Source organism: Photorhabdus temperata, assembly GCF_025384845.1.
In the GTDB taxonomy this organism is placed as follows: domain Bacteria; phylum Pseudomonadota; class Gammaproteobacteria; order Enterobacterales; family Enterobacteriaceae; genus Photorhabdus; species Photorhabdus temperata.
The window spans coordinates 1-55030 of record NZ_JAJAFX010000036.1 but is presented as its reverse complement, the minus strand read 5'-3'; the positions used below and the strand labels follow the sequence as shown (position 1 = coordinate 55030).

Annotated in this window: 51 protein-coding genes and 1 pseudogene; 21 read left to right on the top strand and 31 right to left on the bottom strand. The window is 41.3% G+C overall.

The window, feature by feature from the left end; translation table 11 throughout:
* Nucleotides 1–195: 195 nt before the first annotated feature.
* Nucleotides 196–348 (bottom strand): hypothetical protein, encoded by a 153-nt coding sequence (locus LGZ99_RS15115; RefSeq protein ID WP_160171153.1) that lies wholly within the window; start codon nucleotides 346–348, stop codon nucleotides 196–198.
* Nucleotides 341–856, bottom strand: a pseudogene (locus tag LGZ99_RS15110) (transposase); the annotation flags it as partial. The pseudogene LGZ99_RS15110 and the gene LGZ99_RS15115, both read right to left, overlap by 8 nt.
* 219 nt (nucleotides 857–1075) lie before the next feature.
* Here LGZ99_RS15110 and movA point away from each other — a divergent pair.
* From movA to LGZ99_RS15095, 4 genes are all read left to right on the top strand, one after another.
* The gene (movA, locus tag LGZ99_RS25025; protein WP_449301333.1) at nucleotides 1076–1147 is read left to right on the top strand and encodes a methanobactin-like peptide MovA; all 72 of its coding nucleotides are present in this window, start codon (nucleotides 1076–1078) and stop codon (nucleotides 1145–1147) included.
* Nucleotides 1148–1205: 58 nt separating this feature from the next.
* The gene (locus LGZ99_RS15105) at nucleotides 1206–1466 is read left to right on the top strand and encodes a hypothetical protein (RefSeq protein ID WP_023045556.1); all 261 of its coding nucleotides are present in this window, start codon (nucleotides 1206–1208) and stop codon (nucleotides 1464–1466) included.
* A 671-nt stretch (nucleotides 1467–2137) separates the two neighbouring features.
* A complete protein-coding gene (locus LGZ99_RS15100) occupies nucleotides 2138–2917 on the top strand; it encodes a hypothetical protein (protein WP_023045558.1) in 780 nt (259 codons plus the stop codon).
* Nucleotides 2878–3420: a GNAT family N-acetyltransferase gene (locus tag LGZ99_RS15095; RefSeq protein ID WP_023045559.1), complete on the top strand. Its 543-nt coding sequence runs from the start codon at nucleotides 2878–2880 to the stop codon at nucleotides 3418–3420. The genes LGZ99_RS15100 and LGZ99_RS15095 overlap by 40 nt, the downstream gene beginning before the upstream one ends.
* 836 nt (nucleotides 3421–4256) lie before the next feature.
* Here the strand turns inward: LGZ99_RS15095 and luxE are convergent.
* From luxE to LGZ99_RS15030, 13 genes are all read right to left on the bottom strand, one after another.
* Nucleotides 4257–5369 (bottom strand): long-chain-fatty-acid--protein ligase LuxE, encoded by a 1113-nt coding sequence (luxE, locus tag LGZ99_RS15090; protein ID WP_262979284.1) that lies wholly within the window; start codon nucleotides 5367–5369, stop codon nucleotides 4257–4259.
* Between the two features lie 63 nt (nucleotides 5370–5432).
* Complete coding sequence (gene luxB, locus LGZ99_RS15085) at nucleotides 5433–6407, bottom strand: luciferase subunit beta (RefSeq protein WP_262979283.1); 975 nt, start codon at nucleotides 6405–6407, stop codon at nucleotides 5433–5435.
* Nucleotides 6408–6421: 14 nt separating this feature from the next.
* A complete protein-coding gene (gene luxA / locus LGZ99_RS15080) occupies nucleotides 6422–7504 on the bottom strand; it encodes a luciferase subunit alpha (protein ID WP_023045569.1) in 1083 nt (360 codons plus the stop codon).
* Nucleotides 7505–7538: 34 nt separating this feature from the next.
* Nucleotides 7539–8462: an acyl transferase gene (locus tag LGZ99_RS15075; protein WP_023045570.1), complete on the bottom strand. Its 924-nt coding sequence runs from the start codon at nucleotides 8460–8462 to the stop codon at nucleotides 7539–7541.
* Nucleotides 8463–8475: 13 nt separating this feature from the next.
* Complete coding sequence (luxC, locus tag LGZ99_RS15070; protein ID WP_036838348.1) at nucleotides 8476–9918, bottom strand: long-chain-fatty-acyl-CoA reductase LuxC; 1443 nt, start codon at nucleotides 9916–9918, stop codon at nucleotides 8476–8478.
* Between the two features lie 226 nt (nucleotides 9919–10144).
* A complete protein-coding gene (locus LGZ99_RS15065; protein ID WP_023045572.1) occupies nucleotides 10145–11125 on the bottom strand; it encodes a hypothetical protein in 981 nt (326 codons plus the stop codon).
* 22 nt (nucleotides 11126–11147) lie between these two features.
* Complete coding sequence (locus LGZ99_RS15060; RefSeq protein ID WP_021325111.1) at nucleotides 11148–12050, bottom strand: class-II aminoacyl-tRNA synthetase family protein; 903 nt, start codon at nucleotides 12048–12050, stop codon at nucleotides 11148–11150.
* A 119-nt stretch (nucleotides 12051–12169) separates the two neighbouring features.
* Nucleotides 12170–13921: a carbamoyltransferase family protein gene (locus LGZ99_RS15055; RefSeq protein WP_023045573.1), complete on the bottom strand. Its 1752-nt coding sequence runs from the start codon at nucleotides 13919–13921 to the stop codon at nucleotides 12170–12172.
* 86 nt (nucleotides 13922–14007) lie between these two features.
* A complete protein-coding gene (locus LGZ99_RS15050) occupies nucleotides 14008–15192 on the bottom strand; it encodes a beta-ketoacyl synthase N-terminal-like domain-containing protein (protein ID WP_021325112.1) in 1185 nt (394 codons plus the stop codon).
* Nucleotides 15182–15931, bottom strand: coding sequence for an ApeI family dehydratase (locus LGZ99_RS15045; RefSeq protein WP_036838350.1), 750 nt, complete (start codon nucleotides 15929–15931; stop codon nucleotides 15182–15184). Before LGZ99_RS15045 ends, LGZ99_RS15050 begins: the two co-directional genes overlap by 11 nt.
* Complete coding sequence (locus LGZ99_RS15040; protein ID WP_036838351.1) at nucleotides 15921–16781, bottom strand: hypothetical protein; 861 nt, start codon at nucleotides 16779–16781, stop codon at nucleotides 15921–15923. The genes LGZ99_RS15045 and LGZ99_RS15040 overlap by 11 nt, the downstream gene beginning before the upstream one ends.
* A 130-nt stretch (nucleotides 16782–16911) precedes the next feature.
* Nucleotides 16912–17160: an acyl carrier protein gene (locus LGZ99_RS15035; protein WP_021325116.1), complete on the bottom strand. Its 249-nt coding sequence runs from the start codon at nucleotides 17158–17160 to the stop codon at nucleotides 16912–16914.
* A gap of 243 nt (nucleotides 17161–17403) precedes the next feature.
* The gene (locus tag LGZ99_RS15030; protein WP_021325117.1) at nucleotides 17404–18096 is read right to left on the bottom strand and encodes an SDR family NAD(P)-dependent oxidoreductase; all 693 of its coding nucleotides are present in this window, start codon (nucleotides 18094–18096) and stop codon (nucleotides 17404–17406) included.
* Between the two features lie 682 nt (nucleotides 18097–18778).
* Between LGZ99_RS15030 and dauA the strand changes: the two genes are divergently transcribed.
* Nucleotides 18779–20479: a C4-dicarboxylic acid transporter DauA gene (gene dauA / locus LGZ99_RS15025; RefSeq protein ID WP_036838393.1), complete on the top strand. Its 1701-nt coding sequence runs from the start codon at nucleotides 18779–18781 to the stop codon at nucleotides 20477–20479.
* Between the two features lie 103 nt (nucleotides 20480–20582).
* On the opposite strand, the gene kdsA is transcribed toward dauA, so the two are convergent.
* The 5 genes from kdsA to hemA are packed head-to-tail and all read right to left on the bottom strand — an operon-like array spanning nucleotide 20583 to nucleotide 25513.
* Complete coding sequence (gene kdsA, locus LGZ99_RS15020; RefSeq protein ID WP_262979282.1) at nucleotides 20583–21437, bottom strand: 3-deoxy-8-phosphooctulonate synthase; 855 nt, start codon at nucleotides 21435–21437, stop codon at nucleotides 20583–20585.
* Between the two features lie 58 nt (nucleotides 21438–21495).
* Nucleotides 21496–22305, bottom strand: coding sequence for an invasion regulator SirB1 (sirB1, locus tag LGZ99_RS15015; RefSeq protein ID WP_262979281.1), 810 nt, complete (start codon nucleotides 22303–22305; stop codon nucleotides 21496–21498).
* Complete coding sequence (gene prmC / locus LGZ99_RS15010; protein ID WP_262979280.1) at nucleotides 22289–23137, bottom strand: peptide chain release factor N(5)-glutamine methyltransferase; 849 nt, start codon at nucleotides 23135–23137, stop codon at nucleotides 22289–22291. Before prmC ends, sirB1 begins: the two co-directional genes overlap by 17 nt.
* Nucleotides 23137–24219, bottom strand: a complete 1083-nt coding sequence (prfA, locus tag LGZ99_RS15005) for a peptide chain release factor 1 (protein WP_023044880.1) — start codon at nucleotides 24217–24219, stop codon at nucleotides 23137–23139. The genes prmC and prfA overlap by 1 nt, the downstream gene beginning before the upstream one ends.
* A gap of 31 nt (nucleotides 24220–24250) precedes the next feature.
* Nucleotides 24251–25513 (bottom strand): glutamyl-tRNA reductase, encoded by a 1263-nt coding sequence (gene hemA / locus LGZ99_RS15000; RefSeq protein WP_262979279.1) that lies wholly within the window; start codon nucleotides 25511–25513, stop codon nucleotides 24251–24253.
* A 242-nt stretch (nucleotides 25514–25755) separates the two neighbouring features.
* Between hemA and lolB the strand changes: the two genes are divergently transcribed.
* From lolB to prs, 3 genes are all read left to right on the top strand, one after another.
* Entirely contained in the window at nucleotides 25756–26379 is a 624-nt protein-coding gene (lolB, locus tag LGZ99_RS14995; protein ID WP_262979278.1) for a lipoprotein insertase outer membrane protein LolB, read from the top strand.
* A complete protein-coding gene (ispE, locus tag LGZ99_RS14990; protein ID WP_023044877.1) occupies nucleotides 26379–27245 on the top strand; it encodes a 4-(cytidine 5'-diphospho)-2-C-methyl-D-erythritol kinase in 867 nt (288 codons plus the stop codon). The genes lolB and ispE overlap by 1 nt, the downstream gene beginning before the upstream one ends.
* 74 nt (nucleotides 27246–27319) lie before the next feature.
* Nucleotides 27320–28267, top strand: a complete 948-nt coding sequence (gene prs, locus LGZ99_RS14985) for a ribose-phosphate diphosphokinase (RefSeq protein WP_021325123.1) — start codon at nucleotides 27320–27322, stop codon at nucleotides 28265–28267.
* Nucleotides 28268–28390: 123 nt separating this feature from the next.
* On the opposite strand, the gene ychH is transcribed toward prs, so the two are convergent.
* Nucleotides 28391–28666 (bottom strand): stress-induced protein YchH, encoded by a 276-nt coding sequence (gene ychH / locus LGZ99_RS14980; RefSeq protein WP_021325124.1) that lies wholly within the window; start codon nucleotides 28664–28666, stop codon nucleotides 28391–28393.
* A gap of 605 nt (nucleotides 28667–29271) precedes the next feature.
* Nucleotides 29272–30963: a phage tail protein gene (locus tag LGZ99_RS14975; protein ID WP_036838364.1), complete on the bottom strand. Its 1692-nt coding sequence runs from the start codon at nucleotides 30961–30963 to the stop codon at nucleotides 29272–29274.
* 440 nt (nucleotides 30964–31403) lie between these two features.
* Here LGZ99_RS14975 and pth point away from each other — a divergent pair, with 440 nt between their 5' ends.
* Both pth and ychF read left to right on the top strand, forming a co-directional pair.
* Nucleotides 31404–31994, top strand: a complete 591-nt coding sequence (pth, locus tag LGZ99_RS14970; protein WP_021325125.1) for an aminoacyl-tRNA hydrolase — start codon at nucleotides 31404–31406, stop codon at nucleotides 31992–31994.
* Between the two features lie 136 nt (nucleotides 31995–32130).
* Nucleotides 32131–33222 carry a redox-regulated ATPase YchF gene (gene ychF / locus LGZ99_RS14965; RefSeq protein ID WP_021325126.1) on the top strand — a complete coding sequence of 364 codons (1092 nt, stop codon included), beginning with the start codon at nucleotides 32131–32133 and terminating at the stop codon, nucleotides 33220–33222.
* Nucleotides 33223–33358: 136 nt separating this feature from the next.
* Here ychF and LGZ99_RS14960 read toward each other — a convergent pair whose 3' ends face one another.
* Both LGZ99_RS14960 and LGZ99_RS14955 read right to left on the bottom strand, forming a co-directional pair.
* On the bottom strand, nucleotides 33359–33772 hold the full coding sequence (locus tag LGZ99_RS14960) for a hypothetical protein (protein WP_262979277.1): 414 nt from the start codon (nucleotides 33770–33772) through the stop codon (nucleotides 33359–33361).
* Nucleotides 33773–33981: 209 nt separating this feature from the next.
* A complete protein-coding gene (locus LGZ99_RS14955) occupies nucleotides 33982–34449 on the bottom strand; it encodes an FAD/NAD(P)-binding protein (RefSeq protein ID WP_262979276.1) in 468 nt (155 codons plus the stop codon).
* A 655-nt stretch (nucleotides 34450–35104) separates the two neighbouring features.
* On the opposite strand from LGZ99_RS14955, the gene LGZ99_RS14950 reads away from it, so the two are divergent.
* Complete coding sequence (locus LGZ99_RS14950; RefSeq protein ID WP_023044274.1) at nucleotides 35105–35911, top strand: hypothetical protein; 807 nt, start codon at nucleotides 35105–35107, stop codon at nucleotides 35909–35911.
* A gap of 124 nt (nucleotides 35912–36035) precedes the next feature.
* Nucleotides 36036–36851 (top strand): hypothetical protein, encoded by an 816-nt coding sequence (locus tag LGZ99_RS14945; protein WP_023044273.1) that lies wholly within the window; start codon nucleotides 36036–36038, stop codon nucleotides 36849–36851.
* Between the two features lie 154 nt (nucleotides 36852–37005).
* On the opposite strand, the gene LGZ99_RS14940 is transcribed toward LGZ99_RS14945, so the two are convergent.
* Complete coding sequence (locus LGZ99_RS14940) at nucleotides 37006–37191, bottom strand: AbrB/MazE/SpoVT family DNA-binding domain-containing protein (protein WP_262979275.1); 186 nt, start codon at nucleotides 37189–37191, stop codon at nucleotides 37006–37008.
* Between the two features lie 33 nt (nucleotides 37192–37224).
* The gene (locus tag LGZ99_RS14935) at nucleotides 37225–38658 is read right to left on the bottom strand and encodes an aminotransferase-like domain-containing protein (RefSeq protein WP_021325132.1); all 1434 of its coding nucleotides are present in this window, start codon (nucleotides 38656–38658) and stop codon (nucleotides 37225–37227) included.
* Nucleotides 38659–38789: 131 nt separating this feature from the next.
* On the opposite strand from LGZ99_RS14935, the gene LGZ99_RS14930 reads away from it, so the two are divergent.
* The 5 genes from LGZ99_RS14930 to LGZ99_RS14910 all read left to right on the top strand — a co-directional run bounded on the left by LGZ99_RS14930 (nucleotide 38790) and on the right by LGZ99_RS14910 (nucleotide 43535).
* A complete protein-coding gene (locus LGZ99_RS14930; protein ID WP_023044272.1) occupies nucleotides 38790–40127 on the top strand; it encodes a cytochrome ubiquinol oxidase subunit I in 1338 nt (445 codons plus the stop codon).
* Nucleotides 40117–41124, top strand: a complete 1008-nt coding sequence (cydB, locus tag LGZ99_RS14925) for a cytochrome d ubiquinol oxidase subunit II (RefSeq protein ID WP_262979274.1) — start codon at nucleotides 40117–40119, stop codon at nucleotides 41122–41124. The genes LGZ99_RS14930 and cydB overlap by 11 nt, the downstream gene beginning before the upstream one ends.
* Entirely contained in the window at nucleotides 41105–41263 is a 159-nt protein-coding gene (locus tag LGZ99_RS14920) for a DUF2474 domain-containing protein (protein WP_021325134.1), read from the top strand. Before cydB ends, LGZ99_RS14920 begins: the two co-directional genes overlap by 20 nt.
* 247 nt (nucleotides 41264–41510) lie before the next feature.
* The gene (locus LGZ99_RS14915) at nucleotides 41511–42560 is read left to right on the top strand and encodes an ATP-binding protein (RefSeq protein ID WP_231398176.1); all 1050 of its coding nucleotides are present in this window, start codon (nucleotides 41511–41513) and stop codon (nucleotides 42558–42560) included.
* 138 nt (nucleotides 42561–42698) lie between these two features.
* Nucleotides 42699–43535: a siderophore-interacting protein gene (locus tag LGZ99_RS14910; protein WP_262979273.1), complete on the top strand. Its 837-nt coding sequence runs from the start codon at nucleotides 42699–42701 to the stop codon at nucleotides 43533–43535.
* Nucleotides 43536–43941: 406 nt separating this feature from the next.
* Here the strand turns inward: LGZ99_RS14910 and LGZ99_RS14905 are convergent, their stop codons facing one another.
* The 4 genes from LGZ99_RS14905 to LGZ99_RS14890 all read right to left on the bottom strand — a co-directional run bounded on the left by LGZ99_RS14905 (nucleotide 43942) and on the right by LGZ99_RS14890 (nucleotide 49293).
* A complete protein-coding gene (locus tag LGZ99_RS14905; protein WP_023044266.1) occupies nucleotides 43942–45543 on the bottom strand; it encodes an APC family permease in 1602 nt (533 codons plus the stop codon).
* 39 nt (nucleotides 45544–45582) lie between these two features.
* Complete coding sequence (locus tag LGZ99_RS14900) at nucleotides 45583–47166, bottom strand: aldehyde dehydrogenase (NADP(+)) (RefSeq protein WP_036838369.1); 1584 nt, start codon at nucleotides 47164–47166, stop codon at nucleotides 45583–45585.
* Between the two features lie 58 nt (nucleotides 47167–47224).
* The gene (locus tag LGZ99_RS14895; protein WP_021325138.1) at nucleotides 47225–48145 is read right to left on the bottom strand and encodes a dihydrodipicolinate synthase family protein; all 921 of its coding nucleotides are present in this window, start codon (nucleotides 48143–48145) and stop codon (nucleotides 47225–47227) included.
* Between the two features lie 284 nt (nucleotides 48146–48429).
* Entirely contained in the window at nucleotides 48430–49293 is an 864-nt protein-coding gene (locus LGZ99_RS14890) for an AraC family transcriptional regulator (RefSeq protein ID WP_036838397.1), read from the bottom strand.
* Between the two features lie 341 nt (nucleotides 49294–49634).
* Between LGZ99_RS14890 and LGZ99_RS14885 the strand changes: the two genes are divergently transcribed.
* Genes LGZ99_RS14885 through LGZ99_RS14870 form a run of 4 tightly spaced genes read left to right on the top strand, consistent with a single transcriptional unit; the run spans nucleotide 49635 to nucleotide 53270 of the window.
* Complete coding sequence (locus tag LGZ99_RS14885; protein ID WP_036838371.1) at nucleotides 49635–50585, top strand: 4-hydroxyproline epimerase; 951 nt, start codon at nucleotides 49635–49637, stop codon at nucleotides 50583–50585.
* Nucleotides 50582–51718, top strand: a complete 1137-nt coding sequence (locus LGZ99_RS14880; RefSeq protein WP_262979272.1) for an NAD(P)/FAD-dependent oxidoreductase — start codon at nucleotides 50582–50584, stop codon at nucleotides 51716–51718. The genes LGZ99_RS14885 and LGZ99_RS14880 overlap by 4 nt, the downstream gene beginning before the upstream one ends.
* 11 nt (nucleotides 51719–51729) lie before the next feature.
* Nucleotides 51730–51984, top strand: coding sequence for a (2Fe-2S)-binding protein (locus LGZ99_RS14875; protein ID WP_023044262.1), 255 nt, complete (start codon nucleotides 51730–51732; stop codon nucleotides 51982–51984).
* Between the two features lie 2 nt (nucleotides 51985–51986).
* Nucleotides 51987–53270 (top strand): FAD-dependent oxidoreductase, encoded by a 1284-nt coding sequence (locus tag LGZ99_RS14870; protein ID WP_262979271.1) that lies wholly within the window; start codon nucleotides 51987–51989, stop codon nucleotides 53268–53270.
* Between the two features lie 837 nt (nucleotides 53271–54107).
* Here LGZ99_RS14870 and phoH read toward each other — a convergent pair.
* The gene (phoH, locus tag LGZ99_RS14865; RefSeq protein ID WP_262979270.1) at nucleotides 54108–54914 is read right to left on the bottom strand and encodes a phosphate starvation-inducible protein PhoH; all 807 of its coding nucleotides are present in this window, start codon (nucleotides 54912–54914) and stop codon (nucleotides 54108–54110) included.
* Nucleotides 54915–55030 lie beyond the last annotated feature (116 nt).

The following is a 55030-nucleotide window of genomic DNA, read 5'->3' as shown; positions in this document are numbered from 1 at the left end:
AGCGCTAGCGAGTCAATCCCTCCCTCACCGCCAGAATTTGAAGAGAAGCTCAGGTTAGTTACCTGAGCTTTCAGACCGCTGACAAACTCCATTCAAAATAATGAGGTTTGTTTTTTTCATTATGAAAAATACTGTGCCTATTTTTTCTCACTAAGCTGGTCTGAGCACTCACCCAGATGCCATTATTGGACCCTGCTACACTAAATATTCCCCCATCCACAGATAAAAATCAGCAACTCTATCTGCTTGATATTTTGAACTGTTGCCACCAAAAAGCATTGTATTTTTACTTTCAGCAACCCACAAAAACGGGCCTAATGGTGCCCATGATACTGCTTTAATAGACACAGGGAGGCACAGCTCGCTGTTCGTTCCTTGGTTTGTGCAAATTGATACTGGTTTTCAAACGGGTGCTGTCAGTACAGAGTACCCGTCGACCGACCAATTTTTTGGCGATCTCTTACTCAACAATGTTGTAAAAAATTTGCCGGAAGACCTCGCTGTGACTGAAACGACGACGACATTTCTGACTCAGGGTTGAGGAATCAGGGACCTTCTCTGTCAGTCCGGGGCGCAGAAACCAGCGGTAAACCATATTAACCTGAATTTCCTGTACCAGACGGCGTTCACTGGAAATACCAAATAAAAATAGTCCAGTAACATCATCTTGAGCAACATAACTGGATCGATAGCCGGTCAGCCATTATTGTGGCAATACAATGGGACTACTAATTCGCGGATAAATTCGAAATCAATGACGGCATCGACTTAACGGACCAAATGATTTTTAAGGACCAGCTCGTCAAACAAGTGCGTTTCTGGTGGGAAAGTCTGGATAGGGTGGTGTTCTTAACATGGTGGCAAGCCCAGTTTAGTGAACGGAGCTTAATTAAAGTAAATTGCGGGGTGAAAAATCAAAACTTTGTCAATAACCTGATCATAACATACTACTAACATTTATTGTGATATAAATCACAATTAAAAATAAAATAAAAAGACACTGTGAATATTATAAATTATATAGTGAGGTGACTTTATAGAAAGTCATTTTTAAAATTAAATCGAGGATATAAACATGCAAAAGAAAACATCTGTTGAAGTTGAAGTTGAAGATAAAGAAATGACCTGCGGTTCATACAATAAATAAAGATATTGGCGTATGGCTAACCAATTTGGTTGGCCATGTTCTACATAAGGAGGCGGGCATGAGAATAGCATGTGGTTTTAATCCTAATTTTCTTAGCGGTGAAATACACATACCGAGTAAAGTATCGATGATAGAATTAGGGATTACTGCATACAATATTTTATCAGTTGCAGAAAAAAGAACTCCATTCGAAAGATACAATGGAAAATTCTCTCTTCACATTGCCAGAAGTGCAATAACAGAAGATATGCAATCAGGCTGTAACTATATTAATAACATTATACCACGAATAATCAATACGGAAAAAACAGGAAGATGAAACTATAAATTCAGTTCATTATTTAAAATCATTCGAAAGTTTTCTGAATAGGTGAATCATGCAAATAGGAACCAATTGGTCTGGAAATAGAGAACTAAGCGTTCTAAAGGAGATAATATTACTGAGAAAGGTCGATTTCATAGAGATATTAATAGATAACTTTTTACAATGCTCTCCTGACTCAATACTTGACATAAGCAAAGGATTACCGGTAGCGTTTCATATCATGAACTCTAAATATATATAGCAAAAAAGTCAAAAAAAGCGTCAATTGCAAGAAAGTTATACATAGCTAAGATTGATATTATGGATGATGGATCTCATGATAGAAGAAAAGAAATTATATATATTTGACAAGGGTATTATATTGCCATCGATAACAATGTTTAAGAGTAGAATATTAAACATGGCAATGCAACTTATTATTACCGCACTAATATATCAATTGTCTACAGACGATGCCGGATTTTTTTACTATCTACACTTGGCTTTTAATAACAGGGACGATAACAGGCTTATTAATAACTCTAATATCTGTGATATCAATACATTATTACAGTGACCATACAGTAACCAAAAAAATAGCATTGATACTATCAATCGGCATTATACCATTATGTATATATTCTGTTAACTGCGCAATTCTAGAGTCTACAAAACAAGAAAGGTACATGGTAAAAGTCAACTCATTCAGTATATTAACAAATGTATTCGCCATGATTGCATTATACTTATTTACTGGTGATTTAATATTTTCTATTGCTCTTGCTATCAGTATCTCAAGGGCATACATGGCCATCTCATCTTCAATCCCATTAATGAAATTTATAAAATGGAAAAAAATTGACTTACCTTACATTAAGGATATTGTGAATATAGGAATAAATGAGGCTTTAACATCTACATCATTAGTGGTATTGATGTCTATTTTAATAAGGTTTGTATCGACATTAATTTCAAACATAGAATTATCAAAATTATTTGTTTACATGGGGGTTATGAATTACCTATTTGTCACGGGATTTTCTGCTGTTATTTCATTGGCTGCAAATTACAGAAGTGATGAAAACAATTTTTTAAATATAGCGATAGGTACCAACTTATTTTACCTTATTATCTTTTCAACCGTCTCACCATTAATCAGTTTGATGGTATTCAATACGCTAACAGAAACAATAGATATAATAACTTGTGCATTAGTCATATTCTTTGACTTGATTGCCGTATCTATTATTAACAGAATAAGGAGCAAATCACCAAATTCAAAATCTGTATATCTTAAGGTGATTCCCATTATCACAGTACTTGTGGTCACCTCTACATTAATTAGCCCGACATCATTCGAAATCTTATTGACTTTTGTATGCAGTAATATACTGTATACGCTAATCTCATTAATATGGTACTCGCTATGGAAAAAGAAATCTTTGTCTTTAGAGAAGTTAACGTAAAAGACGCAAAAAATCTCATTGTTTTTTTTAATGATTTGGATAACACATCGGAATTTATGTTGCTTGAACCAGAAGAAAGAAAAACAAGTGTTGAAGAACAGACTGATATAATAAAAGGATTCGGCAAAGACAGGCAAATGTTAATATGCGAAGATAGCAAGAAAATTGTTGGATTCATTGTTATATCTAGAGGGATGTTCAACAGGAACAGGCACCTGGGTTCTATTGTTCTTGGAGTAAAAAAAGAATATAGAAATAAAGGCATAGCAAGAACCCTACTCGACAAAGCGCAAGACTGGTCACGGAAAAATGGAATTAGTAGACTTGAATTGACCGTTGCAATAAAAAACACATTGGCAATAAAGCTGTATTTGTCATCAGGTTTTATTTTTTCCGGCATCAGAACTAGCTCACTATTTATAAATGGTGAACTGACAGATGAATACTATATGACTAAAGGAATATCTGAAACAGTAATAGACAATGTGGCAAACAACCGGTGATTAAGCTAAGATTTTTTGTGGAAGGAACAACATATGGAGAGTATATGATGATTACGCTATTAATCATAAAGAAGAAATTAGTCAGAATACGCGCCTTGCCGTGTTATCAATAAGGGCTTTAGGTGAAGAATTTCCGTGTAAATAGCATTTTTCAGATCGTCGGGGTACTCCTACATTAGATGAGAGTTAACAGAGTGTTGAAGCTGATTTCTAATCAACTCAGACGTTGGCAAACCTCATTGAAAATAACGGGGTTTGTCAACGGTCTGGAAGCTCAGGTTAGTTACCTGAGCTTTTTGCTTATAAGGTCTAAAAATTCACAGGTTACAGTACAAGAAAAGATAATGTATTTTAATTCTTCTCAACTAAAAACAAAATGGTACGCTTTGTATCATTCTGTTTTATATTTATGAGTACATTATCCTTGCGCCAATATTCATCAAAGTATTTTTCAAAACCCAGACTTTCAACATATTTTATTAACTCTGATTTATTATTCAATCGAAATCCCAGCATATTCCATATCTAAGTTAATCCCAGTCGGTTTTGTTCTACCTGTCAAACTGTAACTTTCTGTAGAATATGATTATCCACTGTGCCTGTAAAGTTTATCCATTTAGAACTGGGTGATAAAATACTTTTGAAAAAAGTGTTCCTGTTGGAATTAGCTCTCAACATGCCGCCAATAACTCGCTATTATTCGATTAGCCTCATCCCTGAAACTAATCTCTTCATGTCTCAGAAAAATTTAGCCATAAAACTGACTGATGCTCTCTTTTTCTTGACCGGATACGATGACATTGAGTAGGGGCTGTCGCAAAAAAATTAGCAAGATGTCAATTGTCAAATGCTTGAGTTAAGCTTAAAGCACACCCTTTCTGTGTCCTCGTATTAACACGACGTAAAATTTCAACGAGTACACCAGGATATTTACCATATTCTCTTCTGATTATCCCGATATCATCGGTGACAAGAAATGCCGGGTAACTCGTTGATGACGCATCCATATAACTCATCAAACCCGGCATTCCATCAGGCACAGGTTTCAACGTTTCAGGATCAAGTGCTCGCGCATATACCCACGGCGGAACATGTTTACGTTGCATCTCATCCTCAAAGAAACAAGTGTTGAGTTCAACTTGATTAAATATATCGCGGATCTGACTCATATTACTGAGGTTGAAAGTATCGAATAGAAGCTGATTGAAATCGTCACGTTTCAGGGATTCTTTTTGGTAAATTTTCCAGCCTCCTCCCGTTATGATATAAAGGCTTTCATCCCCAGAAAATGAGATATTTTTATCTTTCATATAATTGCAGAGCAAATAGATAAAGTATGGCGAACCGATAAGGCAAATATCTTTTCCTTGACTTTTTATTCGTTCAAGACTATTTAATGTTTTAACAAAATCTATCCGCTCTTCTGTTACAGTGAATGTTGTAGGATATAGCAATTCCACCAGGCTCATAACATATTTAAACCAAATGTTATGAGCATTAAATCTGTCAGGCCCCAAGTTGACCAATTCCATTTGATGATCAAACCAACTACCAATATATTTCATGCCATAACCCACAGAACCTAAAAGTCTCTCAATACTTAGTCTGTCACGCGCCACCAGACTTTTTAAACCATTCGTGCCGCTACTGGTAAACCAACTTTCAATCTCACTCTCTTTACAAGTTAATAAGCGAGTAAACTTAAAAACTGATGTTGGGAATACAGGTATGTCATCAATTTCCGTAATATTGTCATCTACTTTGTGTGCCTGACAGTAGCGACGGTATTCTTGACAATGTTTATAGTGATTACGAAATGCACCAAGCACAAGTTTTTTTCTGATTTGTTCCTGTTCATCATAAGACCAAACTAAGGGATCGCTCGAAAAAATCAAATCATCAATCTCTGAACTTGCTGTGATTTCTTGTTTATTAACATATGAAGTCATACCTGTTTTACCCTCTACAAATAATATTAGAAATTATGGCAGCGCTGCTGCCATATTCTTCTATTACATGTGATACTTTTTAATATTAACATCAACAATATCGATTACGTTTTTCTGGCTCATCAAGTCATTCATTGGTTCAAAGGATAGTAATACGCCTTTTGCGCCACACTTTTCAATTGCCAGCTTAGCCGCAGTTATACATTCCATATAATTTCCGACGGCATTTTCTGTGATGATTTCTTCAAGTTTCTTTTCGAGATTTTCATCAGGGTGCATTTCAGAAACATAATCGCTTATAAATGCGCGTGTCTCTTCTTTCGCTTTCTGACTATCTTCATTAAAGTTAACCAATATCATTAACTGATGATCTATAGTTGATAGGTCAATACCCTGTTTATCAGCAATAACTTTATACCTTTCAGCATATTCATATCTAACAGCATTGGAGTCATCCCACTTAAAGATAAGAGGAATGCCTTTTTTGGCTGCCCACTCAACGACATAATGACTCGTTGCCGTTACATATCTCCGAGGCCCGCCTTGCGTATAAGCATGAGGGTTTACGGATATTTTGGGAAAACTATAAAAATCGTTATCTGGATTACAATAGCCTGTTGTTAAAGCATCGTTAATAATTTCATAACACTGTTCAAAGAGTTGCTGTTGGTATTTATCAGGGCGATTAAAAAAATGCATTTCATCTTTTTTTTCGCAATCACTAAACCCTAAAATAAACCTCCCTTCGCTTAATTGATCCAATAAGCAAGCTTCCTCCGCTATTCGGACAGGGTGATGAGTTGTAATGACGTGGTTCAATGAACCAATTTTAATTTTTTCAGTTAGACCGAGCAAAAAACCAGAAACAGTCAGAGGAGCACCAACAACACCATTACCTGAAAAATGATTTTCATACACCAAAATCTGTTCAAAATTCAGTTTATCAACATATTCCGTTATTTCCTGCATACGGGCTATACTTTGTTCTTGAACAATTGTTGAATTGATGAAGTTAAGGAAGAACAGTCCAAATTTCATTTCATTTTCCTTAGCTAATATAATAGCGAACGTTGTTTTTCTTTGAGAAATGGCATTACATCAGTCTGGAAAAGCCTCATGGAAGCAATAATTTCATCTACTGTTCCATTAGCTTCAAACCCACAACAAATATTTGATATTCCTGTGGCGTCAATGTCTTTTTGGATGATGTCAATGCACTCCTCCGGCGTTCCTACGGGATTGATTTCGTAACTGTAATCAATGCGGCGATTAGTATTTTTATGCCCTTTTAATACAAAGTCACGCCACTGCCCTTTATTGAAATCATAACCTTTTGTTTGGTCTGAATCATCAAAAATGGTCGTGGCATTAACATAGGAATCATACCAGTGGCCCAGAAAATTCCGGCAGATTTCCTTCGCTTTCATTGAATCATGGTCTACAGATGTTATATATGATAAGCAATGGTCGATATTATGAATATCGTGCCCATATTCTTGAGCCACTTCGTTATAAAGCTCAAGTTGTGCTTTCTTTTCGTTAGTATTGATAATCCAGCTTAAGATCATCGGCAAGCCAAATTGAGCAGCCCACTCAGTGGTTGAGGCTGATTCAGCCACCACATAAACCGGTGCGCCACCTTTGCTATATGCCGTCGGGCTGACTTTTACCTTATTGAAGCTGATATGCTCATTGGCCGCTTCGACATATCCCTCTGCCATGCCATTTTTTATCAGCCCGTACCAGCACTCCATTAAGGCGCGGCTGTTATCCATATCTGTGCCAAATACACGAAAGTCTTTGTTATAAAGCCCCCGGCAAATACCAAACCGAAATCGCCCTTTTGACATTTGATCCAGCAAATTCACATCTTCAAGTTGGCGTACTGGATGAGCCGTGGGGAGAACAATAGCAGCAGTCCCTACATTAAGTTTTTTGGTTGCACCAAGTAGATATGCCGCAGCGACATAAGGGTTACCCAGCAAACCAAACTCCGTGAAATGATGCTCCAGTAACCATACAGTATCAAAACCACACTCCTCAGAGACGCGGCCTAATTTAACCAAACGTTTCATTACCTCGGTTTGAGAAAGTTGAGGTGGTTGGTATGTAAGCAAAAAGTTTCCGAATTTCATAGATAGTCCTTCTGTTTCTATCCAAGTGATAGAGTTAAGACAGCGAAATTGTTTGATTTTCAATCTCAATTTTCATTCGGCGTTCATTGACTGTCGCAATAGTCAGATGTTCAAATGACGGCTCAGTAATATCAATATCGATATCCAAACTGCCATTATCCATCGCGATAGCCGCTTTCGTAACTGATTGATAAAAATTGCGCAGGACCACTAAGTTCTCACCCAAATCATGTGAACCTCCTAGCAAAGAATATATCTTGCATCGATTACTACGAATATTTGATAACAATTTGATGACTTCATCTTGTTTTACCCAATCGTCGTTATTTGCAGTAAAAGCAATAAACGGTATATCAAGATGCATCATGCTATTAACTGTGGAAGTTAAATCTTCCCAGCCAAAATCAACGCAATCTCTCGCGAAAACTTCAGCACCCAATTTATGGCCTTCAAAATCCAGATTATTCGGCAATTCATCAATGGGCAAACTGAGATAATCAAATCCTAAAGCTCTTTCGAGAGTATATCTTAAGTTAACAACACCAACCGCAGTGATTAAAAAAGAAACATTGATTTCAGACAGGCTTGCATAAACTATCCGTGCAGATAAGCTTGAAGCCAAAATACCACGGTTATGTATTTTTCGTGTATTTAACCAATCAACTACGGCTAACAGACTCTGTTTTCCTATAGACATGGTAAATTCATCAATTGTCCCTGAACTCAATCCAACATGGTGAAGTGAATCATAGCGGATCACATGAAATCCATTCCGTGACAAATATTCCGCCAGACCAGCAAAATGATCCATTCTCCGGGCAAAGCCAGATGCAATGATAATTGCATTCTTTCTTTTTAGACTGTTTTCTTCCGGCAGCGTTTCCCAGACATGAATTTTTTTATTTCCTTCAACACAAATAACATGGTCGATGGTTTTATATCTGGATGCATTTTCCATACTTTTTACCTATTTAAGGGACAAATACAAGGAACTTATCTTCTTCCAAGAATCGGGTCTGTTCTATTTCGACCGCAACATCCTTAGCAGTATAATGAGATGGCCTTTCATGAGAAATATATGTCACTAATCGTTGTAACGGTCTCATTCCATCATGGGATCCACCCACTCGAAATATGTTATTCATTCCTGCTTCTACAATCCGTTCAGCACCTTTTAATGCTAATTCGTTCCGATACTTAAATGCTGCCTCCCAAGGAAAAACAGATACGGTTTGCGTCCTGTTTTTTTGAACATAAGGCAATATTTGCTCAATATTATCGACGTGATGAAGGTACACACATCTGCCAAGTGGTTGATTAAGTTCTACACCCGCATTTGACTCAATAATCATCCAGCGCTGATGAGCATCAACCTCTACTTTTAATCCAGCAAACAAGCTCTCTTTTTGGACTAAGGAATAGGCTGCCTTTTCATCAAAGTCTTTTTTGGCGTTTGGTAATATATGCGCATATAAGTTCAGTTTTTCTATCAACGCTAGCTTAAATTCTTCATAATGACTTCCCATGTAGTATATGTTTTGGGTGGAAAAACAAGCTTGTTGATCGTAAAAACAGACATCATGGGCCGCACCTGTCGCTGCGGACGTCAAGTCAACAGGGTCATCAATAATGCAGAAACTCTTCTTAGAGACAAATTTAATCACGTCAATATAGGGTGGCGCATGCTTTACAGCCCAATTAATCGCCTCTTCCCCACCCCAAGCGACAATCACATCCGCATGTTGCATCATCTCTTTTGCGAGTGATGTATCACCTTGATGTTGCCAATATATAACAGACAAAGAGCGCGTTATCGGATGATTAGGGTCTACATCAATAAAGCTTAACGCCAATGCATTAGCGGTAAAAGGATCGGAGGAGGAGGTTTTTATAATGCATTGATTCTTTGTCAAAATTGCGCGTAATATTGACATGATACCCGATAATGGAACATTACCGGCCAACAGGTGTACAGACTTACCTTTCGGAAAAGCTCTAATATAACTTTCATCCTGAGGTAACCATTCATCCATGATATGGCGAGAACCCAGCTCATTGTTTACAACATCATAAAGACCACCTTTAGAACACAAAATCATAGATATCCAGTTAGCCTCTAACTTGGCCATTGCTTCTGAATATCCCATGTATTTTTTCAAGTCACGAATGTATGTCCTGCGTCTTGAATATTCTTCATTTTTCCATCTTTGCCCTACTGTATAGAGAAAGTTGATAATGTTATGCAACTGTAATTCATTATTTTTATTATAATCAATAATGCCTTTTACTTGAGACTCATTCAATATTGGCAGATGAACACTATTATCACCAAAACTAATAGATTGCACTAAATCATCACTTTCAGGAAATGCTTCGACTTGGCCATTAATAATGAATGAAATTTTTTTAGTCATATTTACCATCCATTTAGTGGGGTAATTACTGCCTGACCTAATTTGTCAATACCTGTTAAAATAGCAAACGAAAACTTCCATATCAACAAGATTTGTTAATGAAAAGTTTAAATAAAAAGAGTCGCTATTTTTTTATGCGTGATAATATCCATGCAAATTATTACCCTGTTTATGAATTAATTTAAGTTATATATAAATTAGGCAGTGAGGCAACGCTCCATAATTATCAATAGCATGATTTATCTTTATACTTATACAACTCCCCCCACATCATATTAGTCATTTGATCAATGCGATTAAAACGGTCTTCTATTCTTTCGAGTACCTGAAGTGATAATGTGGCTTCAAACTTTAAGGCTAAAATAGATAACGCTTTCCAATGGCTAATCAATTCCGTGCAATGTTCAATCAGAGAAGATGCAATATCTGCCCTGGTTAAAGAATGTTTAAACAAACTCAAATTGGGTATCACATATAACACACTAATATGATCAAATAATCTTTTGGCGGCCCGACAAGCTTTATCCTCTGCTTGTTGAAACAAATCCAGACATAATTCTCTATAATTTCTCAGCGAATTATAATATTCAGGTAAAGTATTAAATAATTCAGCCTGACGAATAAGTGATTCCCTTACTGGTATTCTTTCCAGATTTTTCAGTGAATCAACAATATAAAAATTACCCATATGATCATAAGTTTCACTGGGCACTTTATCGTAAAGCGATGAATAAAACTGCCTGGATGGCATCCATGCCTCACAAGAATAAGGTTCCCGATCAACCACCAAAGAATCGAAGATACGCACTTGTGAATAATCATCCGAAATAGCCGTGATCAGAACTGCATGCAGATATTCTGGTTTATTTGTATAAACTTCAGAATAAGATAAATATGCCGAATTAACCCAAGCAATAACGCCTTTCTTTTGACATAACAATTCATTTAACTGACGACACCAATGTAAATAATCTATCTGTAGCAAAACCATATCTGCGCCTAAAGCTACCGCGCCGGCTAATCCAACGGCTTTAACAGAGAAAGTATATTCAGGCATATTCAATTCATCATAACCACTGCGAAATAAATAACCATCACCGGCCTCAAGGATCTCTGCTTCACACGTCTTTCTACCCCGTAAATTGAGTAATCTTGTCAGGCTACCGGTAAAACAATTTATAGCGGCATTTTTTTCTGGTTTACCCATCACATTTTCCATAACTATTTTGCTACCTCGGCACAATGGACTGATTTATGAATAGTGGACCAGACATTAATGAAGCTGCTTTTTCTATATTCTCGATCAGTAAACAAGGGTCATAATTCAAAGTATGAGCTAACAGAGCCAAAAGTAATCTCTCCATGCCAAAAGCAATACAGGCTGAATGCAAAGGACGATCACAGGTACTACTGATAATATTAAAGTTTGTAGTAAATAAATCCCGGTGTAAATTTCGTGAGCCAACGCTAACCCTATACTTATCAAACCAAGGGATAAGCACTTCACACTTTACTCCCATTGATAACTGCACTTTACGAGTCACTTTAGAATGTTCTCCATAAAACACATCACTGGCTTTTTCTACTGAAAGAGCGGGAGACAGTAGCCGTAAAAATTTAACAGCTTGTCCAAATATCATTTCACAATGTGTTTCTACTTTTTCCTGTAGCCCCACCAAGACTAATTCACGCATCGTAAAATTCCCCATGCGCGTTGGTTCATCTTTAGCAGGTTCGTATCGGTGGCACTGCCCTTTAGCAGTAAAATATTTCAGTTCCCAATCATGGGTACTATCTGTCAAATGAGAAAAGGTATGATAGCAAGTCGATGGACTCAGTACCCATGCATCCCCTGTTTTCTCACTCATCACATCATTATTTAAATGAGGGTAAACATGTAACGGATTGCTGGGTAATTTGTCAAAGAAATTTATACGTTCCAATGTGGAGCGAGGTAATAATGTGGTACAAGAGTGCGGAGTAACAGATATTCCCTCACATAAAACTTGCAAGAGTGTCTCATCAAGGAATTCGGCGGCATCACACAAACTATCTGTGAACCTGTACCCAATAAGGCCATTCTGTGATTGCACAATTGATAGCAGCTTGCGCTGCTGAAGTTCTTTTATCATATTTTTATATTACCTTTGCTGATCGATAATTACCTTATGTTGTCCGGCAAGCAATCCCTGCTCGCCAAATTGAAAGGATGTGTTCCCATATCATCAAATATCATATCCAGATTTCAACGTTATTCTTTCCATACGACAAATCCCTCAATATAAAGCTTATCCAGTGAGGTTTTCAAAAACGTATCTATCGCAACATCAGGTGACATGATAAGTGGCTGTCCCTTAACGTTAAATGAAGTATTCACCAGACAACCGTAACCGGTTATCTCCTGTACCGCCTTCAATAACCGCCAAAAAGTCTCGTTAAAAGTACGTTCCACAAGCTGAATACGTGCCGTTCCATCAGCATGAACAATACCGGAAACCGGCCCTACCATTTCTGGTTTTACGTCAGCAGTGCAAAGCATATATCGGGTCGGCGACAGATTTCGTGTCTCAAAAATAATATCGCAGTCCTCATCCAAAATGGCAGGCGCAAATGGACGGAAAGCCTCACGAAACTTCACCGTGCTGTTAATTCTGTCTTTTATTCCTTCACCTGCCGGAAGCGCGAGAATCGAACGATTGCCAAGTGCTCTTGGGCCAAATTCCATCCGATTATGGAACCAGGCAATGATTTTGTCTTCCGCGATATCGTTAGCCGCGGAAGCAAAATAATCATCGTTCAATCCCAAATAACGCCATTTCATTCCCGCATTACAACCATGCCGGAATAATGCATTACGAACTTCATCTGTTGAGAAGCGCGGGCCAAGATAGGGATTAAAGTAATGATCTGAATTATTGTGGTATTTACCGGCAACAAAAAGCGCTGCCCCCAAAGAAGTCCCATCATCACCCGATGCAGGTTGGACAAAGGCATTTTTCACCTCATCAAGCTGACAAAGGACCTGATTGGCTTTGCAATTTAAAAATGATCCACCGGCAAGACAAAGTGACGTTTCACCGGTTTTTTGCAGCCAATATGTAACTAACTGTTTCAGCAAAAGTGCGAATTTTTCCTGCAATCCCGCAGCAAAATCCTGGTGAACATCCAGTAAAGTGTCATCTTCATTTCTCGGTGTAAGACCAAACATATCGCTGAGTTGCGCCATCGCAACAGGAAAACCATATTCCGCATTATCAAACAGTTGCGGTGACCAATTTACACGTATTGATCCACTATCTGCATCGAATTGGGCTAATTCATTGAAAATATGACGGTATCGCTCAGGGTTACCATAGGCGGCAAGTCCCATGACTTTATATTCATCACTATTAAATACAAAGCCAAGGAACCGGGTACAGATAGAATAAAGCTCACCTAATGAAGAACTAATTGGCTGACTGTACAATTTTTGGAATTGCTGGTCTTTAGCAAGATAAATACTCAAAGATTCTATTTCACCCATACCATCTGAAACGACACAAAGTGCAGAGGGGAAACCACTGGGATAAAAGGCTGACGCCGCATGAGCCAAATGATGATCTACCGCTTGAAAACGCGGTTCGATATTCTGCCATCCAGCTGAAACGAATGCGTCAATCACTGTTTTGCTACTGAAAGCGCACTCGAACATTTTTTTGCTCCACATGAAAAAACGGCGATAGTGATCATAATTAAAACCGTGGGCAATAACCTGTATATCATCTTGCGTAAGACCCGCTTCCGCCAAACAATAGTTAATGGCATGAATAGGAAACTGTCCCGTGCCTTTCTCTCCGGTAAAGCGTTCTTCCGCGGCAGCAGCAACAACTTTTCCATCAATCATCAAACAGGCTGCACTATCTACTCCCTGACAAATGCGCTCGTCTAATTTACTCACACCCGGGTAATTCTCCCGCATAAAACGTTGAGAATTAGGAAGGCCACTGATACCTAATATAATCATATTATTAACCTCAAAATTATTATTTTTCTTTCATGAAAATCAAACCATGCGCTTTATATTTATAGTCCATTTTATATCATGAAGAATTAAGTCACCCTACCAAATAAAGTAATCGCGTTATTACCACCAAAACCAAACGCATTATTCTGCACATAGCGTAAATTATGCTTTATTTCCATATCATGAGTAATTAAATTAAATTGATACTCATAATCCTTCCGCAAGATATTTGTCGGTGGCATAATTTGATCTCTCAAAGATAAGCAAGCACTGACTGCACCAATCGCGCCCGCCGTTGCCATCATATGCCCTATAGTTCCTTTAATTGCGGAAACAACCGAGCTCGGAAAGTATTCGGAGAATATTGACGCTTCTACTGCATCATTAGCTTTTGTTCCGGTGCCATGTGCATATATACCATCGATATCTCTGGCTGCCAGCCCTGCTGAATTCAATAATTTTTCATGACATTGGGTGACACTGTTAATATCCAGGTTAGTAGGATGTAATGCATCATTATTACTTGCCGTCGCAATCAATTCAGCATAAGGAGATTGATACTCACCAACTTGTTTTCTATTCTGCAACACTAAAAAAGCAGCCCCTTCAGATATGGTAATAAAGCGCCTTAATTGCGAAAACGGACGACACTGTTCTGCCCCCAATGCATTAAGCATATAAAAACCTGACCATACCTTTTTAGAAAAAGCGTCTCCTCCACCGATTACGGATGTCGAAACGATCCCTGCTTTCATCATACGTAATGCTGTTTCAAGAGCAATATTTGCTGACGCACAGGTATTATGTATCGTCATGGAAGGCCCGGATGACCCAATTGCGCGGGCAACATTATCGGAAACGGCATGACTCGAATAGATATTGGCATTCCAGTTTACAGGTATACCTTCAACTAATTGATCAAGAATATCCGCCTCAGCCTCATTATTACCGACACACACTAATGCATTACGCAATTCAGCACACCCTGGCGTTAATCCTGCGTCCGCTATTGCCTGGAGTGCCGCATCGACAGCATATAGAGAAGAATCAGGAACCTGTGCGCCTGTACATTTCGGTGCTCTGGCTTTTATATCCATACGCGGCCCAGCCGAAATTTTTCCGGCAACAAAATTTGGCTTCATAGCAGAGTAGACAGGTTCCAATCGGGTAAAATTTGACTCTCCAGCACATAGCTTCTGCCAATAACTTTCGACGTCTATACCAATTGGAGTGACGACGCCAAGCCCTGTGACATATATTTTATCCAACATCGTTCCCCTTCCTCTTAATTGATACAGCGTCATTTATCCAAAGTAATTTTTCCCCTTCACTATATGCCCATGCATCCCAACACATTATTGAACCAAAGCGTGTCACTTTGGTCTCAATAAACACCGGAGAATGAATATGTTCAATACCCGGCCTGAAAGCCAATTCGCCAAATCTGGCAAAAACATAATCGCTTTCAGTTGAAATATTCTGTTGCTGATGTTGCAAAACTAATGCCAAATTCCCCATTGCCTCAACAAGGATAATCAAAGGGAAATAATGGAATTTTTGCAAATAAGCAGATTCATATTGCAATAATTTAATATCCAAACTACAATTCGCGCTGTTTGATATATCATTAACATAGACGATCTTCGGCAAAAACCAAAATTCCGGCTCACGTAATGGTAATGATAATAAAGAAGACGAAAAAAGATCTCTTTTACTTTCACCGCTTTTATCTTCGCCAGAATAATCTAAGAAAAAGGAAAAACAAAGTTGTTCTGATACCATTGCAGAAATCTTGTTTTTCTCCTGGCTATATTTAATATTTTCATCAGGACGTATAAATTGATAAAAGAATAGATTTCTCAAATTGATAAAATCGACAGACTTATCAGCCATCTCTTTACAAAAAGCAGCTACCGGCAGGATGCCAGGAACAACAGGATTGCCGGGAAAATGATATTTGAATATCTCATCTCCAGGTGAAAAAACATGGTTAATATGATTAATCATCATTATGTATAACCCTTACGCCTGAGGCATTCATATTATCGATTGCAATAAATACAAAAGCATCTTCTTTTTTACTGTGTTGAATAGCACTCATAAACTCATGAAATAGAAAAGCACCGTTATATTCTTGATATTCAATGATATTATAATCTTTAATCGCATTAATTAATGCTTCATTCTTATTCAACGTATTGAATATAAAAATCTTCGTATCCGATGATAAAGTGTCAAGCCGTCTTTTTATCTCTTCCGCTGTTGATCCGAAGAAAAAATCTGCCGTAAACTGTCTTCCACTCGATAAATTCGCACACATCACACCAGAAGATATCGATTTCTGGTTGCTAGTTTTTTTTCGTATATCATCAAGTGCTTCTGCACAATAAACATCACCGAAAAAGAGATGGCTAATACCTGATGATCTATTATATAAATTAAGTAACGCCTGAATTAATACCATAACCGGCGTTTTACTGCCCGCATTTAATGTACAATTTCCTCCTGTCACCTTCTTGTCCATGTTAATAAAGATTGAAGCTGAACTCGTGGTAGCATAAGGAAACTGTTGAGCAGATACCATTTTATCATTGTTCCTTACCTGCCGCTGAAAACGAAGCATTGCGTCAAGGTTGCCATATTCTGTACCCACAATTACAGATTCATTCTCCACATTTCTCTCTTCTGCAATAAGCTTATTTGCCAGATAGGTACAAATGCGGCTGAAGTCGTCACGAAAACGATCACCTTTATTGCTTACAAATTCAGAAATATCAGAAGGAAGATGAAATTCTTCCTCTCTCTCATGCCGAAATACATTAGGATAAATAGCTAAATTTTCCACGTTAAAAGTCAACATTTTCACCCAACTCATGTTTAAAAAATAGAGAATTATAGAGCCTATTCCAATAGGCGTTATTGTTGCCGACCGTTATTGTGAATGAACACCTAATAGGATAGGCTCTTAATTGTTGATTGAATGAACCCGACTATGGCAAGTTATTCTTTATTTCCTCCCATAGTTCACCTACAGTTTGAATACGAGCAAGCGCATCCTCGGAAATTTCTTTTCCAAAGGTTCGTTCAACCGATAAAATGACATCAATTAACTTTAGTGAGTCAATGCCAAGATCACTCTTCAATAATTTATTCGAAGTTATTTCAAAATCAGAGTCTAACTCAGCAACATTCAACAGAATACTTGCTAATTCTTCATTAACCATATCAATATCATCCATATCATCATCCCCAATACGTGTATATCCTACTTAATGGTTTATAGATCTATTTATATAAAGAAATATATATAGAAAAACTTATTTCTGCTGATTTATTCAGAAAAATAATTCATAAACGATATAAGAATAAAGATATTTAATAATCAGCTTTAGTTTCTATTCTAAATAGTTTGACCAAAACTGAAATGATAACCGGCAATCATTTTCACATTAAAGTGATTGGCAACATTTACGATGTTGCTATTAACCAATCAATCCTCCATCAATGCGAAGGGTTGTGCCTGTTATATAAGTTGACGCACTCAATGCCCCGACACAAAAACGGCCAATTTCATCAACATCCGCCATTCGTTTTAATGCAATACTTTTGGCTAATTCCACTTTTTTCTCTGAAGAAATATGACGTAGCATGCCACCATCAACATACCCCGGCATCACAGAGTAGGCCCTGATATTAAAACGGCCATAATCATTAGCAATATTTTTTACCAATGCGTTCATAGCCGCTTTCGAACAAGAATAAGCCGTGGCTCCTGGCGAGCCACGTACACTCGCTGTAGAAGAGATAAATTGCATCACACCATTACGATTCTTCATAAAATGCGGAAGCAAATACTTTGCCACTCTTGCAGCGCCGAATAAATTGACATTAAAAACATCATGCCAGCTCTCAATATCCTGAACATGCAACAAACCATCCACTGACATCGCCGGAGTATAGACAACAGCATCAATACATCTCATCTTTTCAATTGCAATTTCAATTGCTTCTTTTACGCTGCTATCCGACATAACATCTAAATGAATCTCTTCATTATGCGGTTTACGTGAAGTCCCTAATACTTCATAGCCACTCGCTACCGCATGCTTACAAATCGCATTCCCAATTTCACTTGATGAACCAATAATAAGTACCTTACTGTTATATTTATCCATTTAAACATTCCTACCTTATCTAAAAATTATTTTCCAACAATAAACCCTACCTTAAATAAAGCATTCAGAATAAATATCATTAAGACAAAATAGTATTTTTGACTAATTTAATTCGTTTAATTCCATGAGTCACTCTAAATAATAGGGTGGGTTCTTATATCTGTCAAATTATTAATCCAATATTTAAGAAACATTAAAACATTGGTCACGTTATACGCAAAACTAAAGAAAGATAAATTTTGAAATCATTTGATATGGCTATTTTAATCCTTGCATAATAAATACAATCAGCAAATACACAATTAATTATTTAATTCTAAAACAATAACAATTATAAATTATTATCAACCGGATTGATTCATTATAAAAATAAAAAATTATAACTCTATAATTAACAAAAAAAACATATAACATTAAATCTAAGAACATTGATTATATTATTTATGAAATTAGCTTAATAAAATTCACCAATAAGAATAAATACCTAATAGAATCGATTCCAAGATATGATCCAATGATAAAAGCATTATTCTCCCTTTTACTTTTCACTTCCCTGCCGCTAAGCTATTCACATTGAGTTTGATGTATGGCGCTATCGTTTTGAACTAAAAGCATTATTCCTGCAATTCGGATTATAATGACCTTATTGCTTTTTCCTTTTATTTTTTTGGTTTATGCACAGATGAAAACTCGTAGAATGAACGGCATACGGCCGTTTAGTGCTGTAATTGATGCTTGCTGGAAAGAACCCTACTCTTTTACCCGTTTAATTAAAGATATTATTGCCGGTATTACTGTCGGTATTATCGCTATCCCACTCGCTATGGCACTGGCTATTGGCAGTGGCGTCGCGCCACAATACGGGCTTTACACCGCCGCTATCGCCGGTATTGTTATCGCGGTAACCGGCGGCTCACGCTATAGTGTTTCCGGCCCTACAGCCGCTTTCGTTGTCATTCTCTATCCGGTATCTCAGCAATTTGGTCTGAGCGGTTTGCTCATTGCGACATTAATGTCGGGGATTATCCTACTGGTAATGGGATTAGCCCGCTTTGGCAAATTGATAGAGTATATTCCTCTACCGGTGACACTGGGTTTTACTTCGGGGATCGCCATCACTATTGCCACCATGCAGGTAAAAGATTTTTTTGGTCTGCAATTGGAACATGTGCCAGAGAGTTATATTGATAAGGTTGCCGCGCTGTTTCAGGCGCTGCCAACGCTGCATTTAAGTGATACGCTGATTGGGCTGGCGACACTTTCGGTTCTGATTTACTGGCCTAAGCTTGGGCTGAAATTACCCGGGCATCTTCCAGCCTTGATCGCGGGAACCGCTGTAATGGGAATAATGAATTTATTTGGTCAGGATGTTGTTACTATCGGTTCTGAATTCAGTTACATCTTGAATGACGGTACACAGGGCCAGGGGATCCCCCCCATCCTTCCTCAATTCGTTTTACCGTGGCGTTTACCTGACATCGACTCTCATCACATTGATATAAGTTGGGCAACAGTTTCAGCTTTATTGCCCGCGGCCTTTTCAATGGCAATGTTAGGTGCTATTGAATCACTGCTTTGCGCCGTTGTTTTGGATGGTATGACAGGTAAAAAGCACCACTCAAACAGTGAATTAATTGGTCAGGGGTTGGGAAATATCGCTGTACCGTTCTTCGGGGGTATTACCGCTACCGCGGCTATTGCCCGATCAGCAGCAAACATCAGAGCCGGGGCAACATCACCGGTTTCGGCAATTGTTCACTCTCTGCTGGTGTTATTAACTTTACTGGCGTTAGCGCCAATGCTCTCCTATCTTCCGCTGGCCGCCATGTCCGCCCTGTTGCTCATGGTCGCCTGGAATATGAGCGAGATACATAAAGTTATCGATCTAATCCGTCGCGCGCCAAGGGATGACATTATTGTGCTGATTCTTTGTATGTCGTTCACAGTACTGTTTGATATGGTCATCGCTATTACGATTGGTATCGTGTTAGCCTCACTGCTGTTTATGCGTCGGATAGCCAATATGACCCGTATCAGCCAATTGCCACAAACAAATGGGGATAAAAGTCTGCTGGTTGTTCGTATCAATGGCCCATTATTCTTCGCCGCGGCTGAACGTATCTTTACAGAATTAAAGGAAGCAAGCGCAGGTTATCAGACGATCCTCATGCAATGGGATGCCGTTCCTGTATTGGATGCCGGTGGGCTGCACGCTTTCCAGCGCTTTATTGATGAAGTAGGTAAGGATAAATATATTGCTGTTTGCGATATTCCATTTCAGCCGTTAAAAACACTGGCCAGAGCCAGAGTTCAATTAGTTGAAAACCATCTCAGTTTCCATGCAACATTGCCACGGGCAATGGAAGAATTGAATTTCAATTGAAAAATGGATAACTGAAACCACCAGAAAAAAGAGTTTGGCCAGCCTTTTCCCAATAATGGCGCTGTAAACCAGCGCCAAACACATTCATCATTTGATAACCAAATTATTTGCTGGTATCCAGTTGAGGGAAGCTTTTTACTGCGTCATCAATCGCTTTCATCTGGATCAGGAATGGCTCAAGTTTCGCCAACGGCAACGCTGATGGGCCATCACACATCGCATTTATCGGATCAGGATGAGCTTCAAGGAACAGGCCGGCAATACCAACTGCCATTCCCGCACGCGCCAGTTCAGCCACCTGAGCACGACGGCCACCCGACGCGGCACCAAACGGATCACGGCATTGCAGTGAATGAGTGACATCAAAAATCACAGGATGCCCCCCCGTGGCCTGAACCATGACATTGAAACCCAGCATATCCACAACCAAATTGTCATAACCAAAGTTGCTGCCACGATCACACAAGATCACCTGATCGTTGCCGCCTTCTTTGAATTTTTCAACAATATTCCCCATCTGGGCTGGGCTGATAAACTGTGGCTTTTTAACGTTAATCACTGCGCCGGTGCGGGCCATTGCCTCAACCAAATCAGTCTGGCGCGCCAGAAACGCCGGAAGTTGGATCACATCAACCACTTCCGCCACCGCCTGCGCCTGTGCTGGCGCATGCACGTCAGTAATCATTTTCACACCAAAAGCTTGTTTCAGCTCCTGAAAAATCTTCATTCCCTCTTCCAGCCCAGGGCCGCGGTAAGAGTGAATTGATGATCGGTTCGCTTTATCAAAGGAAGCTTTGAAAACATAAGGAATGCCCAGTTTTTGTGTCACTGTCACATAGTGCTCACAAATACTCATGGCCAAATCCCGTGACTCAAGGACATTCATACCACCAAAGAGAACAAACGGCAGATCGTTAGCGACCTTGATATCACCAATATTAACCACTTTCTGTTGCATACTTATACCTTCTGTTAAGGACAAATAAATTAACCAAATGAATCAGTGCAGAGCAATATCAGTGCAACACAATATATTGCTGCTCAATGGAGTATATCTGCATTCTGATCGTTTCTGTGACCGGATCTTCCGGGCAATGCTCGATAAAATAATTCAAATCAGAAACCGCAATATGGTTACAATCAAGCTCGGCGTAAATGAGCCCTCTATCACGTATTTCATATGGGTCATCGGGATCAAACATCAGAACAGCTTCACTGGCTTTCAGCGCCAGCTCCAACTGCCCTTCTTCCATTAACGCGACTTTTATGATCTCCAGCACTTTATATACGATGCTGATATTATCGGCTTCCTGCAAATCATCCGCCGTCAATTTGGCTGTCTGGCTAATATTACCTTTTAGCCACACATCAAGCATATATTCACTCAGCGCTTCACCATTGGTTGGATTAATAAATCTCACCGGTTTATCCGGGCAATCAACTCGCAGAATCAACTGTGTCGGAAAAACAACCGGCATAAAGGGCAGTTCTAAAGCCTGAGCAATATGAATAAGAATGATCCCTAAAACCACAGGAGAACCTTGACGGGTTTGCAGTACTTTATCCAACCACAATGTATCTGACAGACAATAAACACCACTGGCGCCGCCGAATTTCCAGTTCTGATAAAACAGCCTGAGTAATTTTTCCAGCTGTTCCTCTCTGTTCATCTGTGGAGATATTTCACGTCTGGCTTCATCAATCAATACCTGAAGCTGCTTTTCCACTGAATTCTGAGGAAAGTCGGAGCGAATGGCTCCAGATATTAACAGAATACCGCTACTTAAAGATGCGTTATTAAATTCATAATCAGCTATGGCTTTCATCACTTTTCCACTGACCCAGTGTTATTCGCTCATTACCGCCATAATCCTGAAAAGTAGCCACCCGCTGATAACCACTCTCAGAAAACAGGCTTCTTACAACGTCTCCCTGTTTCCAACCATGCTCCAGCAGCAACCATCCATCAGGTAACAGAAAATTACGTGACAAATTAATAATTGTCTTTAGATCGGCCGTTCCCTGTTCCGCCGCAATTAATGCACTCTCTGGCTCAAACCGCACATCACCTTGAAACAGATGTGGATCGGCTTCGTCAATGTAAGGCGGATTACTCACAATCATAGCAAGTTGTTGATTATTCAACGAAGAGAACCAACTGCTTTGCAGAAAATCCACATTTTGTATTTTCAGTTTTTCAGCGTTGCCCTGCGCCAGAATGACCGCATCAGGATTGATATCAACCCCGGTAACCCGGCAATCAGGGCGCTCACTGGCAATTGCCAACGCAATCGCACCGGTGCCGGTTCCCAAATCCAGAATGTGGCAAGGCGCCGGTGAAAGCCGTTCAAGCGCTTTTTCAACCAGACACTCCGTGTCAGGCCGCGGGATCAATGTGGCAGGCGAAACATTTAATGGCAACGACCAGAATTCGCGTTCGCCGGTAATGTAAGCAATGGGTTCACCTTTTACCCGGCGAGCCAGTAACGTTTCAAGCTGGCTGAACTGCTCTGAACAGAGTTGCGTTTCCCCGAATGCCAATAGGTAAGTTCGGGAATGGTGAGTGACGAGCCCCAACAAAATCTCCGCATCCCGTTTAGGGCTGTCACTGGCTGATAACTGTGTTGTGGCTTGTTTAAGCCAGGATTGATAATCCATCAATCCTGCTCTGACAACGCTGATAATTGATCGGCCTGATATTCATTAACGATCGGCTGAACAAGCATATCCAGTTTGCCTTCCATCACTTCATCAAGGCGGTATAAGGTCAGGTTAATCCGGTGATCCGTCACCCGCCCTTGCGGGAAGTTGTAAGTACGGTTGCGATCTGAACGATCACCGGAACCCAGCAAGTTACGGCGCTCCGAGGCTTCTGCTTCCTGGCGCTTACGCACTTCAGCGGCACGAATACGCGCTGCCAATACCGACATCGCTTTCGCTTTGTTTTTATGCTGAGAACGCTCATCCTGACACTCAACCACAATGCCGGTTGGAATATGTGTGATACGGATAGCGGAATCCGTGGTGTTGACGTGCTGACCACCGGCGCCAGACGAACGGAACGTATCAATACGCAAATCGCTTGGGCTGATTTCCGGCAATTCTGCTTCCGGAATCTCCGGCAAAACTGCAACGGTACAGGCAGAAGTGTGAATCCGCCCTTGCGATTCAGTTTCCGGTACACGCTGAACACGGTGACCACCAGATTCAAATTTCAGATGACCATAAACCTGTTCGCCGGAAACTTTAGCGATAATTTCTTTATAACCCCCATGCTCACCGTCATTGGCGCTCATCACCTCGACTTTCCAACGACGGGATTCAGCATAACGGCTATACATACGAAACAGATCCCCGGCGAAAATAGCCGCTTCATCCCCCCCGGTTCCGGCGCGAACTTCAAGAAAGCAGTTGCGTTCATCATCAGGATCTTTCGGTAGCAACAACAATTGCAACTGCTGCTCTAACTCCTCATTACGAACCTTGGCGTCCTTGATCTCTTCCTGTGCCATTTCCCGCATTTCAGGGTCATCAAGCATTATTTCAGCGGCCTTAAGGTCATCCTGCACCGTGCGCCAGACCTTAAAGCAATTCGTCACATCCGTCAGTTGGGCATATTCCCGCGACAAAGCACGGAAACGTTCCTGATCAGCAATCACATCAGCATCGCTGAGGTGAGCCAAAACTTCTTCGTGACGTTCTTGTAATGCTTCCAATTTAGCAACAATAGAAGGCTTCATTCGTGATTTCAGACCCTATTCCGAGATATGGTTAATTATGTTTCAGCCCCAGGCTGTCACGTAATAAATTAAGACGCTCCAGGTCACCATTGCTGGCAACCTGCTGGAGTGATTTGGTAGGAGCATGCATCAGACGATTCGTTAATTGATGAGTCAATTGGTTGATTGTCTGTTCCAGATCAGCCCCCTGGTTGATAGCAGCCAGCGCTTTGGCTGTCATTTCAGCCCGCATCTGTTCGGCCTGAGCACGATATTCACGGATTGAGTTGACTGCACCTTGTGAACGCAGCCAGTCCATAAAATAACCGCTTTCCTGCTGAACAATATATTCAGCCTGAACAGCCGCCGCTTTGCGCTGTGCAAGATTGTGCTGAATAATTGCCTGCAAATCATCAACACTGTAGAGATAGACGTTATTTAATTTTTCCACATCAGGCTCTACATCACGGGGAACCGCGATATCAACGAGCAACATGGGTTGGTTACGGCGTAACTTTAATGCACGTTCAACCATGCCTTTACCAATAATAGGCAAAGGGCTGGCGGTTGAACTGATGACAATATCAGCTTCGGCTAAACGTGTATCAATTTCAGATAAAGTGATCACTTCCGCCTGAACTTCGTCAGCCAATACCTGCGCCTTCTCTCTCGTTCTGTTAGCAATCATCATATGGTGCACCCGATGCTTTTTCAGATGGCGGGCAACCAGCTCAATGGTTTCCCCTGCACCAACCAGCAAAATATTCAGTTCAGAAAGTGTTTCAAAAATCTGCCGCGCCAGGGTACAAGCCGCAAAAGCGACGGAAACCGCATTTGAACCAATCTCTGTTTCAGTCCTGACGCGCTTGGCGACAGAAAATGATTTTTGAAACAATCGCTCCAATTCACTCGATAAAGAACGGCAGTCCTGCGACTCGGCAAATGCTCTCTTCACTTGCCCAAGGATCTGAGGTTCTCCAAGTACCAACGAATCCAGCCCACTCGCCACTCTCATCAAGTGGCTGACGGCTTCATTATCATGATGCCAGTAAATACTGGATTTTAGATCCTTGGGATTAAGCTGGTGATATTCACACAACCAGTTAATTAATTGCTCATACAGATTATCCTGCTGTTCTACACTGAGATAAAGCTCTGTACGATTACACGTTGACAATAAAACTCCCCCCCTCACCAGGGGTTGCTGGAGAAGGTTGCCGAGTGCTTCACTGATAGTGTCCGGTGAAAAAGTCACTCGTTCACGCAGGGATACAGGAGCGGTTTTATGGTTGATACCAAGTGCTAACAAAGTCATATTGAATTATCAGCAGGAAGGCAGTTCATCGTAAAAAACATCTTGTTTTGATGAAATCATCACCCTTAATAAGGACTCTTAATTAGCTGTGCATTCTACTTGATACCTCCGTTCAATAAAAGACGATCAACCACGTCTAATCTCATTATTCAGGATATTTTTTGAGATTTAACTGGATTAATGCACCATTCTTCATTATTAAGTGGTGTAAGAATTTTCACGTTATTAATCAGAGATTGCTGATGAAGCCAATGCAAAAATTATCACTATTCCGTCTGCTGCCACTCTCTTGCGTGCTGCTGACCGCCTGTACATTAACGCAACCTGGTGGATCCGGTTCGGCAGACTCCCCTCAGTGGAGGGCACACAGACAACAACTACAACAACTGAACCAATACCAGACCCGTGGATCTTTTGCTTATCTGGCTAGTGAAAAGAAAGTTTATGCCCGCTTTTTCTGGCAGCAATATAACCCTGAGCGCTACCGTTTATTATTAACGAATCCTCTGGGCAGCACTGAATTAGAACTGGTCGTTCAACCCGGCATGACGCAATTAACCGATAGCCAGGGTAAAAAATATTTCAGTGATAATCCTGAAGAGATCATTTATCAACTCACCGATATGGATATTCCACTGGATAATCTGCGACATTGGATAACCGGTCTGCCCGGTGACGCAAAAGACTTCAAATTGGATGCTAACTATCTGTTGAAAACCTTAAACTATCAACAACATGGCGCAACATGGCAGGTTAATTATCAGTCCTACGATACCGCCATAACCCCTCCTCTTCCTGACCGCCTTGAACTGACTCAGGGCGACCGTCGCATTAAGCTGAAAATGGATAACTGGACCACAAAATAATGACGCTGACCTGGCCTTCACCGGCAAAACTTAACCTGTTTCTCTATATCACCGGTCGCCGCGCTGATGGTTATCACCAGCTACAAACCTTGTTTCAGTTTCTGGATTATGGTGATGAAATTACCATCACCCCACGTCAGGATAATGAAATCCACTTACTGACACCGGTAAAAGGTGTAGAACACGATAACAACCTGATTGTTCGCGCAGCGCGTCTGTTGCAATCCTACAGCCATCAACACGGCACTGGCATTGCCCATCAAGGTGCAGATATCTGTATCAACAAGCGTCTGCCCATGGGCGGTGGATTAGGAGGCGGTTCATCGAATGCCGCTACGGTACTGATTGCCCTGAATTACCACTGGCAAACCAGCCTCACAGACGAGACACTGGCAACCCTCGGCGTAAGTCTTGGCGCTGATGTGCCGATCTTTATCAAAGGTCACGCCGCATTTGCAGAAGGTATTGGTGAAATCCTGCACATAGCAAAGCCGGAAGAGAAATGGTATCTGGTTGCTCACCCTGGGATTGAGATCCCAACTCTGCGCGTCTTCACAGATCCGGAATTAAAACGTGATACACCAATTCGCTCTCTGCCCGCATTATTACAGGCTCCGTACGCAAATGATTGCGAATCTCTTGTAAGAAAACGTTTTCGTAAGGTTGAACAGCTTCTTTCATGGCTGCTAGAATACGCGCCGTCACGCCTGACAGGGACCGGTGCATGTGTATTCGGCGAATTCGAATCAGAAGCATCGGCCCGTAAGGTGTTAAATCAAGCCCCTGAGTGGTTGCATGGTTTTGTTGCGCGTGGCGTCAACAATTCACCTTTGCATAATTTCCGCTCTGGGATACCCGGTTATTGAACCAATGAACAGATATCGTTCATTTGAGCATTGGTCAACAATATCTCTCTGGACGCAAGCCTGAGGTTTTTCTCGTGCCCGATATGAAGCTTTTTGCTGGTAACGCCATCCCTGAACTAGCACAACGTGTTGCCAACCGCCTGTACACCAATCTTGGAGACGCTGCTGTCGGTCGTTTCAGCGACGGTGAAGTCAGCGTACAAATTAACGAAAATGTACGCGGTGGTGATATTTTCATCATCCAGTCCACTTGTGCACCGACTAACGACAACTTGATGGAATTGGTCGTTATGGTTGATGCACTGCGCCGTGCCTCCGCCGGGCGTATTACCGCAGTAATCCCTTACTTCGGTTATGCCCGTCAGGACCGCCGGGTCCGTTCAGCCCGTGTGCCGATTACCGCAAAAGTTGTCGCAGACTTCCTGTCCAGTGTCGGCGTAGACCGCGTACTGACAGTTGATCTGCATGCTGAACAGATCCAGGGTTTCTTTGACGTTCCGGTTGATAACGTATTTGGTAGCCCGATCCTGCTGGAAGATATGTTACAGCAAGAATTGGAAAACCCTATCGTTGTTTCCCCGGATATTGGCGGTGTTGTCCGCGCCCGCGCTATCGCCAAACTGCTGAATGACACGGATATGGCTATCATTGATAAACGCCGGCCACGGGCTAACGTTTCTCAGGTGATGCACATTATTGGTGATGTTGCTGGTCGCGACTGCGTACTGGTTGATGACATGATTGATACCGGCGGTACATTATGCAAAGCGGCTGAAGCATTGAAAGAGCGTGGAGCTAAACGTGTATTTGCCTATGCAACTCACCCGATTTTCTCCGGCAACGCGGTGGACAACATCAAAAACTCGGTTATTGATGAAGTGGTTGTCTGTGACACCATCCCATTGTCTGCTGAGATCAAGGCGCTGAATAAGGTTCGTACTCTGACTTTATCCGGTATGTTAGCTGAAGCGATCCGCCGCATCAGTAATGAAGAGTCAATCTCTGCGATGTTTGAACACTAAGTTTCATTCATAAATCGCGCTTAAGAAAAAACCCGTTGCCAAGAACTTCAACGGGTTTTCTGCTTATCCGGAGTCATAATAATATTCCTCCATTAGCAAAAATTCTGACTAACACTGTTTTTGTTATGGATACCGATGATCACCACGACGATAACGCTCATCGTAATTTTTCAACCACCAGTAACGATCTGCCACACCTTCCCGGCCTCCCACACCGGCACCAGCTAACCAAACAAGAGCACCAATAAAAACTCCCAATAGCGCTGCTTCAGATAAAAATTCAGGCCAGCCAAAACCGAAGATATGGGGCAGTAATGTATAAGCCAGGCTGCTAACGATGGTCAACATACCAACACCCATCAATACATTACCAACTATGAAGGCACTCTGACGTTTCATATGTTACCTCCAACACTCTTCGTGCTCACTAAGAACCTAAAGTCAAGAAACTTATGTTTACTTACACTATAGAGTATAGCTCTATTTGCTAAAAGGTCATTGCGGACACGATCACAACTAACAAAGATTTAATCGCAATTCCCTATTTATAGTGATAAATAACATGATAAAAATAATAACTTAGATAACCTGAACCTCATTTAAAAAGAAGTTCAGTTTTTAGCTGTAATCTTGATATATAACAATGATAGTTGTGAAATTCCATTTAGGTTATATATTTTTATTTAATAATAAACCACGCAATCAATATCTCGTAAATATCCAGAGTCTAATATAGTTATGAGTTTAACAATATCGATATTCCTCGATGTATCCGATCATCCAGGCAACCTAGACCAATTGATGAAAATTTTATTTTAAGCGGTTCATAACGATACAAAGATCCAATGTAACTAGAATAAACTCTAAAGCTAAAATATCCATTTGTATACTGACAGGTAAAACCGACTCTCTGTGAACCCGGCAAATAACTCAGCTTTTTAAGGCTGTTAAAATAATGGAGACAGAGAGTGCGAATAATAAAGGGCTATTTATCCCCGATTACATTATTCTTGTGGTTTTTCCGGCAGTTGTACCCGAACATTGAGTACTCGTCCATCAGGGATGTCGCATAACTCACCATCATGGTAATAAATAGCTTCCCCATCACCGTTAATACTTTTGACACGCTTATTTTGAGCAAATATTGGCGCATCGGTATTTTGACGATGATAGCATTCAATGGTTATATCACCACTGAATGTGTCTACCAATTCATAAACCCAAATCAGATTTAACCCGTTGCTGTCTGCCGGGACGATGGTACCACCGTGCACTCCCCATGCCCCATCTTTAGCAAAACCATTGCAACCGCTGATACGATATTTCCCGGTCTCTATCCGCTTAACAGTCACCCCTTCCGCTTCACGAGTTAGCTCGTAAGTTCCGTTTGGATGAATACTCACTATGGGACTGGATACTTTAAGATTGCCGTTAGTGTCGGTGATGCAATTATCATTAAAAACTGCAATAGAGTTGTCGTTATATTTCAACTTATCGCCACCAATTGTCAATCTGCCGTATCTTTTTTCGTTGCAAATATGAAAATCCTGTGCTGCATCATTTGGAAATCCAACGTAGGCCGTTCTTTTTGCCTCTTCAAAAAACTGAAAATATGCATGTCTACCAGCATCATGTGTTATATTAAAAGCACCTGCATTCCCTTTTATATTCGCTGATGCAGCTTCAATCCGACCCGCCGGAGAAACAGAAAAAACCCGATTGTTATTAATATATGCAGCCAACTCTCCACCAATTGTTAATTTGCTAGATTTTTTTTCGTTACAAATATCAAAATTCGGTGACCCGTCACCTGGAAATCCAACGTAGGCCGTCCTTGTTGCTTCCTCAATAAACTGAAAATATGCATGTCTACCAGCATCATGTGTTATATTAAAAGCACCCGCATTCCCTTTTATATTCGCTGATGCAGATTCAATCCGGCCCTCCGGAGAAACAGAAAAAAACCGTTTGCCATTAATATCTATCGTATATCCGTAGGTATCGACGCTACCGCCACGCACAATACCTGTTTTAATATAATTGTCATACCAATTGTAAAGCGTAAACCCGACTATCTCATTTGTCGGTTTAGCACCCTGCCAAGAAACTAACATCGTCGCATTACGTTCAGTGGGAAGCGTTTCAATCTGTTTAAACCTAAAATACCCTGGATAATTTCCACCATTGACCGATACTGCATTTTTCGCCAATTCCACTGTTTCCGCTAAGCCGAGGTTTTTCACAAACGCGTTTTTATCAGGAATATCTGCACCGTTTTGGTCTTTTGCCAATCGGTTATTAGCATTATCATTTACATCAGAAACAAGCTTCTGAGTTACCGCGAGAGTATTACTATTACCTATTTTATCTGCAAGCTGAGTAACACCTTTTTGTGTCAATGAGGCATCTGGCACTTCGATTGCGATTTTTTGTTCTAACGCTCTATTTAATTGAGCAGCAAGTTTAACTATATCACCATCGTCCAGAATATCATTGCCGGAATATGTCGCAATAAAATTAGCTACAACAGATGATATTGCCGACGACTGACGTAATACCTTATTGAGCAAATGAACTGTAATATTGTTTGGTGGGAACCCAGTCTTCAAACTCTGGCTTTCTTCATACCTTTCTTGACTCACTACATTCGCGTTGTTACTAATAGAAAAAGCTTTAAAATCATTCTTGGGATTCATATATTCTCCTTAAATTAAATAATCTTATTTTATGAGCAATATGTTGAATTATTGTAAAAACAGTTCACAATAATTTATTTCAATTATAGTCTAGCTTATAAAAAGAATAATGGCACATTGTTACAACTTAAATGACCAACTATTTTTTATAATTGATAGCAATGAAAAACCAAATACCCTAAAACCAGATATATATCAAAATCATTTTCGTCCAATATATGGAAATTACTCTTTTCCATCCGTTTCCTCACTTGCTATTACAATTGCGAAATTTATTAAATTATTTTTTACAATTTTACATAATGAAAATGACTTATCGACCGATAACCATCAGTAATCACCTAAAGGGAAGAATAATCAAACTGAACTTTGTACTCGTCGCACCTGACAGGTAAACTACCCCTCTTTATTGTTTTTACTGTTAAAAGTGAAGAAAAATAGTGAGTAACATAAAATTAATTGTCGGTCTGGCTAATCCTTGTGCTGAATATGCCCAAACCCGGCACAACGCCGGGGCTTGGTACCTCGACCTGCTGGCACAGAGCCACAATCAGCCATTGAAAGAAGAGAGTAAATTTTTCGGTTACACCGCCCGAATTAATATGTGCGGCCATGATGTTCGTCTGTTAGTCCCGACAACATTTATGAACCTCAGCGGTAAATCTGTCGCGGCCCTCGCCTCCTTTTACCGTATCCAACCGGATGAAATTCTGGTGGCACATGATGAACTCGATTTACCGCCGGGAGTGGCAAAAATGAAGCTGGGCGGAAGTCATGGCGGCCATAATGGTTTGAAAGATATCCAAAACAAATTTGGTAATAATCCTAACTTCTATCGCTTACGTATTGGTATCGGTCATCCGGGCGATAAAAATAAAGTTATTGGCTTTGTGCTGGGAAAACCACCAACCAGTGAACAAAAGCTGATTGATGACGCGATTGATGAAGCTCTGCGCTGCACTGATATTCTGATGAAACAAGGTATGGATAAAGCGATCAACCGCTTGCACAGCTTCAAAGCCAGTGCCTGACGACACAGAATGGATAAATCCTATTTGCGGGATCGTGATAATTCGCCATTCCGTGTATAATGGCGCCAATTTTTTCTGATTCATCACAAAGGCTACCCTAGCCTTTTGATTTATAAGTAATTTAAGGTGAAAATTTATGGGATTCAAATGCGGTATCGTTGGCTTGCCTAACGTCGGGAAATCAACATTATTCAATGCGCTGACCAAAGCAGGTATCGAAGCAGCAAACTTCCCGTTCTGCACCATTGAACCAAATACCGGTGTAGTACCGATGCCCGATCCACGGCTTGAGCAACTGGCGCAAATTGTAAAACCTCAACGTATCCTGCCTACCACAATGGAATTCGTCGATATTGCCGGTCTGGTAAAAGGCGCATCAAAAGGTGAAGGTCTGGGCAACCAGTTTCTGACTAACATTCGTGAAACGGAAGCTATCGGCCATGTTGTACGTTGCTTTGTCAACGACAATATCATTCACGTTTCCGGTCAGGTTGACCCTGCTGCTGATATTGAGATCATCAATACAGAACTGGCCCTTTCCGATCTGGACACTTGTGAGCGAGCCATTCATCGCGTCCAGAAAAAAGCCAAAGGTGGCGATAAAGATGCCAAAGCTGAGCTGGAAGCGCTGGAAAAATGCCTGCCGCATCTGGAACAAGCCGGTATGTTGCGAGCATTGGATCTCAGTGTTGAAGAGAAAGCCGCTATCCGCTACTTGAGTTTCCTGACGCTGAAACCCACGATGTACATTGCTAACGTCAACGAAGATGGTTTTGAAAACAATCCTCATCTGGATATTGTTCGTGCAATCGCAGAAAAAGAGGGATCGGTTGTCGTACCTGTTTGTGCTGCGGTAGAAGCCGATATTGCAGAGCTTGAAGATGATGAACGTGAAGAGTTTATGGCTGAACTTGGTCTGGAAGAACCCGGTTTAAACCGCGTGATCCGGGCTGGCTATCAGTTACTGAATCTACAAACTTACTTCACCGCCGGTGTGAAAGAAGTCCGGGCATGGACAATCCCTGTAGGCGCAACCGCACCGCAAGCTGCCGGTAAGATCCACACTGATTTCGAAAAAGGTTTTATCCGTGCGCAAACTATCGCTTTTGCAGATTTCATCACTTATAAAGGCGAACAAGGCGCAAAAGAGGCCGGCAAAATGCGTTCAGAAGGTAAGGAGTATATCGTTAAAGATGGCGATGTGATGAATTTCTTGTTTAATGTCTGATCAACGTTTCAGTTCCAACCGCACGAAAGAGTCCAAGATTAGGTAGCTCGCACTCTCGCTGACTGCACTAGCGGCCCTTTACTTAACAAAGCCGGAGAATGAAACGCAATTCTCCGGCTATAGTAGCTGGTTATTATCAACGAGTGCCAGGAATCGTAAACAATGGTATTCGCCCTTCCATTCGCCAGTTACGCACAACACTCTGGCCGCTGTTTACGATTCGATAACGATACGAACCTGTCGCAGTCGGGAAAAAACTACGAGTAACGGAACGTTCACCATAGCTAGTGGTTTGGGAAACGACTTTCCACGATCCACCGTCCATCTTTTCAATGAGGTGATTGATGGTACTTGTAGGGTTATTGCCGGACAAATCCTGGAACGTGAACGAAACCATTCCCAAGCAAGAAATAGAGAATGGACCATACACATCGCTGGACTCGTTGACTGCCAAACTTGCCCCACTGTTATGTACATTCATGTAAGCACAAGCGGCAGAGGCAATATTGCTGGTACTCAACAACAGCAACGCAAACAACGAGAAAAACAATTTTTTCATAATCAACTCCTTTCTTTATTAAGGGTTTCTTTCTATCTCCTCGCTCAGTTTTCAACTGAACTATCTAAATATATATTTTATTAAAGCAATAGAAACAAAAATATAAAGTTTATTCTCTATATTGACAGAGTTTTAGAAAATTAATATCACTCACAGTTATTATGAATGACCGTAAATGATTTGCTACTACTATTGCATCATTATAGTGTGACGTGATGACCTACATTCATTATTTCATCTACGAGTAGCATGGAAACTATGATATGGTCACGGATTGGATTGAATATAGAACTACTCTCCTCATAATTTTTTAAATCCATCAACGATCGCTCGCCATAAAAGGCCGTCACCCTATGGACTATATTGTATTCTTTAAAACTATCCTCCTGCACGTTAACAGCATAAATTATTGATGATAGTTTACTCTTCAGATAAATTCCAAAATTACTCCTGGACACATATCTTTTAATAACCCCATTGTTTTTTGTCCTATTCCAATCAATATAATCATCTAACACACCATAAACTGCTGAAAGATCTTCGACAGGTGTATTCATTAAAAGCCACGGATAATCAGAATTATAAACTTCCCCACAACCAAAGTTTTTATCTTCGTCAAAAATGACAATTGACGCCTTTTTATTCTTACGCTCGAGAAGCTTAATCAACGAATCTAGACAATCCCAATGGAATAGAGCTTTCCAGCTAATTTACAATTCCAGCAATCGTATATTAAAATGAATTTTCGAAGTGTTCTCAACTACGAAAGATGATAATGCCAAGCTAAATAATTATATGGACACCGACCTTTCCTTGATTAATATAAGTTATTAAAATCTCGTTATTATCGTTACCCTACCTTTCATCTCTAATAACAATAAAACAAGATAAACCAAACGACAAAAACATTTTAACCAAGAAGTTAATATAATCAATAACAATCCTTACTTGTAATTATTCATTTCAAATAAATATAAACAAAAAATAAATCAATATATAATTGATAATAAAATAAATTATTAGCAGATATAAATACATTATCAAGCTGTATAATAAAGGATTATTTTTATAAAATATCCTAAAAGCAAATTTCATGATAATAAACTTTACATATTGTATTTTTAAACTATTATGGGAATATCATAGATGCAATTTCTATCAATTGACATAGATATTACCGGCTTTCAGAAAATATATTTATCATACAAAATAAAATCATATCTTATTGATCTAAAATAAATTATATTTCCTAAAGGCAGAATTAACCTGAATTAAAAATAAACATTCAATAATTAATTATATAAACTTATAAGGAAAATAATTATGAAGAATATATTCACCAGCTCTGACTATGAATTTAAAAAAGCTCAAGAGTGGCTGGAGTATATTAAAAAAGGAAAACTAAGATACCTAAAAACACAGGAATATCCCGATAACATTTTTTCTCCTTCCCCGGCACCTGAAAATCTTTCTGACGTGCAAAGCCCGGCCAGTGTAGCAGCAACAAATGAATACTCGATATTTACAAAAAAATCTGCTACATCATATAAATACCCGGTGAGCGTCACTGAAGGTTTGCAAACTATCATCAACTTATGCCGCATAGCTTCAGGCTATGATCCTTTAAAACCAGAAGGTAATGGCAATGCGAAAAAGTTCATTGCATTCACAAAAGAAATAGCGAATGTTCCATTTCTCTCTTTATTGTGGGCAGACTCCAGTATTGTGACTCAACAAAGCCATGATACTGATATCCTAATCGATTCTTTTGTTCAAGCCTTTAGAGGACTATCTCCTCAGGATAAAATTACAATCAAAATCTATCTAAAAGCATTGGCTAATACTGCTTTATCTTATGCTGATGAGAAAGAAAGACAATCCAATTTCGTACAATACGTTCTTACTAAATCCCCAAATGGCGCTTCACTTATATTGTATTCCTCTGTGTTAACAATAAAGAGAGTGAATAATAAAGGTACTATAAAATTCACATCCAGATATAAACTTTCACAGGCAGAATATAATCTCAGTCAAGCATCATGGGAAAATGTAAGACCGGCATTCGAGAAAGAAAATAAAATATCAACCGAATCTTTAATTGACTGTATGACAACCAGACTAAAAACATAAATTAAAGTGTTTTTATAAACAGATTATAGGCATTGTTGCAAATAGGATTCAATATCGTTCCCTATTTTCAACAGTATTTTAACATTCAATATCTAGTTTAATAAATCTATAAAGGACAAAAATCATGGAAAATATCTTAAGCAATCCTGATTACGCAGTAAAAAAAGCCCAAGAATGGATGGAACATATTGACAAAGGAGGAACAAGGTTGCTGAAAGATTGGCAACGCTCAGATAACATTTTCACAGATATTTCAGATCTTGAAGATTATTCCAAAGTACAAAGTCCAGCTAACGCCGCAGCTACAGAAAATTATGTACTGCTTGCAAAACAGTCTGCCACATCATATAAATATCCGGTCAGCGTTACCGAAGGCCTGCAAACTATAGTGAATATATGTCGTGCAGTTTCAGATTATAATGCGTTAGATCCTGAAGGCAAAGGCAATAAAGAACACTTCTTTGCATTTACAAAAGAATTATCGGGCGTACCGATCCTTTCCTTAATATCAAAAAGCGTACAAAATGTTGTTCAAAAAAGCCGTAATATGGATGTTTTGATCAACTCTTTCCTGGAAAGCTTCCAAGGTTTAACTTATCTGGAGAGAGGCCAGATGAGAGCCCCCTTGAGGCAACTGGCTCTCGCTGCGTTATCATATGCGGGTAAAAAACAGACTCGATCTAATTTCGTACAAAACGTGTTTGCCACATCGTCAAGAGGTGTATCATGTTTCTTATATTGGTCTGAATTTTCAATAATCGCTTTAGAAGATAATAAAGGCACTATCGAATTTCAATCTACTTACCTTCTACCACAAGCAGAATATCAACTGAGTTACGAAGCATGGAGAAACGCGCGGCCCGCATTCGAGAAAGTACAGAAGGAAACATTGGAAGATTGGATTAACAATATGACAACCCGGAAGAAAGAAAAGAAATAGAGTAAGGGCACTTTGTATAGAATAAGTTGATATGGTGAAATAACTGACAAAATGGTGTCCGCAAATTTATCGTGGACACCATGATGAATATCTCCGAGATAAAATACTTCATCAGAACAAGCAAGAAATACAGTGTACAAATACAAATATCAAATCAGAACCCCTCACGCTCTTGCACCAGCAACTGCCCACATTCTGTCATGAAATCGGCAGTCACTCCGGGGCCATCAAACCAACTATCCCAAGACTCACCAGCCACATTAACCCGTCTCACTTCTTCCGGCAGGGCTACAGCCTTAGGGAATCGGGCCACTTGAGAGCAGTTCGTTGTTTGCTTCACAAAATTCTCCTGTATAGGGATATACCTGATTTTTTATTGCGATATATTCCCACATTCAGCCAATAAAGTATGGCAAAGATGACCTAAAGTCTGCATAGCACGTTCCATTTCCTCATTCCAATCAAAAGAGACATTAAGACGAAAGGCATGGTTAAACTGTTCGCTGGTACAAAACATACAGCCAGGCGCAATACTAATCCCTTCCGCTAATGCCAGTTGATAAAGCCGCTCGGCACTGAACAGTGGCTCAAATTCCAGCCAGAGGAAATACCCGCCTTTCGGGCGATTCACTTTGACTGACTCAGGCATATAGTCACCAATCGCCCGTAGCATTTGGTGTTGACGTTGCTCCAATATACGGCGAAGACGGCGTAAATGTTTATCGTATCCCCCTTCAGCAAGATAATCGGCAATAGCCAGTTGCGTCGGTATGCTGGCAGAAACGGTACTCATCATTTGTAACTGCTGGATTTTTCTGGCGTGCTTTCCTGCCGCCACCCAACCTACTCGGAATCCCGGCGCCAAGCATTTAGAAAATGAAGCACAGTGCATAAAGTTGCTTTCACTGTCCAGCGCTTTCGCCGGTATAGGCCGTTGCTGATCGAAATAGAGTTCACCATACACATCATCTTCAATCAGCACCACTTGGTTACTGTTAAGGATATTCACCAACCGTGATTTATTGTCGGCAGACATCGTTCCACCTAATGGATTCTGGAAGTGAGTCATTAACCAGCAGGCTTTTACCGGATATTTTTGCAGCACCTCCTCCAACGCATCTAAATCAATACCGTTTTGCGGATCGGTTTTTATTGCCACCGCTTTTAAGCGTAAACGCTCAATTGCCTGCAAAGCACCATAGAAAGCCGGCGATTCAATGACCACCCAATCACCCGGCTCAGTCACTGACTGCAAACTGAAGCTCAATGATTCCATCGCACCAGCGGTAATCACAATTTCATCAGGAGAAACATGAATACCATGCATCGCATAGCGGCGCGATATGTTACGGCGTAACTTATCATTACCCGGAGGTAAGTTGGCTAAAGAGCTGTGCGGTGCTATTCGCCTGGCGACTGCCGCTAACGCTTTGGTAAGTTTAGGCTGAATCAATAAGGATGGATCCGGGAATGCTGAACCAAAAGGAATAATCGAAGGATCTTTGCACGCTTGTAATACATCAAAAATAGAAGCGCTTATTTCCACGCTTTCGCTCAGATGTAATCGCTTTCCCCCTTTCGCCGCCGCAAATGGTTGTAAACGCTTGGTGACATAATAACCAGACTGAGGCCGGGAAGTGATCCATCCCTGACTTTCCAATAACTGATACGATTGAACAACTGTCATCAAACTCAAACCCGATAATTTCACTGACTCTCTCAAAGAAGGTAGTCTATCTCCTACCAGCCAGGTACCATCTTCAATATGTTGCAGAATTTGTTTGGCAAATTGTTCATAACGCTTCATAAATTCAGACCTCCGTGAAAACTGTTATAGTCAATATACAGAAAACTGTCACTATTATAGTTATTTTTTTCATGTTCTACTTACCCACACACATTTCCTGCCTTTATTCAAACTAAAAATAAGAGGTCACTATGTTTGGCTTAAGTGCTCTGGAACTGGCCAGAATTCAGTTCGCTTTTACTGTCTCCTTTCACATTATCTTTCCAGCAATCACGATTGGGCTGGCAAGTTTCTTAGCAGTACTGGAAGGATTATGGCTGAAAACCCGTCATAGCGATTACAAAGAGTTATATCACTTCTGGTCGAAAATTTTTGCAGTTAACTTCGGCATGGGAGTGGTTTCCGGCCTGGTTATGGCTTATCAGTTCGGCACCAACTGGAGTTTTTTCTCCGAGTTTGCCGGTTCGATCACCGGCCCCTTGCTGACTTACGAAGTGCTGACCGCGTTCTTTCTTGAAGCGGGCTTTCTTGGCGTGATGTTATTTGGCTGGAACCGAGTGGGTGAAAAGTTACATTTTTTCGCCACCTGTATGGTTGCGCTGGGTACTCTGATATCCACCTTTTGGATACTGGCCTCTAATAGCTGGATGCAAACCCCACAAGGCCATGAAATTATCAATAATCAGGTCGTCCCCGTCGACTGGCTGGCAGTTATATTTAATCCCTCCTTTCCATACCGTCTGGCTCACATGTGTACTGCGGCATTCCTTGCCTCAGCATTCTTTGTTGCAGCTTCGGCGGCATGGCATTTATTAAAAGGCAATGACTCGACAGCAATGAAAAAAATGCTATCCATGTCGATGTGGATGATCCTGATTATTGCTCCTTTGCAGGCGTTGATTGGTGATGCCCACGGCCTTAACACACTCAAGCATCAACCCGCCAAAATCGCGGCAATGGAAGGTCATTGGGAAAATCGTCCCGGCGAAGCAACTCCGCTGATCCTGTTTGGTATTCCTGATATGGAACGGGAAGAGACGCGTTATGCCGTGGAGATTCCTTATCTCGCCAGTCTGATTTTGACGCACAGCATCGATAAGCAGGTTCCTGCTCTTAAAGAGTTTCCACCGGAAGACCGACCAAACGCCCTGATAGTTTTCTGGTCATTCAGAGTGATGGTCGGCCTGGGTATGCTGATGATAATTGCCGGTTGCTGGGGACTCTGGTTGCGTTATAAGCAACGGCTTTACCAATCAAAACCCTTCCTGCGTTTTATGTTCTTGATGGCGCCTTCCGGCCTGATCGCCATTCTTGCCGGCTGGTTTACCACAGAAATAGGCCGTCAACCGTGGGTGGTTTATGGTCTGTTACGCACCAAAGACGCTGTATCCGCACATGGTGAGATACATATGAGCATCAGTCTGTTGCTGTTTATCGTGGTTTATAGCTCGGTATTTGGTGTGGGTTACGCCTATATGATGAAACTTATCCGCAAAGGTCCCAAAAAGGAGTTCAAAAATGGGTATTGATCTGCCGTTAATCTGGTTCATCATCATTGTGTTCAGCACCATGATGTACATTGTCATGGATGGTTTTGATCTTGGGATTGGACTGCTCTATCCCACGATTAAAAGCGACAGCGACCGTGATTTAATGATGAACAGTGTCGCTCCCGTCTGGGATGGTAACGAAACCTGGCTGGTACTTGGAGGTGCAGGTTTATTCGGTGCTTTTCCTCTGGCTTATGCCGTTATACTTGATGCACTGACCATCCCCCTGACATTAATGTTATTTGGCCTGATATTCCGTGGCGTCGCCTTTGAGTTTCGTTTCAAATCCGCACCTGAACATCGTCATATCTGGGATAAAGCCTTTATCGGTGGTTCTGTGATTGCTACCTTCGTTCAAGGGGTTGTGGTCGGCGCCTTTATTCAGGGGTTCCCTGTTGAAAATCGGGCTTATGCGGGCGGCTATTTTGACTGGTTCTCACCCTTCCCGCTGTTCTGTGGCTTTGGGCTTGTCGTTGCTTACGCTCTGTTAGGCTGCGGCTGGCTGATTATGAAAACCGAAGGCCATCTGCAACAGGCGATGTACCGTGTAGCCCGCCCACTCATTCTTCTGATGCTGGCTGTCATCGCCATTATCAGTTTGTGGACACCATTAATCCATCCGGCAATTGCGGAACGTTGGTTCAGTTTACCTAATTTATTGTTCTTCCTTCCTGTTCCACTGTTAGTGGCATGGTCGGGCTGGAAACTATTGCGTTCTATCAAACGCAAAACCCATTACACACCGTTTCTGTTAGCGCTGTTGCTGGTTTTCCTTGGCTACAGTGGATTGGGTATCAGCATCTGGCCTAACATTATCCCACCGGCAATCAGCTATGAAGCAGCCGCAGCACCACCACAAAGTTTAGGTTTTATGCTGGTCGGCGCCCTGCTGATCATCCCAGTGATCCTGGTTTATACCTATTGGAGCTACTACGTTTTCCGGGGGAAAGTGAACCATGAACAAGGCTACCACTGATCAAAACATCCAACGCCCTTCCGTATGGAAACGGATAGGCTGGATGGCGGTAATCTGGCTTTGCAGTGTGATGGCTCTTTTTGCTGTCTCCACACTATTTCGCCTTCTGATGACAGCAGCAGGCATGAAATTAAAGTAATTGTTAACACTATTTAATAAATTGAGCTAAAGTTTTCATCAGTATCGCAGAACGGAATCTTAACCTGATGAAAACAAGTTCAAATAACTCTCTCTTCACAAACCCAAAGTTGTTTGTGATCAACTCTATTATAAATTTATTTTTACTTTTTATACTATTATTGATTAATAAACCGTCTATTCAAGATTTAATTCTACCGTTGCTGATAATGTTAAGCATTACAAATGTATATTTCCTGATAAAAGTAGTGCATAACTCTGTTCCTGTCAAAGAATGGCAACATTCAAGATACAAAGCAGAAATTAACGCACTGAAACAAAAAAATGGTTATTTGGATTTCCTCTGTCAAAGCCATTTCAAACTACAAAACTGTAAACTTCTTCCTGAAAAGCTACAGGAGATTTTTTCTCATCTCAATCACCTGATCCCTTTCTGTGAAGCCAAAATCATCTTTTATCCATCGCAACAAGAATATTTCTTCCGCAATCCCCACCAGTGCCCCTATTTCGATATGCCTCTGATTATGAGATGGAATCTGGATGATAATATTGATAATTATGGGACACTCTGGATAAAAACACACAGAAATAGTGATCTGACCCCCGATGAAAAAAGCCTGGTTCAGAATGTGGTTGCCCTAATGACGAATAAACTGTTACGGGAAAACCAAATCCAGTGCCACCATCAGAGTATTTTGGCAGCAGAAAGAGCCGCTATTTCCCGTGAACTCCATGATTCAATTGCCCAATCGCTCTCTTTCCTTAAAATTCAGGTTAATTGCCTGTATATCGGTAGTGATAACTTATCCAAGCAAAGTTTAACCTCGCTTAATATGATTAAGGATGAGTTGAATATCGCTTACCGCCAACTAAGAGAATTATTGGCAACCTTCAGGAACGAACAGCCTCAATGTAATCTGCAAGAATCTTTACAGATGTTGGTTAATGAGTTTAACCATCGTCTGAGCTTCAATATTGAATTCAATTACCGTCTGACACATCAGCACATCCCTGACAGTTACTGTAAACATTTAATACAAATCATCCGGGAGTGTTTAAACAATTGCTACAAGCATTCCAATGCAAATTGGATCAGTATCCGTATTTATCCTATTGATGACAAAATCATTGCTGTTGTCAGTGACAATGGCCGGGGCATCAATCTAAATGCAATTGATGAAAACAGATTTGGACTGGCTATTATGCAAGACAGAGTCACGCTCATCGGTGGACAATTACAGATAAAAAACCGTAAAAATGGTGGTACAGAAATAGAAATTCAATTACCACTGGATTGAAAAAGACAGATAAATCAAATTATTGGCATCAGCGCAACTTATTGAATGATAATGATTAGCATTTGTGTTAATTACTGTTACACTGCATTTTGCTTTATCAGATCATTACCTTCGATAAATTTTCCAGAGGAATTTTACGTGGCTAATAAAACAATTGAAGAGAAAAATATTTACCGCCCTGCACCACCGAGGCTTGTTCAGGTAAAAAAAATTTTCGACGTAACACCCAATATGCGCAACATTACTTTCGAAAGTGAAAACCTGAACACTTATCCCACTGAATGCGAAGGCGGGCTGGTAAAAATATTCTTACCTCTTCCGGGACAGACCAAACCGATCTTACCCATTCTATCCCCAGAAGGCCCAATATGGCCGGCAAAAGAGCTGCGCCCGGTTACCCGTGCTTACACCGTTCGGGCTCTGCGTTCCGAACAAAAAGAGATCGATATTGAGTTCGCACTGCATGACCATGGTGGTCCAGCGGTGGAATTTGCTCACAAAGCCAAAATCGGTGACTGGATCGGTATCACTAACCCCGGAGGTCCTGATCCATTACTGCCAAAAGTCAGCAATTATTATATGGCTGGCGACCCAAGTTCCCTGCCTGCAATTGCGGCGCTATTGGAAACAATAAAACCAGACGCTGCCGGGCAGGTGATTATTCGTATCGAAAGTGAACAGGATATTCAGGAGTTGAAAAAACCGGCGGGAATAACAATCCACTGGATTACCGGCGGTGTTGAAGTGACTGACAAGATGGTATCCACGTTCAAATCCTGGTCATTACCAACAGAAGATGTCACTTTCTGGCTTGCCGGTGAAGATAAGATGGTAAAAGCGCTTCGTCGCTATGTTCGCCGTGAAAAAGGTTATGAACGCCACCAGTTATATGCCATCCCTTACTGGAGACATGGCTTTAATGAGGAAGGTTATCACGAGCTGCGCCATGAAGTGATGGATAGCTTTGCGCTATGATTAGTGCATAACTTCGGCCAGTCATAATAGGCAAAGGATCACGCCGGGAGATTTTTTCAGGAATCTTGACGGTGTGATCTATATCACGAGAATGATCTACAACCATTCAATTCCTCTGCAATTGCTGAAGCTGTTCTTTTATGTGATATCATAACATCCTCAAAATGGCACATTAAAATTATTAATAGCTATAACGGATATTTATTAGCACATTATAACATAACTGTAACGTAATTTTTTAATGTCACTTTAATCGAACATTATGCGCTATTATGATTATAATGTCCTATAAATAGAGCATTATAAATCATGTTGATTTAGATTAAATTAACGGTAGGAGCTGAAATAAGAGAACATAACTCTATGATCACCCCCGTTTTTACAACATTTGATTGCTCCATTAGCACTAATCCTCATCTTCCGTTGGTAAAATAGCCTTGGGCAGAGCGCTAAAGGTTCCCCAATAAAAAGCAATCAAAGACATCACTGCCACTGCAACGATATCCCAAGGCGCAGGAATCATGCCTTTCCCGCCAAATGTGCCTAAATAGGACAGAATGATCATGGCACTGTAGAAACCGATCAGCCACAAGGCAGAGGTTATCTGTTGGCGCAGGCTCACTTTGCCCACAGGGACTCTGTTTTTGAATAACAAGTAGATGAAGAACAAGACAATTTGTAATCCGAGCAGCCAGGAAACGGTTTTCCAACCAGACCAGTAAACAATGAAGGCGGAAACAATAAAAGAGAGTGGGCCAACGATGACAAACCCTTTAACATAAAAGGGACGTTTCATCTCTTTGGCATTACGGCGTAAGGCAGAGGCCGTGACTGGCGCTAATGCGTAGCTCAGGATTAACGCCGCTGAAACAACACTGATAAGTTTTTCCCATGAAGGAAAAGGTAATGTCCAAAAAATAGAAAGAATAAACGTCAACCAGAGTGCAGGACGTGGTATCCCCGATTTTTCATCGATATGGGTAAACACGTTAAATAACGTTCCACTTTTTGCCCAGCCATAGATAACGCGCGGAGTCGCATTCATATAAATATTCCCAGTGCCGCTTGGGGAGATCACTGCATCACATACCACCAAAAAAGCGAGCCATCCCGCACCGAGTATTAAGGCTATATCGCGAAACGGCAGTGAAAAATATTGTCCAATTTGGTTCCAGCCGCCAAAGAGTAAATCAGAAGGTATCCCGCCAAGAAAAGCTAACTGTAATAAAACATAAATAACCGTGGACAGTAGAATAGACAGAATAAGAGCAATAGGGATGGTTTTTTGGGGTTTTTCCACTTCACCGGCGACAGAAATAATTGGCGTCAGACCAAGATAAGCAAAGATAATGCCTCCCGCTGAAACTGCGGCTTCAACACCAGAGATCCCAAACGGGGAGAATCCATGAACTTGCAGATTACTCGGATTGAAATAATTAAAAAGGATAGCCATAACGAGCAGCGGAACGATGAATTTGAAGATACTAATAATATTGTTGAATTTCGCAAAGGTTTTCACGCTGTTGTAATTAAGATAAAAGAAAAATGCTAATAAAATAAATTGAACCAGCCAGCCTGCCAGAGTCGGATCACCAGAACCAGGCTGACTGAGAAAAGGGAACCACGCAGCCGCATATTGCCGGGCAGCGACAACTTCAATGGCGATAAGGCTGGAAAACGCAATTAAGGTGATAGAACCCATTAAATATCCCATGAGTTCACCATGAGAAAACATCGGATAACGGATAATGCCACCTGATTTCGGCAGAGCTGCGCCCAATTCGCAATACACAATGCCGAGTAACAGCACGGCGATACCCCCAATCACCCAGGAAAAAATCCCTGCTGGCCCGGCGATAACAGACACATGACTGGCGGCAAATAACCAGCCAGAGCCAAAAATAGCCCCTAATCCGATGAAAGTTAAATCCGTAAGTGTTAACTGTTTCTTAAATTTTCCCTGCCCTGAATTGGATTTTGGCAGTGGAGAGGTTTCATATGTCGCCATAATTATTCGCTCTTTTCTGTTTCTTATTTGATAACTGATTTACAATGCTTGCTTGCTCATCACCCCATTGATTAATCGGGAAATATTTAACGGATTACGGTTTTGCAGTGCTGGGGGAAGTAAGGCTTCGGGATAGTTTTGGAGACATACCGGACGCAGAAAACGCCAAATAGCCAGTGTGCCAACGGAAGTCCCTCTCGCATCTGAAGTCGCTGGGTAAGGCCCACCATGAACCATGGCATCACAGACTTCAACGCCTGTTGGGTAGCCGTTGACAACCACTCTGCCAGCGATGTTCTGTAATCGTCGACTGAGTTCATGCGCATTAGCTAATTCATCGTGTTCACCAATCAAGGTCGCGGTAAGCTGCCCCTGCAAACAGTCAATTGCGCGTAAAAGCTGGTGCTGACTTTCAGCTTCAATCACAATAATAACAGGACCAAAAACCTCCTCTTGCAGCAGAGCATTTTTATTCAACAACAAAGCAATATCTGCACGATACAGCATCGTAGTTGCCTGATTTTCATGATGTTCACCAGTGGCTAACTGTGTCATTAAGGGTTCATTATCCAGTTTATGAATACCTTTTTGATAGCTGAGTAATGTGCCTTGGTTTAGCATTGACTGTGCCGGACGAAGCGTGATTTCCTGCGTTAATTGAGTAATAAATTGATCAAATTCTGGTGAACGAATGCCCAGGATCATGCCCGGTTTAGTACAAAACTGACCGCAACCTAATGTGAATGAATTTGCCAGTCCTTGGGCAATTTGTTTTCCCCGCTGTATTAAAGCATTTGGCAGCACAATGACCGGGTTGATACTCGACATTTCAGCAAAAACCGGAATAGGTTGCGATCGCTGCATAGCCATATCGAACAATGCACGCCCACCAGCGAGTGAACCGGTAAAACTAACCGCCTGAATAACCGGGTGTTTGACGAGATCCGCCCCCACGCTATTGCCATAAATCATATTGAATACACCTGCGGGCATTTGTGTCGCTATGATAGCGCGCTCAATGGCTTGCGCGATGATTTCGGCGGTGACCATATGGCCGCTATGAGCTTTGAAAACAACGGAGCAGCCCGCCGCTAATGCTGACGCCGTGTCACCACCTGCGGTTGAAAAAGCCAAAGGGAAATTACTGGCGCCGAAAACCGCAATAGGGCCAAGAGGAATATAGCACTGGCGAATATCAACCCTAGGAAGCGGTTTTCTCTCAGGTTGTGCAGTATCAATGCGGGCAGCATGAATATCACCACGGCGTAACAGCGTAGCAAACAGCCTCATTTGCCCACTCGTTCTCGACCGTTCACCCTGAAGTCGAGCGGGTGGCAGAGCCGTTTCTTCCGATACAAGGGCAATGAAATCATCGCCGAGAGCATCAATTTCATCCGCAATTTTATCTAAAAAAACGGCACGTCCTTCTAATGATGTTTGGCTATAACGTGTAAATGCATCGGCGGCGGCTTGAACAGCGAGATCGACCTCATGTACTGTAGCCTGATAAAACACATAACCCATTGATGAATTATCCACCGCCCGCCGGCTGTGTAAACAACGTTCTCCCTCTGCTTGCCTGTGACCACCAATAAACTGCATACCTGAATGTGTTACTGACATAGCGATTCCTCCAAGGGTATCAAAATGGGCACGATGGGTTATTACACTAAACTGGAATTCAGAGACCTACATCAGGCAGCGAAGGACGATTTGCGAGGGCTTTTTCTACAATGGCGCGTACTTCAGCCAATATTTCCCCCTCAAGAGGTAAACGTGGTGGGCGGGTAATCGCACTGCCACGGCCAACCATTTCTTCACACAGTTTGATGCATTGCACCAAATCAGGACGGAAATCCAGATGCAGCAAAGGCATAAACCAGCGATATAACTCCCTGGCTTCTTCATAACGTTTCTGTTTAGCCAGACGGAATAAGGTCTCCCCTTCCCGTGGAAAAGCATTCGACATGCCTGAAATCCAACCTTCTGCGCCCACGGCGACTGACTCTAAAACGACGTCATCCAAACCAGCAAAAAGAATGAAGCGATCACCTGCTTCATTGGGAATATCACTAAAAGGGCGTGTATTGCCTGATGAATCTTTAAACGCAACGATATTTTCGCAATCGGCCAGAGATGTCAGAATTTTTGGCGTAATATCATTTTTATACAGCAGGGGGTTGTTATATAGCATGATGGGCAAATCGGTAGAGGCGGCAATTGTACGGAAATATGCCCTGTTTTCTTTAGGGGTTGGCGTATAAATCAGTGGTGGCATAACCATCACCCCATTAGCACCTGCCTGGCGGCATTCAGAGGCCATTTTGCACGCATTGTCGGTTGTCAGTTCTGCAATACCCGAAAGAACCGGGACTTTCCCAGCAGTAACATCCACCGCGAGTTCAACGATAGCACGCTTTTCCTCCATGGACAGGGAGGTGTTTTCCCCCACGGAACCATTGACAACTAAACCAGAAACCCCATCTTTAATCAGGTTTGTCATGACCTTATGAGTGGCATCCAAATTAATGGAAAAATCGGGGTTAAATTGGGTTGTTACTGCCGGGAAAACACCATGCCAGTTAACCTTTTTCTTGCTCATAGTCTTATCCTTTGATTGATATTTGACATGCAAATTGCTTTCATTTTGTTAACAAAATGTAATTTATTGGTTTTGATTGAATAATGGCTATTTCACCAAAAAGAAGCTTGTCACTTTTCGCAGTGAACAATGACGAAATCAGCATAATAGGAATAACAAACTTAAAGCTGAGGGATTGTTACTGGGCCAGATAATTCCTGATTACAGGTAAGTTCTTGAATAAATGAATTAACCCAATATCGTGGCGGTAAAACGACAAATTGGATCACGAAAGGACGGATATATCAGGAAAGCGGCAAATGACTCCTGCCCATTGACTGGCGAAAATTACTGGGCGTGATTCCAGTTAACGCCTTAAATTGCCGGGTAAATGCACTGTGATCAGTATAACCACATTGCAAAGCGACATCTGTAATAGGCAGTTCTGTCGCCAGCAATTCAGACGCTTTTTCAATTCTGATTTTGTGGATCATCTGCCGGGGCGTCAGGTGAAAGATGCGTTTACAGTAACGTTCCAATTGAGCAACCGAGAGATGTGTTAGATTCGTCAGCTCTTCGAGACGAATTGTTCGATCAAAATGTTCACGAATATAATCATCAACAATAGCCAGTTTTTGGTACACGGGATGGTTTTCCTTAACTTCCATCAGATCATGAGAAATTCCCGCCATACCAATAATTTGATTATGTTGATTATACAACGGCAATTTATATGTCATGCACCAACCTGTTTTACGTCCATGATAAAAATGGAGCTCCAGTTGGTTTTGGATAATTACCCCTTGGTGTAATACACGTAAATCTTGTTCGGTGTAACAACTGCCCATCTGAGCAGGAAAAATCTCGGAGGAAGTTTTACCCAGTAGCGAAGAGATCGATTTAAATCCGCAGCGTGTAGCCAGCGTAAGATTCGCAATTAGGTAACGTGCTTTGGTATCTTTGATAAAGAAAACCACACTGGGAATCGCATTCAGCAATGGTGTAATTAAGGCAACCGCATTGAGAATATCTTGCAGGTGACTGGGTTTGTGATTAGCAAGCCCACTACAAAGTGTTGATAAAAACTCAATATTACAAACATCATGGTCACTGGTGCCAATGCCGTTTTTTTCATTGTGCGGGTATAGGCTGTCATGGGCTATATTCATCATCGATATCTCCAGTCTATATATCATCAAAATAAGATTTTTAGCTTGTGTATTTGGTTATTTATCTTGACTAAAAAAATCAAAATAAATATCAGATTCGACGTATCCGCAATGTTCAGAAGAACTATTTTATATTCATGTGATAATTATCACAGAAGGTTATTCCTATCGTTCTTATTTATCCGTTTGATTTTTAGATCATTATTTTTCATGGTGTCCAAATGATAATTCAGTGATTTTTTCATTGTGCTGATTTCAGCATGTTGCGATATGAAACTCATCAAGCGGCAAGCGAAATATTACGCCACCATTTGTTAAAAATACGTTAACTTGGTGGCTTTATGGCAGAGAAAAATGAGTATCAGATTATTCGCGTCATTGATTCACACACTGGTGGAGAACCCACGCGCACAGTAGTAGAGGGATTTCCATCTCTTGGCAAAGGAACTGTCGCCAAACAGCGGCAACGCTTTGAAGCCGAATTTGATCACTGGCGCAAGGCTCTCATTCTTGAACCCAAAGGAAATGATGTGTTGGTAGGCGCACTCTTGTGTCCGCCCGCTGCACCTGAAGCAGATATAGGTGTTATCTTCTTTAATAACGCAGGATATTTGGGCATGTGCGGTCATGGCACTATGGGCCTTATTGCCTCTCTCCATCATCTGGGTTGGTTTCAACCTGGAAAATATAAAATTGAGACGCCTATTGGTCTTGTGGAGGCAGTGCTCCACAAGGATGGAGCGGTGTCTGTTCATAATGTTCTCTCTTATCGTTATCAGAAAAATATCACTGTGAATGTTCCTGGTATAGGTGATGTCAACGGGGATATTGCCTGGGGAGGAAACTGGTTTTTTCTGATCAGCCAGCATAGTTATTCGTTAACCACCCACCATATTGATGAACTCACGCAATACAGTTGGGCCGTTAGGCAGGCACTGGAACAAGCAGGGATTACTGGCGAAAACGGCGAGTGTATCGACCATATTGAATTGTTTGCTCCTGATAACAATGCTGACAGCCGCAATTTTGTGTTATGTCCGGGGAAATCCTATGACCGTTCACCCTGTGGTACGGGAACGAGCGCCAAATTAGCCTGCCTGGCGGCGGATGGAAAATTGCAGCCTGGTGAAGTTTGGCGACAATCCAGCATTATTGGTAGTGTTTTTGAAGCCCAATATCAATGGGTTGGTCAGAAAATTGCCCCGGTGATCCGGGGAACAGCACATGTCTACGGTGATAACAAATTAATCATTGCGAAGAACGATCCTTTCGTCTGGGGGATCAGCGTATGACCCCACCTCAAATGCCGGACGTCATCATCGTTGGCGCGGGTATCGTTGGCGCCGCGTGCGCCTATCAACTGGTACAGGATGGTTTAAGCGTTGCGGTGATTGATGATGGTGGTAAAGGGGCAACACAGGCAGGAATGGGACATCTGGTGTGTATGGACGATAATCCTGCTGAATTGGCATTGAGTAGTTATTCATTAGATATATGGCGAACATTCACCCCGCACATGCCCGAAAACTGTGCATGGCGTGGATGCGGTACGCTTTGGCTGGCGGATACAGAAGATGAAATGAAACTTGCTGAGGAAAAAAGCGCACATCTTGCCAGCTATGGAATTGAGAATATTCCGCTGACAGCGACACAAATTCATCAAATGGAACCTATGGTAAGAGCTGGAATTATGGGTGGTTTGTGTGTTCCAGGGGATGGGATTATCTATGCACCAAATGTCGTACACTGGTTTCTTGCTGCCTGTAATGAAAAGATTCAGTTCATTAAAGGGCAAGTACACGCCTTAGAACCTCAAACCGTTGTATTGCGTGATGGAACAAAATATTACGCACCGAAAATATTGCTGGCAAATGGGTTGTGGAGCACACATCTGTTACCTGAATTACCTATTGTCCCTAAAAAAGGGCAATTGGCGATTACAGATCGTTACCCTACCTGCATCACACATCAATTAGTGGAATTAGGATATAGCGCCAGTGCGCATGTCCTGGATGGTACGTCAATCGCTTTTAACGTCCAGGCCCGCCCTACTGGTCAGCTCTTAATTGGATCTTCACGCCAGTTTCATAACGAAAAGCACACTATTGATCTCGCCCTACTCCGTTCTATGCTCCAACGCGCACGCCATTTTTTACCTCAACTTGGTCAGATGAATATCTTACGTTGCTGGTCCGGCTTTCGTGCTGCGACTCCAGATGGCTTGCCGCTGTTGGGACAACATCCCGATTATGAATGGCTATGGCTGGCTGTGGGCCATGAAGGATTAGGGGTGACAACGGCACCGGGCAGCGCCAGAATCATCTCTGCATTGATGCTGAATAGAAAAACAGAGATTGATCCATTGCCTTACCAACCTGCACGCTTTACCCCTATGGCCCGTCAAACAAATAGCGCAGATTATTAAAAGAGGTTGCCATGACACTCAAAAAACCACCATTTATTGCGTTATCTATTGATGACGAAATGATCACAGTTCCTGCGGGGATTACTGTTGCGGCGGCGCTGGCTTATACCGGTGATGAGCATTGCCGTATGTCTGTATCACATCAATTGAGAGTGCCTTTCTGTGGTATGGGGATCTGCCAGGAATGCCGTTTGATGATTAATGGTCGCCGTCGTGCAGCTTGCCAGACAGTTTGTGAAACTGGTATGAAAGTTGAGAGGATCTGAATATGGCAACATCATCTTCTTCTACGGTACTGCGCTGTGATGTACTGGTTGTTGGCGCAGGGCCTGCGGGATTGGCTGCCGCGCAGGCCGCCGTACAGGGACAGCAATCCGTTATTCTGACTGATGACAATCCCAACGCCGGCGGGCAAATTTGGCGTCAAGGGCCATTTCATACATTACCGCCGATGGCAAAACATTATTTATCGGTGCTATCAGAAGATACATTGATCTATTTACCGGGTTGTAAAGTGATTGCCGCAGACAACCAATATGTGATTGTTGAAACGGCAGATAAGCACCAAATTATTCACTACCAGCGCATCATTCTTTGTACCGGAGCCAAAGAAAAATTACTTCCTTTTCCTGGATGGACATTACCGGGTGTCACAGGAGCTGGGGGATTACAGGCGCTGATAAAAAATGGTCTCCCCATGGCAGGTGAGCGTGTTGTTATTGCTGGCAGCGGTCCGCTTTTGCTTGCAGTTGCAGAAACGGTGAAAAAAGCAGGAGGGAACGTGGTTGGTATCATTGAACAAGCGCCTTTGCACCGCTTATTCTCGTTTGGCCTACGACTGATCCGTTGGCCGGAAAAGTTGCGTCAAGCCATTACCCTCATACCACTTAAAAATTATTATAAAAACAGTATGGTATTGGGAATGGAAACCTCAGCAGAAGGAAGGTTAACCGGTGTGTATATCAGCAATAAAGGGCAACAGCAGAAATTATCCTGCACACGTTTGGCTTGTGGTTTTGGTTTAAGACCAAATACGGAATTGGCGCAATTGCTTGGTTGCTTGCTGGATGGACAAGGAAATATTCAGGCAGATGCGTGGCAACAGACGACTATACCTGGTGTCTATGCCGCAGGAGAATGCACAGGTATTGGCGGCAGTGAGCTTGCACTTTGTGAAGGATTCATTGCCGGGTTTGCAGCGAGTGGTGAATACGCATTAGCTGAAAAATGGTGGCAGAAACGAATAACATGGCGGCGTTTTGCAACAGCGGCGGCACAGGCGTTTAAATTGAATAAAGAGATCACGCGGGCACTTCCACCCGATACGTTGATCTGCCGCTGTGAAGACGTGCGTTTAAAAGAGCTTGAATCATTTCAGGATTGGAATAGTGCAAAAATGGCAACACGGTGCGGCATGGGGGCTTGTCAGGGAAAAATCTGTTCCGCCATTCTCCACGATATCAAACATTGGGCAATACCATCCCCTCGCATCCCACTATCGCCTGTTAGTCTTGAAACGCTGACTGCGGAAGTTGATAAGACAATTGATTGATCGGATATTAGCCAACCAAACAAACGAGACGCAGTAAATTTTTTGTTATATTTTAATGATTAGATATTAAATAGACAAAACTATTCATTATTTGTCTTTACTATCTCTTAGGTCACCAGTGGCATAGCAGCCTGGGTTACCTGCTTGATGTGCTCAATGAAGGTTATCAACAAGACTATCAGCAACAGACTGCTAGCAACCTCATTGTCTTCATGTTCTTTCCCAAAGCGGTCTCTTTAACCCCTTAATTATTATGACTACACGCAAAAAAATATTATCCGAACAGATGGATATTCAAGTGTTTTCTCGCCGGTTATTTAACAGCGTCAATAAAGATAAAAAGTAAATATGATCCGCATTCGTTAAACATAAAATACGATATCCGATGATGATTAAACTTAACAAAAAACAGGTGTTAAAAGGGATAAAAAAACGGTTAAAACTTTATACCGATTAAATCCATAAACTAAAAAAACAACAAACTCAGGGCGGGTTCCCATTTTTTTACCCTACCCTGTTTAATTCATTTATCCGCGATTATATACTCAGCTTATTTTACATTTAACTAATCTGCCATAATCATTTAAAAACGTAAATACCAAAGTATTAAAGCTTTTATATCAAAGGCGGATTTAACTCAATAAATATAATTTTTCATAAAGATAGTTAATGGCGTTTAATCGAAAACCATTAATCGCAAGTTTAAAAAACATTGTACGTAAAATAATATTACCCGAATTAGACGATGAAGGTAGAGGTGCCACATAATAAAAGAAACAAGCTAAGGATCACGCCGTGAGGAATCTTGCAAAAAACTCAACGGCGTATTTTCGCGGATTATTCACTACGTGGTTGTTCACTGTAAGCCAGTAACGTTTTCCGGCACAGTTGAGAGCGAACGCAATCTTCTTTATTAAAGTAGATAACACTGACGATTTCATCATCGGAAAATCTTTCCAGTGCATCACACAATCCTGACGTCATTCCGGCAGGCAAATCACACTGGCTTATATCGCCGTTCACAATCACCGTGACATTTTCCCCAAGCCGGGTCAGAAACATTTTCATCTGGTTGATCGTCACATTCTGAGCTTCATCCAAGATCACAAATGCATTTTCAAACGTTCGGCCACGCATATAGGCAAAAGGGGCAATTTCTACTTTGCCAATTTCAGGCCGCAGGCAATATTGTAGAAACGATGCTCCCATGCGTTTTAATAAAACGTCGTACACCGGCCGGAAATAAGGCGCAAATTTTTCAGTCATATCCCCAGGTAAAAAACCAAGATCTTCATCTGCCTGTAATACAGGACGCGTAACGATAATCCGGTCAACTTCCTTATTAATCAACGCGTCTGCTGCCATTGCCGCACTGATAAAAGTCTTACCACAACCCGCCTCCCCACTGGCAATAATCAGTTTTTTATAGTTTATCGCACGTATATAACGATGCTGAGTTTCAGTCCGTGGCAAAATTTCCGAAGTATCCCGGTTATCACGCGCCATACCTATGGCTTCTATGCCACCAAGTTGTACCAAAGAAGTCACATTGTCATCATCCCGGTAACGTTGATGACGTAAATCCTTTTTCATCATCCGTTTTGCCTCTCGGCGTGATTTAATCACTGCTTTCTGTCTGTTCATAGCAGTAACACCTTATCGTTGTTTTCACCCATACGGTGTCATATCACCGATACAATAAATACGTTATTTCAAATAGATAGTAATTTCCTTTCAGTTCATTAGCGTTACTCGCAAGT

What these genes read in the sequence shown, in the direction of transcription:
- LGZ99_RS14870 (WP_262979271.1), top strand. Translation starts at nt 51,987, where the DNA reads ATGGCAACATCATCTTCTTCTACGGTACTGCGCTGTGATGTACTGGTT.
- LGZ99_RS15040 (WP_036838351.1), bottom strand. Translation starts at nt 16,781, where the DNA reads ATGTTGACTTTTAACGTGGAAAATTTAGCTATTTATCCTAATGTATTT.
- LGZ99_RS15105 (WP_023045556.1), top strand. Translation starts at nt 1,206, where the DNA reads ATGAGAATAGCATGTGGTTTTAATCCTAATTTTCTTAGCGGTGAAATA.
- LGZ99_RS14975 (WP_036838364.1), bottom strand. Translation starts at nt 30,963, where the DNA reads ATGAATCCCAAGAATGATTTTAAAGCTTTTTCTATTAGTAACAACGCG.
- cydB (WP_262979274.1), top strand. Translation starts at nt 40,117, where the DNA reads ATGGGTATTGATCTGCCGTTAATCTGGTTCATCATCATTGTGTTCAGC.
- LGZ99_RS14930 (WP_023044272.1), top strand. Translation starts at nt 38,790, where the DNA reads ATGTTTGGCTTAAGTGCTCTGGAACTGGCCAGAATTCAGTTCGCTTTT.
- luxB (WP_262979283.1), bottom strand. Translation starts at nt 6,407, where the DNA reads ATGAAATTTGGACTGTTCTTCCTTAACTTCATCAATTCAACAATTGTT.
- LGZ99_RS14875 (WP_023044262.1), top strand. Translation starts at nt 51,730, where the DNA reads ATGACACTCAAAAAACCACCATTTATTGCGTTATCTATTGATGACGAA.
- LGZ99_RS15060 (WP_021325111.1), bottom strand. Translation starts at nt 12,050, where the DNA reads ATGATAAAAGAACTTCAGCAGCGCAAGCTGCTATCAATTGTGCAATCA.
- LGZ99_RS14945 (WP_023044273.1), top strand. Translation starts at nt 36,036, where the DNA reads ATGGAAAATATCTTAAGCAATCCTGATTACGCAGTAAAAAAAGCCCAA.
- LGZ99_RS15030 (WP_021325117.1), bottom strand. Translation starts at nt 18,096, where the DNA reads ATGGATAAATATAACAGTAAGGTACTTATTATTGGTTCATCAAGTGAA.
- LGZ99_RS15100 (WP_023045558.1), top strand. Translation starts at nt 2,138, where the DNA reads ATGGTAAAAGTCAACTCATTCAGTATATTAACAAATGTATTCGCCATG.
- hemA (WP_262979279.1), bottom strand. Translation starts at nt 25,513, where the DNA reads ATGACTTTGTTAGCACTTGGTATCAACCATAAAACCGCTCCTGTATCC.
- luxE (WP_262979284.1), bottom strand. Translation starts at nt 5,369, where the DNA reads ATGACTTCATATGTTAATAAACAAGAAATCACAGCAAGTTCAGAGATT.
- LGZ99_RS15050 (WP_021325112.1), bottom strand. Translation starts at nt 15,192, where the DNA reads ATGTTGGATAAAATATATGTCACAGGGCTTGGCGTCGTCACTCCAATT.
- LGZ99_RS14895 (WP_021325138.1), bottom strand. Translation starts at nt 48,145, where the DNA reads ATGAGCAAGAAAAAGGTTAACTGGCATGGTGTTTTCCCGGCAGTAACA.
- LGZ99_RS14935 (WP_021325132.1), bottom strand. Translation starts at nt 38,658, where the DNA reads ATGAAGCGTTATGAACAATTTGCCAAACAAATTCTGCAACATATTGAA.
- ychH (WP_021325124.1), bottom strand. Translation starts at nt 28,666, where the DNA reads ATGAAACGTCAGAGTGCCTTCATAGTTGGTAATGTATTGATGGGTGTT.
- LGZ99_RS14885 (WP_036838371.1), top strand. Translation starts at nt 49,635, where the DNA reads ATGGCAGAGAAAAATGAGTATCAGATTATTCGCGTCATTGATTCACAC.
- LGZ99_RS15075 (WP_023045570.1), bottom strand. Translation starts at nt 8,462, where the DNA reads ATGGAAAATGCATCCAGATATAAAACCATCGACCATGTTATTTGTGTT.
- prfA (WP_023044880.1), bottom strand. Translation starts at nt 24,219, where the DNA reads ATGAAGCCTTCTATTGTTGCTAAATTGGAAGCATTACAAGAACGTCAC.
- LGZ99_RS15045 (WP_036838350.1), bottom strand. Translation starts at nt 15,931, where the DNA reads ATGATGATTAATCATATTAACCATGTTTTTTCACCTGGAGATGAGATA.
- prmC (WP_262979280.1), bottom strand. Translation starts at nt 23,137, where the DNA reads ATGGATTATCAATCCTGGCTTAAACAAGCCACAACACAGTTATCAGCC.
- ychF (WP_021325126.1), top strand. Translation starts at nt 32,131, where the DNA reads ATGGGATTCAAATGCGGTATCGTTGGCTTGCCTAACGTCGGGAAATCA.
- LGZ99_RS15095 (WP_023045559.1), top strand. Translation starts at nt 2,878, where the DNA reads ATGGAAAAAGAAATCTTTGTCTTTAGAGAAGTTAACGTAAAAGACGCA.
- lolB (WP_262979278.1), top strand. Translation starts at nt 25,756, where the DNA reads ATGAAGCCAATGCAAAAATTATCACTATTCCGTCTGCTGCCACTCTCT.
- kdsA (WP_262979282.1), bottom strand. Translation starts at nt 21,437, where the DNA reads ATGCAACAGAAAGTGGTTAATATTGGTGATATCAAGGTCGCTAACGAT.
- LGZ99_RS14890 (WP_036838397.1), bottom strand. Translation starts at nt 49,293, where the DNA reads ATGAATATAGCCCATGACAGCCTATACCCGCACAATGAAAAAAACGGC.
- luxA (WP_023045569.1), bottom strand. Translation starts at nt 7,504, where the DNA reads ATGAAATTCGGAAACTTTTTGCTTACATACCAACCACCTCAACTTTCT.
- dauA (WP_036838393.1), top strand. Translation starts at nt 18,779, where the DNA reads ATGAAAACTCGTAGAATGAACGGCATACGGCCGTTTAGTGCTGTAATT.
- LGZ99_RS14920 (WP_021325134.1), top strand. Translation starts at nt 41,105, where the DNA reads ATGAACAAGGCTACCACTGATCAAAACATCCAACGCCCTTCCGTATGG.
- LGZ99_RS15035 (WP_021325116.1), bottom strand. Translation starts at nt 17,160, where the DNA reads ATGGATGATATTGATATGGTTAATGAAGAATTAGCAAGTATTCTGTTG.
- phoH (WP_262979270.1), bottom strand. Translation starts at nt 54,914, where the DNA reads ATGAACAGACAGAAAGCAGTGATTAAATCACGCCGAGAGGCAAAACGG.
- LGZ99_RS14950 (WP_023044274.1), top strand. Translation starts at nt 35,105, where the DNA reads ATGAAGAATATATTCACCAGCTCTGACTATGAATTTAAAAAAGCTCAA.
- luxC (WP_036838348.1), bottom strand. Translation starts at nt 9,918, where the DNA reads ATGACTAAAAAAATTTCATTCATTATTAATGGCCAAGTCGAAGCATTT.
- LGZ99_RS15055 (WP_023045573.1), bottom strand. Translation starts at nt 13,921, where the DNA reads ATGATTATATTAGGTATCAGTGGCCTTCCTAATTCTCAACGTTTTATG.
- LGZ99_RS14900 (WP_036838369.1), bottom strand. Translation starts at nt 47,166, where the DNA reads ATGTCAGTAACACATTCAGGTATGCAGTTTATTGGTGGTCACAGGCAA.
- sirB1 (WP_262979281.1), bottom strand. Translation starts at nt 22,305, where the DNA reads ATGAAAGCCATAGCTGATTATGAATTTAATAACGCATCTTTAAGTAGC.
- ispE (WP_023044877.1), top strand. Translation starts at nt 26,379, where the DNA reads ATGACGCTGACCTGGCCTTCACCGGCAAAACTTAACCTGTTTCTCTAT.
- LGZ99_RS14905 (WP_023044266.1), bottom strand. Translation starts at nt 45,543, where the DNA reads ATGGCGACATATGAAACCTCTCCACTGCCAAAATCCAATTCAGGGCAG.
- LGZ99_RS15065 (WP_023045572.1), bottom strand. Translation starts at nt 11,125, where the DNA reads ATGGGTAAACCAGAAAAAAATGCCGCTATAAATTGTTTTACCGGTAGC.
- LGZ99_RS14880 (WP_262979272.1), top strand. Translation starts at nt 50,582, where the DNA reads ATGACCCCACCTCAAATGCCGGACGTCATCATCGTTGGCGCGGGTATC.